This is a genomic window from Amycolatopsis sp. NPDC003731 (assembly GCF_053586895.1).
Genome location: NZ_JBSFNC010000069.1, coordinates 1 through 45,387 on the forward strand (window position 1 = coordinate 1; position 45,387 = coordinate 45,387).

At 68.7% G+C, this 45,387-nt stretch carries 40 protein-coding genes; 24 read left to right on the forward strand and 16 right to left on the reverse strand.

Annotation, left to right across the window (positions count from 1 at the left end):
• The 3 genes from ACWDN5_RS26115 to ACWDN5_RS26125 form a co-directional block, all read right to left on the reverse strand.
• A partial coding sequence (locus ACWDN5_RS26115) for a hypothetical protein (protein ID WP_449678112.1) occupies positions 1–1,162 on the reverse strand: 1,162 nt, incomplete at its 3' end.
• Positions 1,152–2,180, reverse strand: coding sequence for a HesA/MoeB/ThiF family protein (locus ACWDN5_RS26120; protein WP_449678113.1), 1,029 nt, complete (start codon positions 2,178–2,180; stop codon positions 1,152–1,154). The genes ACWDN5_RS26120 and ACWDN5_RS26115, both read right to left, overlap by 11 nt.
• 97 nt (positions 2,181–2,277) lie before the next feature.
• Positions 2,278–2,442, reverse strand: coding sequence for a hypothetical protein (locus tag ACWDN5_RS26125; protein WP_449678114.1), 165 nt, complete (start codon positions 2,440–2,442; stop codon positions 2,278–2,280).
• A 237-nt stretch (positions 2,443–2,679) separates the two neighbouring features.
• Here ACWDN5_RS26125 and ACWDN5_RS26130 point away from each other — a divergent pair, with 237 nt between their 5' ends.
• The 3 genes from ACWDN5_RS26130 (at position 2,680) to ACWDN5_RS26140 (ending at position 5,301) form a co-directional block, all read left to right on the forward strand.
• The gene (locus tag ACWDN5_RS26130; RefSeq protein WP_449678115.1) at positions 2,680–3,231 is read left to right on the forward strand and encodes an Lrp/AsnC family transcriptional regulator; all 552 of its coding nucleotides are present in this window, start codon (positions 2,680–2,682) and stop codon (positions 3,229–3,231) included.
• 102 nt (positions 3,232–3,333) lie between these two features.
• Positions 3,334–3,957: a response regulator transcription factor gene (locus tag ACWDN5_RS26135; RefSeq protein WP_310976761.1), complete on the forward strand. Its 624-nt coding sequence runs from the start codon at positions 3,334–3,336 to the stop codon at positions 3,955–3,957.
• A 36-nt stretch (positions 3,958–3,993) separates the two neighbouring features.
• Positions 3,994–5,301 carry an APC family permease gene (locus ACWDN5_RS26140; RefSeq protein WP_449678116.1) on the forward strand — a complete coding sequence of 436 codons (1,308 nt, stop codon included), beginning with the start codon at positions 3,994–3,996 and terminating at the stop codon, positions 5,299–5,301.
• An 11-nt stretch (positions 5,302–5,312) separates the two neighbouring features.
• Here ACWDN5_RS26140 and ACWDN5_RS26145 read toward each other — a convergent pair whose 3' ends face one another.
• From ACWDN5_RS26145 to ACWDN5_RS26155, 3 genes are all read right to left on the reverse strand, one after another.
• Positions 5,313–5,786 (reverse strand): YbaK/EbsC family protein, encoded by a 474-nt coding sequence (locus tag ACWDN5_RS26145; protein ID WP_310976757.1) that lies wholly within the window; start codon positions 5,784–5,786, stop codon positions 5,313–5,315.
• 138 nt (positions 5,787–5,924) lie between these two features.
• On the reverse strand, positions 5,925–7,181 hold the full coding sequence (locus ACWDN5_RS26150; protein ID WP_449678117.1) for a cation:proton antiporter: 1,257 nt from the start codon (positions 7,179–7,181) through the stop codon (positions 5,925–5,927).
• A gap of 529 nt (positions 7,182–7,710) precedes the next feature.
• Complete coding sequence (locus tag ACWDN5_RS26155; RefSeq protein ID WP_449678118.1) at positions 7,711–8,616, reverse strand: LysR family transcriptional regulator; 906 nt, start codon at positions 8,614–8,616, stop codon at positions 7,711–7,713.
• A gap of 87 nt (positions 8,617–8,703) precedes the next feature.
• On the opposite strand from ACWDN5_RS26155, the gene ACWDN5_RS26160 reads away from it, so the two are divergent.
• Genes ACWDN5_RS26160 through ACWDN5_RS26170 form a run of 3 tightly spaced genes read left to right on the forward strand, consistent with a single transcriptional unit; the run spans position 8,704 to position 13,378 of the window.
• Positions 8,704–9,792, forward strand: coding sequence for a tartrate dehydrogenase (locus tag ACWDN5_RS26160; RefSeq protein ID WP_449678119.1), 1,089 nt, complete (start codon positions 8,704–8,706; stop codon positions 9,790–9,792).
• Positions 9,789–11,351 carry a hydantoinase B/oxoprolinase family protein gene (locus ACWDN5_RS26165; RefSeq protein ID WP_449678120.1) on the forward strand — a complete coding sequence of 521 codons (1,563 nt, stop codon included), beginning with the start codon at positions 9,789–9,791 and terminating at the stop codon, positions 11,349–11,351. The genes ACWDN5_RS26160 and ACWDN5_RS26165 overlap by 4 nt, the downstream gene beginning before the upstream one ends.
• Positions 11,348–13,378, forward strand: coding sequence for a hydantoinase/oxoprolinase family protein (locus ACWDN5_RS26170; protein WP_449678121.1), 2,031 nt, complete (start codon positions 11,348–11,350; stop codon positions 13,376–13,378). Before ACWDN5_RS26165 ends, ACWDN5_RS26170 begins: the two co-directional genes overlap by 4 nt.
• Positions 13,379–13,382: 4 nt before the next feature.
• Here the strand turns inward: ACWDN5_RS26170 and ACWDN5_RS26175 are convergent, their stop codons facing one another.
• Positions 13,383–14,084, reverse strand: a complete 702-nt coding sequence (locus ACWDN5_RS26175) for a GntR family transcriptional regulator (protein WP_449678122.1) — start codon at positions 14,082–14,084, stop codon at positions 13,383–13,385.
• Positions 14,085–14,179: 95 nt separating this feature from the next.
• Between ACWDN5_RS26175 and ACWDN5_RS26180 the strand changes: the two genes are divergently transcribed.
• From ACWDN5_RS26180 to ACWDN5_RS26220, 9 genes are all read left to right on the forward strand, one after another.
• Positions 14,180–15,448, forward strand: a complete 1,269-nt coding sequence (locus ACWDN5_RS26180; protein ID WP_310976745.1) for an MFS transporter — start codon at positions 14,180–14,182, stop codon at positions 15,446–15,448.
• Positions 15,445–16,383 (forward strand): phosphoglycerate dehydrogenase, encoded by a 939-nt coding sequence (locus tag ACWDN5_RS26185; protein ID WP_449678123.1) that lies wholly within the window; start codon positions 15,445–15,447, stop codon positions 16,381–16,383. Before ACWDN5_RS26180 ends, ACWDN5_RS26185 begins: the two co-directional genes overlap by 4 nt.
• 5 nt (positions 16,384–16,388) lie before the next feature.
• Positions 16,389–17,753 (forward strand): acyclic terpene utilization AtuA family protein, encoded by a 1,365-nt coding sequence (locus ACWDN5_RS26190; RefSeq protein WP_449678124.1) that lies wholly within the window; start codon positions 16,389–16,391, stop codon positions 17,751–17,753.
• On the forward strand, positions 17,746–18,084 hold the full coding sequence (locus tag ACWDN5_RS26195; protein WP_449678125.1) for a DUF4387 domain-containing protein: 339 nt from the start codon (positions 17,746–17,748) through the stop codon (positions 18,082–18,084). Before ACWDN5_RS26190 ends, ACWDN5_RS26195 begins: the two co-directional genes overlap by 8 nt.
• Positions 18,081–18,887 carry an alpha/beta fold hydrolase gene (locus tag ACWDN5_RS26200; RefSeq protein ID WP_449678126.1) on the forward strand — a complete coding sequence of 269 codons (807 nt, stop codon included), beginning with the start codon at positions 18,081–18,083 and terminating at the stop codon, positions 18,885–18,887. The genes ACWDN5_RS26195 and ACWDN5_RS26200 overlap by 4 nt, the downstream gene beginning before the upstream one ends.
• A gap of 239 nt (positions 18,888–19,126) precedes the next feature.
• A complete protein-coding gene (locus ACWDN5_RS26205) occupies positions 19,127–19,900 on the forward strand; it encodes a DUF2637 domain-containing protein (protein WP_449678127.1) in 774 nt (257 codons plus the stop codon).
• A gap of 398 nt (positions 19,901–20,298) precedes the next feature.
• Positions 20,299–20,763 carry an AMP-binding enzyme gene (locus ACWDN5_RS26210; protein ID WP_449678128.1) on the forward strand — a complete coding sequence of 155 codons (465 nt, stop codon included), beginning with the start codon at positions 20,299–20,301 and terminating at the stop codon, positions 20,761–20,763.
• A 171-nt stretch (positions 20,764–20,934) separates the two neighbouring features.
• On the forward strand, positions 20,935–21,735 hold the full coding sequence (locus tag ACWDN5_RS26215) for a pentapeptide repeat-containing protein (protein WP_449678129.1): 801 nt from the start codon (positions 20,935–20,937) through the stop codon (positions 21,733–21,735).
• Positions 21,736–21,975: 240 nt separating this feature from the next.
• The gene (locus ACWDN5_RS26220; protein WP_449678130.1) at positions 21,976–22,314 is read left to right on the forward strand and encodes a hypothetical protein; all 339 of its coding nucleotides are present in this window, start codon (positions 21,976–21,978) and stop codon (positions 22,312–22,314) included.
• Positions 22,315–22,490: 176 nt separating this feature from the next.
• On the opposite strand, the gene ACWDN5_RS26225 is transcribed toward ACWDN5_RS26220, so the two are convergent.
• On the reverse strand, positions 22,491–22,733 hold the full coding sequence (locus ACWDN5_RS26225) for a hypothetical protein (RefSeq protein ID WP_449678131.1): 243 nt from the start codon (positions 22,731–22,733) through the stop codon (positions 22,491–22,493).
• Between ACWDN5_RS26225 and ACWDN5_RS26230 the strand changes: the two genes are divergently transcribed.
• Positions 22,717–22,908, forward strand: coding sequence for a hypothetical protein (locus ACWDN5_RS26230; RefSeq protein WP_449678132.1), 192 nt, complete (start codon positions 22,717–22,719; stop codon positions 22,906–22,908). The genes ACWDN5_RS26225 and ACWDN5_RS26230 overlap by 17 nt on opposite strands.
• Positions 22,909–23,297: 389 nt before the next feature.
• Here the strand turns inward: ACWDN5_RS26230 and ACWDN5_RS26235 are convergent, their stop codons facing one another.
• A complete protein-coding gene (locus tag ACWDN5_RS26235) occupies positions 23,298–24,569 on the reverse strand; it encodes a hypothetical protein (protein WP_449678133.1) in 1,272 nt (423 codons plus the stop codon).
• Positions 24,570–24,738: 169 nt separating this feature from the next.
• On the opposite strand from ACWDN5_RS26235, the gene ACWDN5_RS26240 reads away from it, so the two are divergent.
• On the forward strand, positions 24,739–25,812 hold the full coding sequence (locus tag ACWDN5_RS26240) for a hypothetical protein (protein WP_449678134.1): 1,074 nt from the start codon (positions 24,739–24,741) through the stop codon (positions 25,810–25,812).
• Here the strand turns inward: ACWDN5_RS26240 and ACWDN5_RS26245 are convergent.
• From ACWDN5_RS26245 to ACWDN5_RS26260, 4 genes are all read right to left on the reverse strand, one after another.
• Positions 25,780–28,125, reverse strand: a complete 2,346-nt coding sequence (locus ACWDN5_RS26245; protein WP_449678135.1) for an ATP-binding protein — start codon at positions 28,123–28,125, stop codon at positions 25,780–25,782. The genes ACWDN5_RS26240 and ACWDN5_RS26245 overlap by 33 nt on opposite strands.
• Positions 28,118–31,348, reverse strand: coding sequence for a phospholipase D-like domain-containing protein (locus tag ACWDN5_RS26250; RefSeq protein WP_449678136.1), 3,231 nt, complete (start codon positions 31,346–31,348; stop codon positions 28,118–28,120). Before ACWDN5_RS26250 ends, ACWDN5_RS26245 begins: the two co-directional genes overlap by 8 nt.
• Positions 31,345–34,902, reverse strand: a complete 3,558-nt coding sequence (locus tag ACWDN5_RS26255) for an AAA domain-containing protein (protein WP_449678137.1) — start codon at positions 34,900–34,902, stop codon at positions 31,345–31,347. Before ACWDN5_RS26255 ends, ACWDN5_RS26250 begins: the two co-directional genes overlap by 4 nt.
• A 214-nt stretch (positions 34,903–35,116) precedes the next feature.
• Positions 35,117–36,118 (reverse strand): hypothetical protein, encoded by a 1,002-nt coding sequence (locus ACWDN5_RS26260; RefSeq protein ID WP_449678138.1) that lies wholly within the window; start codon positions 36,116–36,118, stop codon positions 35,117–35,119.
• Between the two features lie 1,022 nt (positions 36,119–37,140).
• Between ACWDN5_RS26260 and ACWDN5_RS26265 the strand changes: the two genes are divergently transcribed.
• Positions 37,141–37,971: a hypothetical protein gene (locus tag ACWDN5_RS26265; protein WP_449678139.1), complete on the forward strand. Its 831-nt coding sequence runs from the start codon at positions 37,141–37,143 to the stop codon at positions 37,969–37,971.
• On the opposite strand, the gene ACWDN5_RS26270 is transcribed toward ACWDN5_RS26265, so the two are convergent.
• The 3 genes from ACWDN5_RS26270 to ACWDN5_RS26280 are packed head-to-tail and all read right to left on the reverse strand — an operon-like array spanning position 37,968 to position 40,730.
• Positions 37,968–38,921: a hypothetical protein gene (locus ACWDN5_RS26270; protein WP_449678140.1), complete on the reverse strand. Its 954-nt coding sequence runs from the start codon at positions 38,919–38,921 to the stop codon at positions 37,968–37,970. The two genes, ACWDN5_RS26265 and ACWDN5_RS26270, sit on opposite strands and share 4 nt — an antisense overlap.
• 19 nt (positions 38,922–38,940) lie before the next feature.
• The gene (locus ACWDN5_RS26275; protein ID WP_449678141.1) at positions 38,941–39,873 is read right to left on the reverse strand and encodes an NAD(P)-dependent oxidoreductase; all 933 of its coding nucleotides are present in this window, start codon (positions 39,871–39,873) and stop codon (positions 38,941–38,943) included.
• Positions 39,870–40,730 carry a GntR family transcriptional regulator gene (locus tag ACWDN5_RS26280; protein WP_449678142.1) on the reverse strand — a complete coding sequence of 287 codons (861 nt, stop codon included), beginning with the start codon at positions 40,728–40,730 and terminating at the stop codon, positions 39,870–39,872. The genes ACWDN5_RS26275 and ACWDN5_RS26280 overlap by 4 nt, the downstream gene beginning before the upstream one ends.
• Positions 40,731–40,921: 191 nt before the next feature.
• On the opposite strand from ACWDN5_RS26280, the gene ACWDN5_RS26285 reads away from it, so the two are divergent.
• The 6 genes from ACWDN5_RS26285 to ACWDN5_RS26310 all read left to right on the forward strand — a co-directional run bounded on the left by ACWDN5_RS26285 (position 40,922) and on the right by ACWDN5_RS26310 (position 45,274).
• Positions 40,922–41,215, forward strand: a complete 294-nt coding sequence (locus ACWDN5_RS26285; RefSeq protein ID WP_449678143.1) for a hypothetical protein — start codon at positions 40,922–40,924, stop codon at positions 41,213–41,215.
• A 170-nt stretch (positions 41,216–41,385) separates the two neighbouring features.
• Entirely contained in the window at positions 41,386–41,583 is a 198-nt protein-coding gene (locus ACWDN5_RS26290; protein WP_449678144.1) for a hypothetical protein, read from the forward strand.
• A 1-nt stretch (position 41,584) separates the two neighbouring features.
• Positions 41,585–41,902, forward strand: a complete 318-nt coding sequence (locus tag ACWDN5_RS26295; protein ID WP_449678145.1) for a hypothetical protein — start codon at positions 41,585–41,587, stop codon at positions 41,900–41,902.
• The gene (locus tag ACWDN5_RS26300; protein ID WP_449678146.1) at positions 41,902–42,102 is read left to right on the forward strand and encodes a hypothetical protein; all 201 of its coding nucleotides are present in this window, start codon (positions 41,902–41,904) and stop codon (positions 42,100–42,102) included. The genes ACWDN5_RS26295 and ACWDN5_RS26300 overlap by 1 nt, the downstream gene beginning before the upstream one ends.
• The gene (locus ACWDN5_RS26305) at positions 42,102–43,007 is read left to right on the forward strand and encodes a hypothetical protein (protein WP_449678147.1); all 906 of its coding nucleotides are present in this window, start codon (positions 42,102–42,104) and stop codon (positions 43,005–43,007) included. The genes ACWDN5_RS26300 and ACWDN5_RS26305 overlap by 1 nt, the downstream gene beginning before the upstream one ends.
• A 65-nt stretch (positions 43,008–43,072) precedes the next feature.
• On the forward strand, positions 43,073–45,274 hold the full coding sequence (locus ACWDN5_RS26310; RefSeq protein ID WP_449678148.1) for an FtsK/SpoIIIE domain-containing protein: 2,202 nt from the start codon (positions 43,073–43,075) through the stop codon (positions 45,272–45,274).
• Positions 45,275–45,387: the final 113 nt, after the last annotated feature.

Consider the following 45,387-nt stretch of genomic DNA (forward strand, 5'->3'; position numbering starts at 1 on the left):
GGGCCGCCGCCACGCCGGTGAGGGCCACGGCGTGCGCGGCGACGCCGGAGAGCAGCCCGGCCGCACGCCCCCGGGCGATGATGAACCCGCGCAATCCCGTCCGAAGCACCCACAACGCCGGGACCACGATCGCCAGCGGCGCCCACCGCAGGCCCAGCGCGGTCGCGTCCGGCGGGGTGCCGAGCAGGCCGCCGAGGTAGCCGCGGCCGAGCGGGCTGAGCACGACAACGGCGTACAGCGCCGCGAAACCGAGAGCCAGTCCCCAAGTCAGCCGGCGGGCGTCGCGCGGGTGCCCGCCGTGCCGGAGGTGGCCGGCCACGACCGACTCCAGGTCGCTGGTCGGCCCGGTGAACAGCGCGAGCAGGCCGTAGAGGCCCGGCCAGACGATCAAGGACGGCTCGGCCAGTGCCGAGCGCGCCACGGCCATCGTCGTGATCAGCTGCGGTGCCATGTTCAGCGCGCGCGTGCTCGTCAGGGCCGCGTGCCGACGCACCAGCGCGCCGAGGCCGGCACCCGGCGCGGTCACGGGTTGCCGCAGCCGGGCGACGGCGGCGCCGAGGATCGCCGCTTCAGTGGCGGCACCGGCGGTCAGGGCGATGCCGCCGACGGCCGCGCCGGCGTCCGGCAGCACCAGGACGAGCGCCCAGGCGGCGCAGGCGGACAACGCCAGCCGGCCCGCGGTGGCCACCGAGATGCCCGCCGTGCGCCGGGCCGCGATGAGCCGGCCGTGGAAGTACCGCCGCACGGCCACCGCGACCGACGCGGGGGCGAGCGCGAGCAGGCAGGTGCGGACCTGGGCGGCGATCCCGTCCGGCAGGTTCGTCGCCATCCGCACCAGCGTGAACAGAGCGGGAACGGTGACCAGCAACGCCAGGACCACCGCGGTGAGGACGCCGACACCGAGCGCGTAGCCGAAGGTGCGGCGGTTCGGCTGGTGGTCGGCGTCGCTCACGACCAGCGGCGTGATGGCCAGCGCGGGGGAGTTGGCCACGACCAGGACCGCCAGCGAGACGCCGAACGCGGCCAGCCCGGCCGCGCCGCCGGCCCCGCGGGCGACCGCGGCCGCGGCGACCGGGATCTCCAGGACGAGCATGGAGGACCCGAACGCCGTCGGCAGCCAGGTCCGGGCCGGCGCTCGCCAGCCGCCGTCCTCAGCGGCCATAGGTGGCGCACGCGCAACCGGGCCGGCTGGTGTAGTCGTCGAACGTGAACGTCAGCCGCCCGGTGTCGATGTAGAGGCTGCGCCCGGCCGTGGCGGCCTCCTTCGCGCCGGAGATCTCGCCGATCACCTCGTTGACCGCGATGCCCGCCAGCATGGCCACGGTCGCTCCGGTCAGGCAGGCCGTCTCTTCGGGCCGCAGGATGTCCAGCCCGTGGATGCCGACGCAGTCCCAGCACGGGGTCCGGCCCGGGATCATCGTCGGCCCCACGCGAGCTCCGCGATCGGTGGCACCGATCGAGGTCAGCGGAACACCGGTGGCCATGCTGGCGTCGCTGGACCACCGGGCGGCGTGCTCGCGCGGGCGGTCGAAGGCGTGGATGAAGAAGTCGGCTCCATCGATCAGCTCCGCGAGGTCGTCGGCCGAGGCGACCGTGCGCTGGTGCGGGGTGAACTCGAGCCGGGAGTTCTGCCGCGCGAGCCGACGCCGCAGCACCTCGACCTTGCGCACACCGACGTCCTCCTCGTCGAGCGTGGCGTGCGTCGGGAGGTTGTCCAGGGCGAAGGTGTCGAAGTCGACCGATTCGAGCCGGCCGATCCCGGCCGCGGCCAGCAGCCGCACCAGCGTCGTCCCGCCCGCTCCGGCGCCGACCACCACGACCCGGGCGTCGGCCAGCCGCTGCTGGCCGTCGAAGCCGGTCCAGTCTTCGCGGTCGAAGAGCCGCAGGTAGTTGATCTGCCTGCTCCACCGCTCGGCGAGCTCCGGGGCGAGGCCGGGGTCCGCCGCCGCGTCCTCGAGGGCACCCGCCGCCTCGAGCGCGGCCAGCCACTTGTCCGCATCGGGGTACCGGGTCGCCAGCTGCTCGCTGGTGGCACTGCCGTCGAGGCCCACCACGAATTCGACGATTTCGTCGGTGGGGTCGGTGACGCGGATCTTGCTCGGGCCGAGGCCGAGGAACAGGTGCGGTTCCCCCTCGCGGCGGTAGACCCGGAGGAAAGGTTTGACTCGGGGGTTTCGCACGCTGATTCCTTTCGAATGCCCCGTTCCCGGATGCGCTTTCCGGCCCTGCCGGACCGGTGCACGACGAGAACCGTGCACCGGTCCGGGTGTTTCCCGGTCAGATCTGGTTGGCGTGCCACTCCTTGACGAGGCCTTCTTCCTCGATGCGCTCGACGGTCATGTCGGTCCACCCCCTCTCCTGCCTGGTTTCCGTTCGATGGAACGAAATCCGCTCCGACGCGTCCTGCGCGGAGCGGCCGAGGGCAGGCCGGTACCCGGCCACGGCCTGGCGAAGATCTTTGCCCCACAGCGGTTTTCCGGGCCGACAGCGCTCCCTGATCGGCCGCGAACTATGGTTTCATGGGACAGCAGGAGAGTCCACGCACACCGCCCAACTCACGTCATTCGTTCGGCGGGGGACCCACCGGTGAGCCGATCGCGAAACATTCGGTGTGCGTGGCCTTTGGGGACAGGGCAACGGGTGGTGCCGATGCCCGAGGCTGCACAGGGGGACCGGAAGGTGTACGACCAACTGGATCTCGCGTTGCTGCGAGAGCTACAGCGCAACGCCCGGCAGACCAATCGCGAGCTGGCGAAGGCGACGCACGTGGTGCCTTCGACGTCCCTGCAACGCGTGCGCGCGCTGCTCGACCGGGGCGTGGTCACCGGCTTCCACGCGGCGGTGGACCTGCGGACCATCGGCCGCGGGGTCCAGGCGCTCGTGTTCGTCAAGATCCGCCCGCCTTCGCGCCGCGTGATCGACCAGTTCCGGGTGTGGATCATGAAACTGCCCGAGGTGCTCGGGGTGTTCGTCACCTCCGGCGACCACGACTTCGTCATCCACATCGCGGTCGGCGACACCGGCGACCTCTACGGCTTCGTGCTCGACCGCCTGACCCAGCGACCGGAGATCGCCGACGTCTACACGAGCGTCGTCTTCGAGCACGCGCGGGCCACCGTGGTCCAGCCGGCGTCCGACCGCGGCCCGGGGAACGGGAAAGCACGACCGGCCTCGCCCGCCGGGAACGGGCACGCTCGCCCGGGCGAGCCGCGCTGGAGCAGCAGGCGCTGAACGCTCACCGGGGGGAACCGCAGACCGGAAGCGCGACCGGGAGGACACGTGGGGGTTGTCATGGACCGTGGGCCGGCGCCGCCGTTGCCCGCGGGAACCAGGGTGCTCATCGTCGAAGAACAGGAGGTGCTCCGCCGCGGGCTGCTCGCCATCACCGACGCGATCCCGGGCGTCCGCGCCTCGGCCGTCACCGAGATCGGCACGGGCGACGTCGATACTGACGTCACGCTGATCTCCACCACGACCCTGATGAACGCCGAACGGGCCGGGATTTCACTGGACCGGCTGCGGCCGGTGATCGTCATCGCGGCGGCCGCACAGCCGGGCTCCCTCGACGTCGCCACCAGCAGGCGGGCCAACGGGTACCTGCTCCAGCGCGACCTCACGCCGGGGTCGCTGCGGGACGCGCTGACGCAGGTGCTGCACGGACGGCTGGTGATCCCCGAGCCGATCGCGGCGTACCTGCTCGACCGCGCGCGCAACCACAGCGTGGATCCGCCGCCGCGCCTGGAACACCTCAGTGCGCGTGAGACCGAAGTGCTCAACATGCTCGTGACGGGCGCCAGCAACAAGGAGATCGCCAACCGGCTCGGAATATCGATCCACGGCGTGAAGCGCCACGTTTCGACGCTGCTGAATCAGTTTCACTCGCCGAACCGGGTGCATCTGGTCTCGCATATCCTGCGATCCGGTGTGATATCTTCGCTTGACCCGGGGGCACGATGAGGCTGGCTTCGTGAATTGTCAAGGGGGCTGGGGGAAATGGGTTCTGCCGTCGTCGAGCGGCGCAAGATCGGCCTGCGCGAGGCCACCGCGATCGGGGTCGGGGGCGTCGTCGGCGCCGGCATCTTCGTCCTGAGCGGCACCGCGAGCGCGCTGGCCGGTCCCGCCGTGATCGTGGCTTTCCTCCTGGCCTTTCTGTCTTCACTCAGCCTCGCGATGTGCTTCGCCGAGCTCAGTTCCCTGCACGGGGACTCCGGCGGGCAGTACGCCTACGCGAAGGCGCACCTGCCGGGCTGGGTGGCGACCGTGGTCGGCTGGGCGAACGTCGGCGCCTGGGCGTCCGGTGCCGCGTTCGTCGGCCGGGGCTTCGGCGAGCACCTGCACCTGCTCGTCCCGGCGATCCCGGCGACCTCGGGCGCCGTCGTGCTGACCGCCGTGATCGTCGTGGTGAACCTGTTCGGGCTGAAGGTGTCCGGCCGCCTGCAGTTCGTGATCATGCTCGTCGAAGTGCTCTTCCTCGGCGTGTTCATCGTCATCGGCGGCACCAACGTCGACGCGCGCCACTTCACGCCCTTCGTCACGCACGGTTGGTACGGGATCGTCGCCGCGGCCGTCGTCGGGTTCATCGCCCTGCTCGGCTGGGACGCGGTGGTCGTGGCCGCCGAGGAGATCGACCGGCCGCAGCGCACGATCCCGCGGGCCATCTTCGCCAGCCTGGCCATCGTTTTCGTGTTGTACATCGGCCTGCTGGTGGTGATCAACGGCGTCCTGCCGTCCGACCGGCTTCGCGGCACCGCGACGCCGGTGGCCGACGCCGCGGCGGTGCTGCTGGGGCCCGCCGGGATCACCGGGGTCAACGTCATCATCGTCGTGGCGCTGACGGCGACGGTGAACGCGTTCGTCATCGTGATTTCCCGGGCGGCGTTCGTCCTGGCGAGGGACGACCGGATGCCCCGGGTGGTGGCGCGGCGCAACGCGCGAGGGGTGCCCTGGGTGGCGATCCTGCTCGCCGGCGGCAGCCAGATCTGCCTGACCGTGTTCTCCGACCTGGAGTTCGCGGTGGCGGCGACCGGGTTCTTGTACATGATCACTTCGGTCGGCGCGGTGGTGGCGTTGTTCGCCGCCCGCCGCCGGGGCGCCGAAGCGGCGTTCCGCACCCCGCTCTACCCGTTGACCCCGGTGGTCGCGCTGGTGTTGTGCTCGCTGTTCGTCATCGGCACCGGGCCGACCGGCATCGTCGCCGGCACCGCGTGGCTGGTGGCGGGCTTGCTGGGCACGGCCCTGCTCCGGCGCCGGTACGGCCGGGCGGGCTCGCCGGCGGTTCCCGAGGCACCGCGCCGGAACTGACCGGCCGCGGCTCACGCCCCGACGACGATCGGCGCTTCGATCCTGCTGACCTCGTTGAGGTTCACCACGACCGAACGGTCGAGGCGGCCGGCGTTGAAGAACACGCGGTCCTGCTCCAGCAACCGGGCGTCGACGCTCAGCGGCAGGTCGAAGATCGAGCCGATGGAGGGCAGCTCCCCGAAGTGGCACCCGGTCGCGGCCTCGAGCTCGGCGACGCTGGCCAGCCGGAGCCGCTTGGCCTGCAGGGGCCCGGCAAGCTCGCCGAGATCGCCCCGCGCATCACCCGGCAGCGCGTGGATGATCAGGTCCTTGCCGCCTTCGCGCTTGTACCGGCGAAGCAGGAGCGCCTTGGCCTGCTGGCTCAGTTGCGAGCCGACGACGCGGCTGTATTCCTCGGCCGAGGCGGCCGGTGGGTGCTCGATCACCTCGAACGGGATTCCGGCATCGGTCAGGTAGTCGATCACTCGCTCGTGCGGGGTGCTCATCGAAATTCCTTCGGAAACAGGGGCATCGGCCACCGGAAACCGTTCGATCAACCGACCGGAATCCTTTGAGCCGACCACTCGGAATTGACGGCAGCCACCTTATCGGCTCGCCCGCGACGGCGGGAACGACGCGCCGGATCACCCGGAACTACCGGCGAAATCGCGTTCCCGATCCCGCTCGGCGGGCGTGCTCGTGGTCCGGCGCATGGTCAACCGCAGGGTGGCCGGCGCCACCATGGACGTCACCACGGCCAGCAGGACGACGATGGTGTACGTCGCGTCGGTCAGCACGCCGAGCTGCAAACCGACGGTCGCGACCACGATCTCCACGACGCCGCGGGCGTTGAGTCCCGCTCCGATGGCCAGCGACTCGGTGCGATCGAAGCGGCACAGCCGGGCCCCCGCGTAGCCGCCGGCCAGCTTGGCGAGCGTCCCGGCCAGGATCGTCGTGACGGCGGCGATCAGCACCGGCGGGTGGCCCAGCGCCGCGAGGTCGACCCGCATCCCCGCCGTGACGAAGTACAACGGCGCGAGCACCGCGACGACGAACGGCCGCAACGAGTCCAGCACCCTGCGCGCGGCCGCCCCGGAGGAGCTGATGAGCAGTCCGCACAGGAACGCCCCGAGGATCGGCTCCATGCCCAGCGCGTGGGTGCCGGCCGCGGCCAGCGCGACCAGCACGACGATGACGGTGACGCCGATACCGCGCCGGGCCGCTTCCCCGGCCCGGGCCGCCCGCCGTCGGAGCAGGTGCATCGCCACCAGCGTCGCGGCGACGACGGCGAGCAGGACGCCGACGGACAGCGCCAGCGCCCCGGCGTCGAGGCTGCCCCGGACCACCGCCGCCGCCGACACCACCGACAGCAGGAGCCACCCGACCACGTCGCTGATCGCCGCGGCGCCGATGATCATCTGCCCGACGTCGCGGTGCAGCAAGCGCATGTCCAGCAGCGTCTTGGCGATCACCGGCAGGGCGCTGACGGCGATCGCGACCCCGACGAAGAGAGCGAACACGGGGCGTCCGACGCCCGGTGCCATCAGCGCGTCCGGCAGGAGGAAGCCCAGCGCCAGGCCGAGCGCCAGGGGCAGCGTGATGCTGCCGAGGCTCACCAGCCCGACGGCCCGGCGGCGGCGCACGATGAGGTCGAAGTCGATGTGCGCGCCCGTGATCGCGACGAGCAGCAGTACTCCTACCTGCGCGACGGCGCCGGTGAGGTGCGCCTGCCCCGGATCGGTGGGCAGCAGCCAGGCCGAGACGCCGGGCAGCACGCTGCCGAACACCGACGGCCCCAGCAAAACCCCGGCGGCGAGCTCACCGACGAGGGCCGGCAGCCCCCACCGGCCGGCGATCCGGCCGAGCAGCACCGCGCAGCCGAGCAGAACACCGATTTGCAAGAGGAAGACGAGCAATTGGTGCGCATTGATCGGAGCAGCCGCCGCTGCCGCGGCAATGGACATGCGGAAACCCCCAGTCAGCCGGTGCCATCTCGACGGCAACGCTCAATATCACGGTGGCACGACGGCTCGACGAGCGTCAATTGACCCGCGCGCACGAGTACCTGAAATTGCCCGAGGGGCCGGTTCACGGATTCATTCAGAGAGGTGCCGGATCCGCCCGTCAGCCGTCATGCCCGGAAAAAGGGACAGCCGGCGAACCTCCGTCTTCGACGCAGAAGAACGTGGCTCCCACGATCGCTTCCGCGACCACAGCGTCCCGTGGACGGCCGGCATGACGGCCCGCGACCTGGCAGCGGCCGCCACGGGATCGGCAGTCCCTCCACAGTGGACGGAATACGCGCGCTGGGCGTCACCGTGGACCAGGCCCTGTGGTCGGCAACGCGCCCGGAACGCAAGAAGCCCACCAGGCCTGGGCCGCGGTCGGCACGGTCCGGCGCGGTCTGGCCGGTCGCGGAGGGGTTGCCCCTCACGAGGCGGAAGCGATCCGCTCCGGCAACCGGGCCGCGAGGTGGGTGATCAGCTCGCTGGTCCGCCGCGGCACGTGGACGTCGTCGCCCAGGAGGGCGTAGATGTCGGCGGGCGGTGTCGGTACGCCAGGCAGCACTCGCACCAGCGCGCCGCTGTCCAGGTGCGCCCGGACCTGCCACTCGGAGCGCATCACGATCCCTCGGCCCCGCAGCGCCCAGTCGGTCACGATGTCGCCGTCGTTGCTCGACAGGCTGCCGTGCACCCGCACCTGACGCGGCTGTGCGGCCCCGCCGAACCGCCACACGGCGAAGTCGCCCTCGTTCTCCCGCAGCACGATGCAGTCGTGCCCGGCCAGGTCTTCGATCCGCTCGGGCGTCCCGCGACGGTCCAGGTAGGACGGTGCCGCGCACGGCACCCGGCGGTTGCGCGCCAGCCGGCGCATCCGCAGGGTGGAATCCGGTGGCGCGCCGACGTGCACGGCCAGGTCGAACTCGCGCCGGTGGGGCCGCAGCGGCAGCGCCGAGGTGTGCACCTGGACGCGCAACCGCGGGTGCCGCGCGGTGAACTCGCCGACCAGCGGCGCGACGTGCGCCCGGCCGAGCCCGAGCGTCGCCTGGACCACGATCGAGCCCGTCAGGTCGCCGGAGCCGTGGCTGACCAGCTCGTCGAGCTCGCGCACCTGGTCCAGGATCGCCTCGACGCGCGAGGCGTAGAGCCGGCCTTCGGACGTCAGCGTCAGCCGCCGCGCGCCGCGGTGCACCAGCCGGACGTCGAGGCGCTGTTCGAGGGCTTTCAGGCGCTTGCTGACCACCGGCAGCGAGACGTCCAGCTCGCGCGCGGCGGCCGTGAGCGTCTCGCTGACGGCGACCACGTGGAAGAAGGCGAGGTCGTCCAGTCTTTCCATGGCAGAAAGGATAGGTTGCCGCCCGCGACCTTGCCGGGGCGCCCGGCCGCCGCCCACAGTGGAGGGACCCCGACGAAGGAGCGGCTCGTGACCCACCGCATCGCGGTCATCCCCGGCGACGGCATCGGGCGCGAGGTCGTCCCGGAAGGCCTGCGCTGCCTGCGCGCCGCCGCCGAAGTCCACGGCTTCGGTCTCGAGTTCACCGAGTTCGGCTTCGCCTCCGCCGCGTACTGGCTGGAGCACGGCGAGATGCTGCCACCGGACTGGCAGGACGTCCTCGCCGGCTTCGACGCGATCTTCTTCGGCGCGGTCGGGTGGCCGGACGCCGTGCCCGACCACGTGTCGCTGTGGGGCAGCCTGCTGAAGTTCCGCCGCGGCTTCGACCAGTACGTCAACCTGCGGCCGGTCCGGCTGCTGCGCGGCGTGCGCGCCCCGCTGCGCGGCCACGGGCCCGGCGACATCGACTTCCTCGTCGTCCGGGAGAACACCGAAGGCGAGTACTCCAGCATCGGCGGCCGCATCTTCGAGGGCACCGACCGGGAGACCGTGCTGCAGGAGACGGTGATGACCCGCGTCGGCGTCGACCGCGTGCTGCGCTACGCCTTCGACCTCGCCGCCACCCGGCCGCGCCGGCACCTGACCTGGGCCACCAAGAGCAACGGCATCTCCATCTCGATGCCCTACTGGGACGAGCGCGCGGCCGCGATGGCCGCCCGCTACCCGGACGTCGCCGCGGACAAGGACCACATCGACATCCTCGCCGCCAAGTTCGTGCTCAGCCCGGAGAAGTACGACGTCGTCGTGGCCAGCAACCTCTTCGGCGACATCCTCTCCGACCTCGGGCCCGCGTGTACCGGCACGATCGGCATCGCCCCGAGCGCCAACATCAACCCCGAGCGCACCTGGCCGAGCCTGTTCGAGCCGGTCCACGGCTCGGCCCCCGACATCGCCGGGCGGGGGATCGCGAACCCCGTCGGGCAGATCTGGAGCGGCGCGATGATGCTCGACCACCTCGGCGAACCCGAAGCGGCCGCGCGGGTCGTCGCCGCGATCGAAAGCGTTCTCGACGAGCAGCCGGCCGTGCTCACCCCCGACCTCGGCGGCGCGGGGACGACCGAGGGGCTCGGCACGGCGATCGCCGAGCGGATCGCCGTCGGGGAGCGGGTGCCGGCGTGAGCGGCTTCGACCCGATCGGCCTGGAGGTCCGCTGGGACCGGCTCGCCGCCGCGACCGACGAGGCCGCGTCGGCCATGCTGCGCACCGCGTTCTCGACGATCATCCGCGAGTCCAACGACTACACGGTCGTCCTGCTGGACCGCCGCGGCCGCACGATGGCCGAGTCGCGGGCCGGCATCCCCGGCTTCGCGGCCTTGATGAGCTCCCTGACTTCCCTGGTGCTGCACCGGTTCCCGGCCGAGGAGTGGCAGGACGGCGACGCCGTCATCACCAACGACCCGTGGATCGCGACCGGCCACCTGCCCGACATCGCCATGCTCGCGCCGGTCTTCCACCGCGGCGAGCTCGTCGCCTTCACCGGCACCGCCGCGCACTCGCCCGACATCGGTGGCACGCCGTCGCTCGCCGCCACCGACCTGATGTCGGAGGGCCTGCTGATCCCGCCGCTGCGGCTGTTCCGCGCCGGGCGCGTCGAGCGGAGCGTCAAGGACCTGCTGCTGGCCAACGTCCGGCTCGCCGACGAGCTGTGGGGTGACCTCGAAGCGCAGGCCGCCGCGCACGCGGTCGGCCGCCGGCGCGCCCAGGAGTTCCTCGAGGACTTCGGCGAGGACGGCTTCGACGAGTTCGCGGACCAGGTGCACGCGATGACCGAGACCGCGATGCGCGCGGCGATCCGCGAGCTGCCCGACGGCGGCTACCGCGCCGGTGTCGACGCGGACGGCGTCGAGGGGCATCCGACGCACATCGAGTGCGCGGTCACGATCAGCGGCGACACCATCGGGATCGACTACACCGGCAGCTCCCCGCAGGTCCCGTTCCCGACGAACTCCACGCTCAACTACACCCGCGCGTATTCGGTGTACCCGCTGAAGATCCTGCTCGACCCGGCCACCCGCACCAACTGGGGCTCCTACCGGGCGATCACCGTGACCGCGCCCGAAGGCACGATCGTGAACCCGCGGTTCCCGGCGCCGGTCGTCGCGCGGCACCTCACCGGGCACCTGCTCTCCTGCGCCATCTACCGCGCGCTGGCGCCGGTGCTGCCCAACCGCGTCATCGCCGACAGCGGGGGAGCGCCCGCGTTGCGGGTCCGGTTCGCCGGGGTCGACGACGCGGGCCGTCCCTTCGCGCAGATGCTGTTCGCCAACGCCGGCATGGGCGCGTCGCGGGACCAGGACGGCCTTTCGGCGACCGCGTTCCCGACCAACTCCGGCAGCGGCAGTGTCGAAGCGATGGAGGTCGCGTCTCCGCTGCGGTTCGTCCGCAAGGAGCTGCGGGAGGGATCCGGTGGCGAGGGGCGCCGGCGCGGCGGGCTCGGCCAGGACGTCGAAGTGCACAACCCGACCAGGCGTCCGGTGCAGCTCGTGCTGCTGGGTGACCGCGAACGGCACCCGGCGCTCGGCATCGACGGCGGTGGGCCCGGCGCCACCGCCCAGGTCGTGCTGGACACCGGCGAGCGCGTCCCGCTGAAGTCGATTTCACAGCTGGCACCCGGCGCTTCGGTCGTCATCTCGTTCCCCGGTGGCGGCGGCTACGGCACACCGGAGGCGAGCCGATGAGCCGCACCGCCCGGATCGGCGTGGACGTCGGCGGCACGTTCACCGACCTGCTGCTGCACGACCCCGCCCGCGGCCTGACCTGGCCCGGCAAGCTGCCCACCACCTCGCACGCGCCGCACGACGCGATCACCGCGGGCATCACCCGGCTGCTGGCCGAGACCGGGACGGAACCGGGCGATGTCGCCGGCGTCGTCCACGGCACGACGCTGGTGACGAACACGCTGCTCGAACGCACCGGCGCGGTCGTCGGCCTGCTCACCACCGAGGGCTTCACCGACACCCTGGAGATGGCTCGCGAGATCCGGTTCGACCCGACCGACCTGCACGCCCGCCCGGCGCCCCCGCTGGTTCCGCGCCACCTGTGCCGCGGCGTGCCGGGCCGTCTCGCCGCCGACGGCACCGAGGTGGCGCCCCTCGACGAAGACGCCGTTTCGGCGCAGGTAGCGGACTTGCTGGCGCACGGCGTCGAGGCGGTGGCCGTCGCCTTGCTGCACTCGTACCGCGACGACCGCCACGAACGCCGGGTCCGCGAGCTGCTCGCGCGCGCCCACCCGGATCTGCCGGTCACGCTGTCCAGCGCCGTGACGCCGATGCTCGGGGAGTACGAGCGCGCGAGCACCGCGTGCCTCAACGCCTACGTCCAGCCGCTGGTGGCGCACTACCTCGACGCGCTGCGGGCCGACCTCACCGAGCTCGGCATCGACGCGCCGCTGCACGTCATGCTGTCCGGCGGCGGCGTCACGACCCTCGACGACGCCAAGGCGTTCCCGGTGAGGCTGCTCGAATCCGGCCCTGCGGCGGGAGCGATCGCCGCGGCCGCGGTGGCCCGCCGGGCCGGCGAGCCGGACGTCCTGTCGTTCGACATGGGTGGCACCACGGCGAAGATCGCGATCGTCAGCCGCGGCGCGCCGCGGCGCAAGCACGACTTCGAAGCCGGCCGCGTCGACAAGTTCAAGCCCGGCTCGGGCCTGCCGGTGAAGCTGACCGTCGTCGAACTGATCGAGATCGGCTCGGGCGGCGGGTCGATCGCCGCGCCGGACGCGCTGGGCCTGCTCAAGGTCGGCCCGCGCAGCGCCGGGTCCGTACCGGGGCCGGTCGCCTACGGCCGCGGCGGCGAGCAGCCGACCGTCACCGACGCCGACCTCGTGCTCGGCTACCTCGACCCGGACGCCTTCCTCGGCGGTGAGATGCGCCTGCGCACCGACGAGGTGCACAAGGCGGTGGCCCGGGACGTGGGTGACCCGCTGGGCCTGGACGAGACCGGCGCGGCCGCCGGCATCATTGAGGTCGCCACCGCGAGCATGGCCGCCGCCGCGCGGATGCACCTGGCCGAGCACGGCCGCGACCCCGCCGGGTTCGCGCTGGTGGCGTTCGGCGGCGCGGGCCCCGTCCACGCCTACGGCCTGGCGAAGCAGCTGAAGATCGCGCGGGTGATCGTCCCGATGCGGGCCGGTGTGATGTCGGCGTACGGCTTCCTCGTCGCCGCGCCGACGGTCGACCTCGCGCGCAGCCTGCCCTCGCCGTTGTCCGAAGTGGACTGGAATCGCGTCGATGTCCTGTACGCCGAAATGGCCGGGCAGGCCACGGCAGTGCTCGGCCCCGGCGCGAGCCTGCGGCGCTCAGCCGACCTGCGCTACCTGGGACAAGGTTCGGAGATCGAGGTCGAGCTGCCCGAAGGGGACGGGCTCCGGGGCGCCTTCGAAGACACGTACCGCGCGGCGTTCGGGCGGACGCTGGACGGGCCCGTGGAGGTCGTCAACTGGCGGCTCACGGCCCGGCTGCCCGGGCCCGACGTCGAGCTGGGGTGCGAACCCGTCGACGGCGACCCGCGGCGGGGCGAGCGGGACGTGTACTTCCCCGGCCACGGCCGGCTGCGCGCCGCGGTCTGGGACCGCTACCGGCTGCGGCCGGGCACCGAGCTCACCGGACCCGCCGTGTTCGAGGAACGGGAGTCGTCCTGCTCCTTCGGACCGGGCTGCCGCCTCCGCGTCGGCGACGACCTGACGCTCTTCGTGGACGTCGGATGAGGCCTCAGGAGCCCGCGAGCAGGTCGGCGAGCCCGCCGCGGGCGTCTTCGAGCACGAGCGCCTCGGCCGCCGCCGAGTCGCCGGCACGCAGGGCCCGCACGAGCCGGCGATGGGTGGCGTAGCGGTCCAGCCCGAACGTGTCGTCCGCGCTGACGCGTTCGAGCACCCGCGCGCGCCGCTCCGGGCGGGAGAACACCCGGGTCTGGTCGAGGAGGCGGACGAGCACCGGGTTGCCGGCGCACGCCTCGACGAGGGCGTTGAAGCGCTGCATGGCGTCGAAGAGCCGGCCGACGTGCTTCTCGACGTCCTGGCCGGACTCGTGGCGCTGCTTGACGAGGATGAGCAGGTCGTCGGCCTCGTCGAGGATCGCGTCGAGCCCGGCCAGCTGCTCGGGCGTCGCGTGCCGCGCGGCGAAGCGGGCCACCATGCCGCGCAGGCCGACCTCGACCTCGGCGAGGTCCTGGACGGCGACGCCGCCGAACATCGCCACCTTGACCGTCCGCGGGCCGGACCGTTCGAGGAGGCCGTCCTGTTCGAGCCGCCGGATGGCTTCGCGCACCGGCGTCGGGCTGACCGACAGCTGCTCGGCGAACCCGCGCTCGGTGACCTTCTGGCCGGGGCGTAGCTCGCCGGTGGTGATCGCGTCGCGGATCGCGCGGTACACGCGATCGGCCAGCGTGTCGGTGGTCAGTGCTTCACCCAGCATGGGTCCGAGTCTACGGCAAAACTAATTTGCAACTCTTGACCATCTTGCTATAGCAAAAGTACGGTGGCGGACATTGGTCGAGGAAGGGGCCGACGATGACGTTGACCACCCCGCGCGTCCGGACGGGACGCATCACGTTCTTCGTGGCTCTGGCGGTCTTCGCGCAGGAGTCGACGTGGAACCTCTACGACTCGCAGGTTCCGCCGCTGCTGCGCGAGCACGTCGGCAGCGCCGCGCTCATCGGCGCGCTGATGGGCATGGACAACCTGCTCGGCATCTTCATCCAGCCGTGGATGGGCAACCGCTCCGACGGGACCCGGACCGCGTGGGGCCGGCGCATCCCGTACCTGGTCGTCGGCATGCCGGTGGCGGCCGTGCTGTTCGTGGCCATCCCGCACGCCGCGGTTTCGCTGCCGCTGCTGATCCTGGTCATGTTCGGCTACGCGCTCGTCGCGAATTCGTTCAAGCCGATCGCCGAATCCCTGCTCCCGGACTACATCGGGCCCGAGCGGCGCAGCCGGGCCAACGCCGCGGTGAAGATCGCCTCCAGCATCACGGTGATCGTCGCCGCGCTGATCAGCATCTTCCTCATCGACGACTTCCCGAAGCTGTCCTTCGCGATCCCGGCCGTCCTGATGCTGGTGTCGGTGGGCGTGCTCGCCTGGCGGGTGCGCGACAGCAAGTCCCCGGCGTACCAGGCGGCACTCGAAGAGGACCGCGCCGGGCACACCGAGAACACGCCTCGTGTGCGGATGCGGGACGTCCTGCTGGACATCGTGCGCGACACCGACCGCAGCCGGCTGCTGGTCATCGCGGCGGTGCTCGCGTTCGGCAGCGCGTGGTTCGCCTCGCGCTCCCTCATCACCAACTACGGCATGGAAGCCCTGGGCATGTCCCGCGGCGACGCCGGCGGCCTCACCCTCCCCAGCGGACTCGCGTTCATCGCGGCCGCCTACCCGGTCGCCCTGTTCGCCGAACGCTTCGGCCGCCTGCGGGTGATCCTGATCGGGATGGCCGTGTTCGCGGCGGCGATGGTGCTCGGCACCCTCGTCCGGACGCCGGCCGGCACGGTCGTCGCGATGTGCGTGGCGGCCGCGGGCGCGTCGGCGTTCATGGTCAACATGGCGGTGGTCCTGTGGAACCTGGCGCCGTCGGCCCGCGTGCTCGGGACCTACACCGGGTTGTACACCGTCGGCTGGGCCGGCGGCGGGTTCCTCGGGCCGGCGCTGGTCGGCGGCATGGTCGACGTGACCGGGTGGCCGTTCCTGCTGCTGGACATCGCGGTCGTCACCGCGGTCGCGGTGCTCCTGGTGGCGCGCGTGGCCCAGCTGCAGCGCCGCCGGACCGACGGGCGGGTCCTGTGAAGCGGGTCCTGATCACCACCGACTACCTGCGCCCCGGCGACGACGTCGACGTGTACCTGCGCGAGGCCGGGCTGGACACCGTGCACCTGCCGATGACCGGCAAGCGCGATCCCGGACAGCTCGTGGCCGCGCTCGAACGGATCGACGCGGCGCTGGTGGCCAACGAGCCGCTGTCCGCCGATGTCCTGGCGCGGGCGCCGCGGCTGCGGGTCGTCGTCCGGACGGGCGTGGGGTACGACTCGATCGACGTCGAAGCCGCGGCCCGGCAGGGGATCAGTGTCAGCAACCTACCCGGCGTCAACGCCAACGCCGTCGCCGAGTACACCCTCGGATTGCTGCTCGCCGCGGCACGGCGGCTCGTGCAGTCGGCTTCCGGCGTGGCGCGGGGGGAGTGGCCGCGCGAGGACGGGCACGAGCTGCGCGGGTCGACGCTCGGGCTCATCGGGTACGGCGCCGCGGCGCGGGCGGTGGTGCCGCTGGCCCGCGCGTTCGGGATGACCGTCGTCTGCGCCACCGGGGTGCGGGACCCGGACGTCCGGGTCGTCGAGCTGGCCGAGCTGCTGTCCACTTCGGACTATGTATCGGTGCACACGGCGCTGACCGACCGGACCCGCGGACTGCTGGACGCCTTGGCGTTCAAGCGGATGAAGCCGACCGCGGTGCTGGTCAACACCGCGCGGGGAGCGATCGTCGACGAAGAGGCGCTCGTGGCGGCGGTGCGGTCCGGCGAGATCGCGGGTGCGGCGCTCGACGTCGTCGGCGAAGAGCCGTTGCCGGCGGATAGCCCGCTGCGAGGCGTGGACGGCATCGTCGTCTACTCGCACCTGGCCGGGCAGACCGCCGAAGCGCGCCGGGCCGCCGGCCTGCGCGGGGCCGAAGAGCTGGTCGCGGCCCTGGAAGGCCGGGCCCGGCACGTGGTGAACGGAGAGTTGTGAGGGACATGGAGAAAGTGCGTGTGCTGGCCCCGAGCGGCATGCTCGGGGCGGGCTGGGACCACGCGACGGTCGAGCGCGGCATCGCCCTGGGCGCCGACGTCATCAGCATCGACGGCGGGTCCACGGACTCGGGTCCGTACTACCTCGGTGCCGCGACGGCCAAGACGACCGCCAAGGCCGTGGCGCGCGACCTGCGCAGCCTGTTCACCGCCGCCGCGGGCGCCGGTATCCCGGTGATCGTCGGCTCGTGCGGGACGAGCGGGACCGACGCCGGCGTCGACTGGGTCGCCGGGATCGCCGCCGAAGTGCTCGCGGAGGAGGGCTTGGACCTCGAGGTCGCGAAGATCTACAGCGAACAGGACGCGGCCGCGCTGAAGGAACACCTCGACGCGGGTCGCGTGCACCCGTTGCCGCCCTTGGGAGAGCTCGACGCGGAAACCCTCGAAAGCTGCACGCACATCGTCGGCGCGATGGGGCACGAGCCGATCGTCGAGGCGCTGCGCGCGGGTGCCCAGGTCGTCCTCGCCGGCCGCGCGACCGACACGGCGGTCGCGGCGGCCTATCCGCTGATGATGGGCATGCCCGCCGGGCCGACGTGGCACGCGGCCAAGATCGTCGAGTGCGGCGGCCAGTGCACCGATAACCCGCGCGCGGGCGGCGTCCTGGCCACCATCGACGCGGACGGCTTCACCATCGAACCGCTCGACCCGGGCGCGGCCTGCACCCCGATCCTGGTGGCCGCGCACATGCTCTACGAGACGGCGGACCCGTTCGAGATGCGCGAACCCGACGGCACGCTCGACGTCCGCGACGCGGTGTACACGGCCGTCGACGACCGCACCGTCCGCGTCACCGGCTCCCGGTTCCACGTCGCCGACCAGTACACGATCAAGCTGGAGGGCGCCCGGATCAGCGGGTACGAGACGATGTCGTTCTCGGCGATCCGCGACCCCCTGGTCCTGGCCGGCATCGACGAGTGGGCGGCGCTGATGCGCACGCTGATCACCCAACGGGTGGCCGGGACACTGGGCCTGGCCGCCGACGAGTACGCGTTCGACCTCCGGCTGTACGGCCACAACGCGGTGCTGGGCGAGCTCGAACCCGAAACCGGGCCGCCGCGCGAGGTCGGCGTGATGCTGCTGGTCAACGCCCCCGACCAGCCGACGGCGACGGCGGTGGCCAAGATCGCCAACCCGCTGATGCTGCACCTGCCGACCCCGGCGATGGACTACCTGCCAAGTTTCGCGTTCCCGTCGTCCCCCGCCGAGGTCGAGCGCGGGGCGGCGTACGAGTTCGTGCTCAACCACGTGGTCGACTGCGCGCCGCTGGACCTGTTCCGGCTCGAGTTCGAGGAGAAAACCCGTGCCTGACACCACGTTGGCGGACCTGTCCCACGAAGTCCGGTCGAAGAACGCGGGCCCGTTCTGGGTGACGATGGAACTGTTCCTGCGCGACGCCGACGGCTACCGCGTGGCGGCGGACGAGACGTTCCTGAACGAGCGCGTGATCGCGGCGCTGTACCGGGTGGACGAGGGGTCGATCCGGATCTTCCGGATCCCGTCGCTGAACGTCGTGAAGATCTCGTTCCCGCGGCCGGTGGGCCAGGGTTCGGTGCGGGACCGCGACATGCACGCGGGCCAGCACCACGTACCCCTGGCGCGGCTGGTGGTGCCGGCCGGCCGGCGAAACCGCACGCCGTGATCCGCGTCGAAGACCTGCCGCCGGAGCACCCCGGCCGCCGGCTGCTCACCAAGCGCACCCCGTTCTTCGCCGCACCGAACGAGCCGAGGTGCAGTTACTGCGCCTACATCCCCACGAGCTGGACGCCGGAGGCGGAGCTGCCCGTCCTGGTGGCCGTGCACGGCACCGGCCGCAGCGTCGGCGAACTGCGTGAGGGGCTAATCCCCTTCGCCGAACAGCACCAGGTCATCGTCGTGACGCCGTTGTTCCCGGTCGGCATCGACGACCCCGACGACGTGCACGACTACAAGGTCGTCGACGCCCACGGAATCCGGTTCGACGTGGTGCTGCTCGACATCCTGGAGCAGGTCCGGATCCGGTGGAACGCCCGCGTCGGAAAAGTATTGCTGTGCGGACATTCCGGCGGCGGCCAGTTCGCCCACCGCTTCCTGTACCTCCACCCGGACCGAGTGATCGCCGTCGCGATCGGCGCACCGGGCGGAGTGACCCTGCTCGACGACTCACTCGCTTGGCCGGAGGGCATCGCCGACACCCGGCAGCGGTTCGGAATCACGGTGGACCCGGCCGCGATCGCCCGGATCCCGGTCCTCCTGATCATCGGAGGCGACGACGACGGCCGAGCCGACTTGGCCGCCATGGGCGACCACGGCCACAGCCGCCCGGAGCAGCTCAACCGCCTGGCCGAAACCCTGGCCCGGCACGGCACGGCGGTCCAGCAGATCGTGGTCCCGGGAGTGGGCCACAGCGCAGCGGGAACACGACCACCGATCATCGAGTTCTTCACCGGCTTGCTGCCCGGATGAGCCAGTTCACTGATGAGAAGGCTCTCGACTGGGCGGGCTGACGGCCGGACAGCCCCGGACACCGCCAGCAAACGACACCGGCCCCCGCCCAGGTTCTGCCTGGTCAGGGGCCGTTTTCTCCAGGTGATCGCCAGTGCCCCCGGCGCGGTTCCGTCAGCAACTTCACGGGGCCAAAGGGGTCGTGAGCTGCAGGTTTGCAGTTCGGTCGTGATTGAACGGCATCGTCGAGGCGGCGCTTCATGACGTCATCAAGGTCGGAGAGTAGCGACGTGTCACTGTGGGTACAGTGCGTATGCACGACGTTGGTCGCGTTGGGTGCGGCGTACGCGTCGTATCGGCATGGTCGCGAGTTCGCTTTGCGATTTGGTGCTGACAGTTCGACTGCGGCGATCTGGCCGTTGATCGTGGACGGCCTGCTGACGACGGCGACGGTGGAGCTGTGGAAGCCGACCGAAGGCCGGCGCGGTGGTGGACGATGGGCAGCGTGGACGGCGTTCGGGTTCGGCATCTCGCTGTCCTTGTGCGCGAACATCGGCTCGGCGCCGCGGCTGACGGTATTCTCGGTCGTGGTGGCGGCTTGCCCGCCGCTTGCGCTGCTCTTGGCGGTGGAACTACTGAACAGGGCGCTGAAGCGGCACAGGCGCAGCGAGCAGCAGTCAGACGCACGCCCTAGTCAAGAACGTGGCCGGAGCGACGTTGACGACGTCGAGCCGCCGCGACCGATCGTGGGGCCCGCGGACATTGAACAGGCTGTGTCGGGCGAGTCGGCTGAGGAACGGATGTGGGCGTTTTACCTGGAGGAGCAGGCGGCGGGGCGAACGCCGACCGGCGCGGAGCTGGATCGTGTCGCAGGCACGAACAACTACGGACGTCGGGTTCTCCGACGCTGGCGTACCACCGGTCGCGGGCCTGACGGATGCCCAGCATCGGCGGTGTTGGCAGCGCGCCAGCTGGCTTTGGCTGACAAAGCGACAGCAGAGGGAACGGTGAAGGTGCCGGAACCCGCTGGTTAAGATTCGTGATCTTGAGGTTTCGGATGGTGTCAAATGATGCCGGGCAAGGTCGTTTCGTCGGTCATGGGTTGGGGGCCGTGTCTGCTCGTGACGCGGTCAGTCGTCGCGTCCGTGCGCTCTCGAGCTCCGCTCGGGCTGCAAATACCGGGCCGTGTCGCCTTGTCCAGGCGATATTCGGTGACGGACACACCGAGGACGAGGAGGCCACTACGTGACGTGTGACCGTGAGGCAGCTCAGGGAGTGCTTGCTCAAGACCTTGCTCTGTCCATCCAGTGCGTGTGCAGCGGTTTGGTTGTGCTTGGCGCGGTGGATGCCTCGTACCATCACGGACGTGAGTTCGCGCTCTGTTTCGGCGCGGACGGTGTGACGGCCGGCGCCCGCCGGGGTGACCAGGATCTTGGAGGCCCGGGGACCACAGCTGTCCGTCGACGGCGGGGAGTGCACGACCGACCTGGCGAGTCTCGACGAGGACGGTTTCTCGTTCATCCACGGCCGCGCGGACGACGCCCTCAACTGGGGCAGGTTCAAGATCGTGCCGAGCGTGCTCGAGGAGGCGCTGCGGGTCCATCCCGCGGTGGGCGAAGCTTCGGTGGTGGGGATTCCCGACGAGCGGCTGGGTGAGGTCCCGGTGGCCGCGGTGACGCTGCGCGCCGAGTGGGGAGCCGCCGAGCTGCAGGATTGGCTTGCTGATCGGCTGGCGCGGTACCAGGTGCTCGCTGTCGTCAAGATCGTGAACGAACTGCCGCGCACCCCGTCGATGAAGGTCAGCAGGCCGGAAGTGCAGGCCTTGCTCGACGCAGCCGAGGACGACCAGGTTTTAGAAGCTGGCCGGTGCCGGGTTGCCGTGGTTCATGCGGCATAATCGTCGGCCATGTCCGCGACAAACAAACGACGGAACAAGAACCGTCGTCGCGCCGCGCGTAGGTCGAGCGTTCGGGGAAGAAATGGTTCTTCTGTGCCGCGGAAGCGGCACCGGACAACGAAACGCGCAGGAAGGCGGGATCGGTGGAGTCTCGTCATCAGCTTCCTGTCCGTGATCGTCGCGGCGGCCGCGGTGGCCATCAGCTGGCGCTCTGCCGAGGCGAGTGACAGGTCGGCTCAAGCCAGCCAGGAGCAGGTGGAAATCGCCCGGCGAGGGCAGCTGGACGAACGGTTCGACCGCGCTGTACAGCAACTGGGCAACCAGGGCAGCATCGACGTCAGGCAGGGTGGGATCCACGCTCTGGAAGATCTCATGCAGGCCTCGCCACCGTATCGTCCCAAGATCCTGAAGTACCTGGCATCGTTTGTTCGCGAGCACGCGCCGGTCTCCGGTTGCACCGAAGGGAAACGCGTACCCGAAGACGTTCGGGCCGCTGTGGGGGTGATTGGCCACAACAACCTCAGGCCCGACACGAGGGCTTACGAATACTCGGTAGACCTGCGTTTCACCTGCCTCTCCGGGATTGACCTCGTGGGTATGGATTTCGTACGAGCGTACTTCGCCGGCTCCGATCTGAGTGGCTCGGAACTGACCGGTGCCGATTTTACAGGCGCCTACCTCTTGAGTGCCAATCTTGGCCGCGTGAGTGCCATTCAGTCGAATTTTACTTGTGCGGTGCTCGCCAACACCGATCTCCGTGAAGCCTTCTTGACCGCAGCCCGATTCGTCGGTAGTGACCTCAAGTACGCGAACCTGGTCGGGGCGCAGCTCTCGGGTGTCGACTGGAAGGACTCGGGCATCAGCGATGCGTTGGTCGACCCGAAGCAGCTGGACAACCCGAAGATCCTGAAAATCCCACCGCAACCCTTTTGTCTGACTGAAGGACAGTACCCCGGGATCACGCGAGGCTAGCCAGCGCTCATGCTCAGCGCGGAGCCATCCGGATGCCGCCGTCCAGCCGAACAGCCTCGGTGTGGACGTCGCCGCCGACTTCGTTGTCTGGTCGGTCAGCCTTGAGGGCGCTTGAAGACCTCGGTCGGCAGTCCCAGGATTTCGACAATCCGCTCGGCGGTGGCCCCGAGCCGCGCGAAGTCGGCGCCCAAAAGGCTCCGCTGGCTCGGATCTTGTCATCCGAGCGAAGGAGCCTGCGTCATGACCAGTCGATCCACTGAGAACAGCCCGCTGACGATCCTGCAGGTCCAGTTCAAGCAGCCCCGCGTCGTGACGCGGTTCGACCAGGCTCTGCGTGCCTGGTCCGTCGAGGAGCCGGCGTTGTCGACGATCACTTCTCACCAAGGGCTGGCAGAGGTCCTGGCCACTCGGGACTACGCCCGTCACGACAAAGTGTTGCATGCCCTATTGGTACGAGCGGCGAAGTCGGACAGCGCAGGAGTGACCGCGACGGAGATGGTGGTGAACGCGATGTTGCCGGCTGTGCCTGGCATCGTCGGTCGCGTTGTCCGGGCTGCCCGTGGCCTCCCGGTGCGGTGATCCTGCGTCACCGGGTATCCCGGCGGCTTCAGCTGTCCGTCGCCAGTAGTCCCCTGCTGGCGGTGCTCGACGGATTCCTCCGCGACCTCGTGATCGCTGGTGCAGCTGCTCCCGCGGAAGTGCACCGCCCAGTACCGGTCGACGAACAGCCGCACGAACATCTCCGCGCCCTGTCGTCAACGGGGCGTGCTGGCACAGTAGGATCCGGTCGTAGCGGCAGATTTCGCCCGCAGCGACATGGACAGCTCGAAGTCCTGCGAGTTCAGGCGAGCCAGGTCGAGCAGCCGATCGTTCTGACCATGGATTAGCGTCACCAAGGTCGACAGCTTTGCGCCGGCCAGCGTTGGCGGCTGCGTCGCCGAATTGGCGATCGAGTAGCTGGGCGCGGCGAACTCGGCATCGGTGACGCAGGACGTCAAGATTGTCCCCGACCGCTATTCGAAGACCGTCGCGGTCGATGCCCTCGGACAGCTCGTCGTAAGGATCCGAGAGCTTCTGCAGTTGGATGGCCAAAGCCACGATCTCACCGAAGTCGAACAGCGTCTGCTCTGCACACAGCAGACCAACGACTTCTTTCACCTGGTCGGAGGCTGACATCACGGTGTCCAGCAGGTGATCCAAGCGCGGCCCGCGACTAGCCGACTCGCTGCCCTGGCCGCGCGATTCGCCCTACTGTGGTGAGAGCCCCGACGGTTCGGTCTTAATCATTGGGCTCCGACGAATCCGTAGCCAAGCGAACCTCGGAAACAGGCACACGGTACCTCCTCGTGATCCCTCGAAACATAGAGTCTCAGCGAGTGCTTTGTACTGACGGAATCTCCGGGCCGCCATGGCGGCCCGGAGAGCACGTCGCGCGTGCCGCGAGGCGGCGGCGCTGCCCGCTCAGACCAAGCAGGGCGGTTTTTCGTAGTCGGCGGTCCAGTACGCCGACGCCCGAGGCGGTGTTGCCCACACAACTACGTGGGCAACACCGCCGGCGGCGGTCAGGCCGCCTGGGCCGGATCCTCGGGTTCCGGCAACTCGCCGAGCAAGGTGCGGTTCCGGACCGTGTCGACCTGACGGACCTCGACGTAGATTTCCTCGCCCGTCTCGACGTGACCGTTGTTCAGGTCCGCGCGCAGGTCGGCGGTCATGTCCTTGGCGAGCAACAGGGCAGGGCGGCTGGCACCGGGGACGCGGACGAGCACGAACCCGCCGCGGCCATCGGCCTCGGGCACCGCCTTGACCACCTCACCGAAGCCGCGCCAGCCGACCTCGGCGAAGCCGGCCCCGGCGCTATGGGCCTCCTTGAGCACCCGGACCAGGCGCAGGGACACACGCCGCCGGCTCTCGTCGACCTTGACCACGGTGATCTCCAGCTCGGTGCCGGGCGACGGCACCGAGCCGCCGAACTGCTCGGCGCCGACCAGGCCGTTGATGTTGCCCTCGACCTGCACGAAGGCACCGAGCGCGGCATTGGAGTTCGCGATGCGGCCGCGGAAGGTCCGCCCGGCCGGGAACCGGCGCGCGAGCAGCGGCCACGGGTTGACCTCGCCACCCAGTAGGGTGTAGCGCATCTCGCTGCGCATCGGGTCGACGACGAACGCGCCGTCCAGGTTGGTGCCGACCGGGAACCGCTTGCGCATGTCCTTGATCAAGCGGCAGTACTCGACGTCGTTGTTGCGCATGACGCCACACCGGCCGCGCTCGTCGCGGACCACCACGTAGTCCTGGTCCGCGTGGATCACCTTGGCGGCGACCGACGTCATCGCGCCGCCCGGCATCGGCATCGGCGCCATCTCCTCCGCGGCCTCCTCCCGCATCGCCTTGAGCTGGAGGGCCAGCTCCTCCCGCATGCGACGCATATCCCGGGACTTGTCGCTGTAGGTGATGTAGCGGTACAGCCCGCGCACGTCGGAAGGAATGTCCTCCGCGTCCTGCGTGAGCAGCACGATCCGCTTCCCGAGCAACAGCGCCCAACCGAACTCGAACGCGACGTTCGCCGAGCGGCCGCTGAAGTCGACGACGACCAGGTCGGCCTGCTGCATGGCCTGCCACACCGCCTCGAGCACGCCCTGCGAACCGTAGATGCCGTCGACCCGGACCGGGGACATCGCGCAGTCCTCACGCACCACGGGAACGCACTCCTCGCGGTAGAACTCGTCGAAGTCGAACTCCTGGCCGTTGCTCAGCACCTTGACGCCGTAAGGCATCGCGAAGAAAACGTTGCCCGGCTCGGGCGCCATCGTGCGGGTCGGCTTGAAAATGCTGCTCATCGTGATCATCTCCTTGGGGGGTTGTCCTGCTGTGGGGTCCACGATCCGCAGACCCGCTGACCGGCCCAAGGGGTCAAGCTGACGCGTCGGCGACCTGTCCGCTGTGAAACAGTCAGAACCGGGTCAGCGACTCCACGAGAAAGCCGGTCGCGACGTGTCTGGAGCGCGGATGAGCAGGTTCCGGGTGGAATTGCTGAACGGCGCCGTCGTGGTGCGCACCGCAGCGGGCACGGAGACGGTCACGGGCGTGGTGACCGCACGCGTGCTCGCCACCCTTGCCATGAAGGCCGGGGAGACGGTGCCCGACTCGACGTTGAAGGAACACCTGGACGTTCGCAGTGACAAGGCACTGCAGAAGCGGATCAGCGAGCTGCGGAAACTCGATCTGAAGATCGACCGCGCCGGGTTCGGCTACCGGCTCGACCTCCCGGACCCGGAGGTCGACGCCCGGTGGTTCATCGGCTGTGCCGGTACCGGCGGAACGGATCAAACCTACGACTCGGTGTGTGCCGCCCTGGCGGTCTGGCGGTCCGGCCCGCCGGCAAGACTGCTCGACGACAAAGCGTGGCGGCCGCTCTACCGGGCCAGGGACGAGCTCGAACGGCAGCGCGTCCGCCTCACGCCACGTCGGCTGCTCATCGTCGAAGACAGGGTCGGCGAGCGACTGCGGCGGATCCTCGGCCAGTACGAGTGCACCGTGGTCCGGGATCTCGCCGAGTTCTGGCGGGTGTTCGCCCACCTCGACCGTGACTTCGACGCCGTCCTGGTGGACATGCACCTGGGCGCCGACTACCACGACAACGACGGCACCGTCGTGGTCGAGACGATCAGTCGGAGCCGCACCTCCGTTCCGATCGTCGTCATGACATTCAGCCCGCTCGGCGGCTGGGACATCACAGCGTTCCAGCAGCGGTACAACGTGGTCGCGGTCGTCACCAAAGGCGGCGACGACGATTCCGCGGACTTTTCGGCCGTCGCGGAGGCGGTCCACCAGCTCTTCGCCGAGGACATCCAGACCTACCTGGTGAACGCGCTCGAGGACCAGCTCCCGCGGATCGGGCGGTACGCGGAGAAGTGGCTGAGCCAGCAGGGCAGGGAAACGGAAACGACGAGGATGCGCGCGGAGCATGAAAAACTCTACGCCGTGGCCCGCCACAACGACCTGGCCGCACTTCGGGTGGCGGTGCACGAATTCCAGTCGAGGTACGGCTCACCCGCCGCTCTGCACGACCCTCGCCGGTAGAACGATCCGGAAATGGGCGCCGCCGAGTCGCGGGGCCGGTTCAGGCAGAAGCGTGAGCGTCCCGCCCAGCGCCTCGATCCAGTGCTTGGCCGCGGCCAGCCCGGCACCGTTGCCGCTGTGCTCCGTGGAGGGCGGCACCAAACCGTGCTCAAGGCTCGAGCGGACGGCTTCGACCACGCCGTGACCGCTGTCCAGGATGTCGATGACCGCCCGCGATCCCCCGTCCTCGGCCAACATGGTGAACTCCACCGTACCGAATCGGTCGTCGTCGGCCAGCGCCTTGGCTGCGGCCTGGATGCTGTTGTTCACCAGGTTCTCTAGGCTGAGCCGGAGCGCCAGCCGAGCTCCGGTGGCCACCAGGTTCGTGTTCCCGTTGAAGATGACGTCGACCCGCCGGTGCCGGTCTCGAGCCTTGCGCCAGACTGTGTGGCACTCGGCGTCGAGGTCGAGTGATTGGTCCGGCTCGAGCCAGTCCTGGAAGTTGCGCCGGACCTCCCGGTTGGCGGCCACATCGGCCCTCGGGTCACCCGACCGGGCCTGCTTGTCGTCCGCCCAGAGGTGGATCAGGTCGGTGAGCGCACGGCGGTGCAGCGCGTCGACCGCGACGCTCGCCACGTCGCTGCCGTGCTGGCCGAGCAGCCGCTTGAGGGTGCGCAGCGCCTCCTCGTCCGCCCGCTGCGTCCGCGCCAGGGAGCGGAGAACTCCGCACCCGCACAAGGTCAGGTCGTCGTTGTCCGGCCTCCAGCCCGGCAGGTACCCCTTCTGCCGCAACGTCTCGAGCGAAGCCTCGATGTCGACGATCGAGTCGACTGCCACCGGCGAGTCGAGCTCCTTGAGAAGGTGCACGATACCGAGGCGAAGCTCTTCCTCGCTCGTGGTGCCGAAGTACACGAGAGTCATCAGCGCCACGAAAGCCGGGTCCGGCAAATCGGCCCGAACAGCGGCGAGGACGAGGTCGTCGAACCCTTCCTCGGTCCGCAGCGCGTCGACGTCGAATTCCTGGCGCAGGTTGGCTGCCCGGATGATCGCGAGCAGTGGCCGCGCGTGGCCACCGCTGAGCTCGGTCAGCTGGTCGAGCACCACCGGGCTCGCCGGTTGGCCGACCAGGTGGAGCAGCCACCACAGCCGGCTGCGCAGCAGTTCCGGAGCCGCCACCGGCAGCGCCGCCGGATCGACGTGATCCAGCTCCAGGTTCACGCACAGGCTGCGCAAGAAGGAGATCCGGCGAGCCTCCTTGCTCCGGACCCGGCCGTCCTCGTCTTTGGCCAGCAGCGCGAGCACGGACGCGATGTCGATGCCGGGTACTCCTGAAGGCTCGCTCATCCGCAGCGCCAGCCGGAAGGCCGTGTCCGTGTTGGCGTCGCCGACCACGAACAACACCGGGTTCCGCCCCACGAAGTCCAGCTTGGGCAGTCGAGGATCGTCCGGGATGAGCAGGTGCGTCGTGCGCACTCCGTCGCTGTTGTTGATCCTGGGGGCGACGTCCACGTCGGCGATGAGGTTCTGCACGGCCGTGACGTAGGCGGTGATCGCGTTCTCGGATCGTTCTTCCAGCTGTCGCAAGGCGGCGACCAGCGCCTGCCCGCACGGGTCGTCGTCCCCGGGGACGAACAACGGCATGCCGGCGGGACGGTCGGCCGGCGTGTCGAAGTAGTGCAGGACCTGCCGGAGCGACAGCGACGGCCAGCTCCAACGCTTCTCCCTGACGTGCAGGGGGATCAGCGGCTGATCGTCGTGCGCCGTCAACGCCTGGCGGGCCAGCAGGAATTCGCCGGCGGTCATCAGCTCCGCGACGTGGTCGCTCCGGTGCGGGGCCAGCGACGAGCGGACGCTGTCGAGCTGCAAGCGCAGCTCCTCGGCGATCGTTTTCTCGATCTCCCGGATCGTGAGGTCCACGGAGTCGAGTTTCGCTCCGACCTTGCCCAGGTCGTCGGTGGCCCGCGTCGCGATGAGTAGGTCGGCGGGGATCGGAATGGCGTTCCGGTCACACCGCGCCACGAGCTTCCGGCGTCGGCACTCCACCTCCTCCTGTGCCTCGTGCTGTGCCTTGGCCAGCCGGGCGCGCAGGAGGTCCAGCCGGTCCTTGTCCATGCCCGGGTCCTCGCCGAGGGCCTCGAGCGAGGTCGCGGCGAGCGCGAACTCGGCCTGTTCGAGCAGCCGGGCAATGCCGCCTTCCGGCGTCCACGCGGCGGCGAGGTCGCGCGCCACCGCCCGCGCCACCGTCGAGGGCGGGACCGGTGACCGCAGGACGGCGAGAGCCGGGTAGCGCCAGGCATCGATTCGCTCGACGAACTGGTCGTGGTACTCAGTCATCGCGTCCACCTCGCAACAGGTCGATCAGGTTCTCCAGCACCCGCGCAGCCGGGCGGCTCTGCGGCGACGGCGACAGTTTTGCCAGGGCGTTCGTCGCCCGGTCGCGGATCTCGTCGAGGCGCTGCAGGACGCGATCCGGGACCCGCTCGCCGGCGTGGTCCGGACCGTCGGCGAGGAGAGCCCGGACCGGGTCGAAGATCGCCCGGCTCTTGATCACCATGGATCGGTGCTTGCCGTCCGGAACGAGTGTCGGGCTGCCCGACGCTCGCGTGGCCTTGTCCAGCCACTTCTGTTCGCTCGGCTCGTCGTTGCGCTCGACCCAGCGCGCCAGCCCGGAGTGGTCCCGCCGCCGTGCCGTCCGCCGCAGTGTGTCCAAGGCGCCACCGTCACCAAGGAGGTACTTCTTCGTGAGATCGCCCTGCGGGCAGTTCGGCTGGTAGCGCTCGAACTTGTCGATCGCGTCGGCCACGAGGGCCCAGTTGTCACCGGCGACCGTGCGCCGCCGGTCGGCTGCGGCCGCGGCGTGCAGGTCCTCCCGCGGCAACCGCCCGAATTCCCACCCGAAGGCCTGGGCGCCGACCACGAACTCCTGTACCGCCGCGGTAGCGGATTCACCCAGTATCGTCAGCGGTTCGCCCAAGCGGGCATCGCCGGTCTCGAGCAGCGCCGCCGCGCCGATCGCCGCGAGCACGTCGAGTTCGTCCTGCTCGAGGTCGTCGGTCAGGACCGCGTCGACCAGGAGGTCGGTCACCAGGTCGGAGCCCATTCCGGCGGCGACGGCCGTGATCGCGGTTCGAGGCCGCAGTGCGGCGTCGGGGATGCCGGCCCGGACGAGGTGCGCGGTGATCCACTCCTCACGCCGCCACAGGGCGTCCAGGAGCCGCCTGCCCCACTCGACGGCCGCTTCGCCGGGATCGGCGGCGGCGAACATCGCGGCGTGGACGCGTTCGAGATCGGCGTCCGGCACGTTGGTTTCGACCAGCGCGTCGGCGACAGTGAACTCCGAGTCACCTGAGCGGCAGTAGGCCACGAGCCGGCTCTGATCGGACAGTTCCGTGCGGTCGAGTTCGTGCAGCGCGAGTTGAGCTGCTCGGGAGACGGCGTTCACCGCCGGGGCGGCCGCCTCTTCCGCCTCGATCGGCCACGACGTGGCCGATCCCAGCACGGACTGGGCGACCGAGTCGGTGGTGGAGGGCGAGACGAGCTGGATGCTCACCTCGCTTCGCCCGCTCCGCCTGCCACGACCGTACTGGGCCTCGTAGGACAGGTAGTTGTAGCTGCCGACGACCGTCTCGTCGTCGAAGATCAGCACCTTCGCGTGGTTCGTCTCGTCTTGCTTGAGCGTCAGCGTTCCCCACGTCGCCTCGTCGGCAGCCTGCCGGGCGACCGCTCGCAGTGCGGTGACCGTCTGCTCGTCCTCGGACTCGTCGTGCAGGGTCCGGTACACCAGTGCGACGTGGACACCTCGCTGCAGGCACCGCTTGACCTCCGCCACGAACCCGCTGGTGACGACGGTCGAGGAGAACTTGTCGGACGCGATCAGGACGCGGTTCGAGGCGCCCCGCAGTGCGTCCCACATGAGCGAGCTGTGCAGGTGGTCGACAACCGGGTAGGTCACCGGCCGGAGCATCCGGGTCGCGGCGGCCAGCCGTTCGCCAAAGTCCTGCCACTCGCGGGACCAGAGCACCGCCGGGGCCGACTGGGGTTCCGCCGCGGCGATGCGGGGGGAAAACTCGGGGCACTCCGGCACGACCGATACCCGCTCGGCCGACCGCTCGCCGAAGAGGTCGCGGCTCTTGAGCAACAGACAGGCGAGGCGGTAGCTGGGCTGCGCGTTGTACGCCCAGCGCAGCAGCTCTTCGGCCAACGGACACGTCGTGTCCTGATCGGCCCGCGCGGAGAATCCCACCTCGCTGAGCAGGTTCCCGCTCATGAAGTTGAAGCTGGTCACCAGGACTCTTCTGTCGTCGACGAGGACGACCTTCGCGTGCACGTGCGACGGCTGCTCCCGGTCGAAGTGGACACCACCGCCCCGGCCGGTCGCCTGGGCGGCCCGGCTGATGTCGTCCAGCGCGTTCACGACCGGGGTCGGCAGCGAGTCGTCCCGCCGGTTGATCCCCCACAGCAGGATGATCCGCACCCCACGCCGTGCGGCCTCCGTCAGAGCCTCCAGGTAGGGCTGTACACCCCGGTAGGTGACCCACGGGGCGACGAGCACGATCTGCCGTTCGGCCGCGCCGATCAGGTCGAGGATCTCGGTCCGGTGCTCCGCAGGCGTCCGGATCACCGAGACCGACATCTCCCGTCGCGCCATGTCCTGCACGCGTGCGGCCAGCCGGCCCCCGTCGAGCGCGAGGCGATCGTGTTCTGACTGGCGACTCGCCGGAGGCACGCCTCCGAGCGCACGAACCGACTGGCGGAAGCCGGTGAGTTGCTGGTAGAGGCTCGACGGCGGATCCAGCACCTGACCCGCCTCCGCCCGGAGGGCGCCGGCGAACGGTGACTGGGGATCATTCTCGAGCAGGGCCTGCAGCCGTTGGTTGGCGATCCGCTGGGCTTCGGCAGGCAGTCGCGGGTCGTCGACCTCCAGCACAATCCGGTCGGCCTGGTCGACGGCGACCTTCACGCTCATGGCGAGGTACCGGTGCCGGCGCGCCGCCTCCGGGGCGTCCGGAGTGAGGTAGGCCTTGACCACGCGCATGCCCTCCACCTGCGGTCCTCCAGCCGACCACTCGACATCCCGGCTGATCGCCGCGGTGAGCTCGGCGGTGTCGATGTCGCCGGCCGACCGATCGTCCGGGGTCCGGGTGACCACGAGCCGCGCCTGGCGCGGGGTGTAGCGGCCGAAGCGCTCGGGAAGCACACGCCCGGTCAGGGTGTCCAGGAGGATCGTCTGGGGAACCGAGGACCGCAGAGAGCTGTTCAGCTTCTCGCCGACGCCGAGGTCATTCAGCTCCTTCCTGGCCTCCGGGCTCACCGTGATCCTTTCGGTGTGCATACCGAACTCGAAGGTGATCCGCTGGTCGCGCCACAGGTCGCCGAGCAGGTCGACCATCAGCCGCGAAGTGACCCCGAACAGCATCGCCAGTTCGTGGGCCGTGTCCACTCCGGCGAGGATCGCCTTCAGAACGAGAGTCTCCAAAGAGGACGCTGCCGAGACGGGACTCAGCTGGAGCCTTGCCTCGAGGACTTCGCACTCCACATAGACCTCGACCGTCGTCATCCGGCTCGCACCTCCTCGCTCGGCACGATCCGGCCGAGCTCCCGCACCGCGGCTGCCGCCGCACGCCATTCGGGCACCGCGCAGTTTTCGTACAGGCTCAACCGTCCGACGATGACCAGCAGGTCACGCGCCCGGCTCAGCATGACGTTCGCCCGCGCCGGATCGGCCAGGTGCCCGAGCGACGAGTACATCGTCGCGCCGTCTCCGCGGGAGTCACGGTCGCGCACCAAGGAGGCGATCACCACGTCGGCCTCCCGCCCCTGGAACGAGTCGACTGTCCAGATGTCGCTCGCGAACTCCGCCGCACCCTGCTGGATCCGCTCGACCTGCTTGCGGTACGGCGTGACCACGGCCACCCGGCTCGTCCGCGTCCGCCCCGACGGCTGCAGCGCCGGCCGGATGCCGCGGAGCAACGCGGCCACGATCTCGGCCTCGGTTTCGTTGTACCAGAACCCTTTCGCCTGCTGGGTGGTGCCGGTGTCGACCCACACCAGGGGGCGCCCGCGAAGCCAGCGCGGCTGGGTGAGACCGTGATCGCGGTCGTTCCGCCTGGTGATCAGCCCGGGACCCTCGCCGCCGGAGTAGAAGCCACGGCCGACCACCTGCGCGATGGGATCCCGCATGCGGCGCTGCTCGCTCAGCCGGAGCCGCGGCGCGTCGGGAACGTCTTCGGCGAACATCTGGCCGAACGTGCTGAACGCCGCGAGGAAGTGTTCCTTGGCCTCCCACCAGGAGGCGACCTCCGGGTTGGGATCATCGTGGCAGTCGTCGAGGAACCGCTCGACCTCCTGACGCGCGAACGCGCCGATCTGCGCCTGGTCGCCCACGAGCGTCCAACGCAGACCACGGACCAGAGGGAGGGCCAGCTCCGTCGGCCAGGCCTTCGCCGCCTCCTCCACCAACACCCAGTCGAACGGTTCGTTCGTGGCTTGCTCGACAAGCCGGCCGCGAGTGGCGGCGCCGGTCGTGGCGAACACGAGGTTGGCACCCCTGCGGATCCGCATCCGCAGTTCGAGGCCGCTCTCGGAGACAGCCGAACGCCACTCGCCGAGCAACCCGGCGATCTCCTTGCTGGTGAAACGCCGCTCCTTTAGCCGGGCGTCCACGCGTTGGATGATGTCCTTCTGCACCCGCGGAACCAGGCGGTCCTCCATGAACGGTGCGATGGACTCCGCGACGCTCTTGCTCGTGTGGTCGCTGGCCAGCCGCAGCGCCACCCAGTCGGACCTGGCCGGCTGGAGACCGGTGTCGAGGGCGTTGATCTTGCTGAGGATGCGGGCCGCGAGGTTGTCCAGGGCATCGTGGGACTGCGCCGAGACCAGGACGCGTGCCCGCGGATCCACCGCAAGGAACTCGGCGACGGCTTGGGAGGTCACCTCGGTCTTGCCGGTGCCGGGCGGCCCCTGCAGGGCGAACATCGTCTCATGTTCGAGCATCGCCCGGACGGCTTCGCGCCCCTCGCCCTCGAGTTCCCCGCCCGCCGCCGCCCAGCGTCCGGGACGCCCCTGGTTGCTTTCCGGCCGCACCAGGTTCTCCAGCAGCACGTGGTTTCCGGCCAGCTCGCTCACCGCCACGACCTGACGTTCCAAGGCCCGCCGGCTCACCTTGTCGCTCTCCAAGCGCACCCACCCCCGCTCCGGCATCCGCGGGTAATGGGCGACGTCCAGAACGATCGACTCCTGGCCCCGGGCGTCGTCCAGCCGGTAGACGCCGACGCGCTTTCCCGGACGTCCGGCGTCATCAAACCGGACCTCCACCTGGATGCCGCCCGGATCGTCGTTGGCGGCCTCGGCGAAGAAGTCGCCCAAGGCCACCCGGTAGCGTTCGCTGCTGAGCAGCTTGCCGTGCATGGCCGGCAGCAAGTGTGCCCTTCTGCGGTCGGCCTCCCGGTCCCAGCGCAACACCGCTTTCACCGCGCCGGCGGCGCTCTCCCGGACGAACGAAAACTCCCGGGTGTAGAACTTAGCCGCTTGGTATTCCAGGTACCACTCGAGCCCGTCGAGGTACCGCTGTGCCAGGCTGGTGTGGACGAGGCGCTGCGCGGTCGACTGCGTCAAACTGCCCCAGTCGGGGCGGCCCTGCCCCCGTCTTTCGAGCAGTTCGATGTCGGTGGCGAAGTCGATCGACTCGACGGCGAAGATGTTCCGCGAGAGGCTCGTCTTCCGGAGCTCGTGCAACCGCGGCGGAATCCGGTGTTTCTGCAGGACGTACTTGACGACCTGGATGTTCTTGAAGTGGACCTTACGACCGAATCCTGCGGTTCGGAACAGCGTCTCCGTGAACCACACGTAGTTCTGCCCGAACAGCACCGTTGTCGCGCGGCGACGAGACTCCTCCTGGCCCGCCTGGACGAACGGCAGTGCGCCATCCGGCGAATGACAGACGGTGGCGCCTTTCAGGTCGCTCTCGATCAGCTCCGCCAACTCCTTTTCACCGATGTCGGTGGTGCTTGGCTCGCTGATGGCCTTCCAGGGGAGGAACACGCTGTCCGGCCGGCCCCGCATGTACGCGACGAGATAGGGCTTGTCGTTATCCTGCCTGGGCCGCAGTCCTTCGAGCATACCGTGATAGTGCTCGCTCATCTTCGACATGACTTCCGCCATCTCCGGCCTTGCCCGCGGTGCGTCCTCGAGCATGCCGCGCAAGAGTTCGATCAGCGGAATCGGCAGGTCAGAGTTCCCGATCTGGCGACGCACCGCTTTTCGGAACTCGACCAGTCCGGTCGCGGTCGTCGGCGCTCCTTTGACCAGGTTCGAGCCCAGGATCCATTCAGCACCGATCATGCCGAGCGAGTAGACGTCCCCGGCGGAGCCGCCCACGTCAGCCCCGGCGCCGAGCAGGAATTCGACTCGTTCGGGCGGGGCGTACGCCAGGAACCGTTCGTGCTGACTGAGGTACAGGTTGCGTACGTTCGCAGCTCCGGCGCTGCCCAGCCGGTTGGCCCGCAGCAGGTTGGAGACCATCGTGCTCATCTCGAACCGGGCCAGCCTGATCCGGCCGCCGTGCTCTTCGCTGGTGGTCGTGTCGAACTCGAGCGTGCCCGGCCACAGGTTGCGGTGGGCGATCGACGCATCGTGGAGGATCGCCAGACCGTCCGCCAGGTACCAGAAGTGCCGCAATGCTTCTTCGGGGTGCTTGCTGAGGTAGTCGGCCATCGCCGCAGCGTCGTCAACCCGGTTCTCACCGTAGACCCACGTGCGGATGTAGCCGGCACCGCCATCGGCGGAGTCGACGCCGACCAGGTTGGCGGCCGGGATGAAGCCACCGTCCTCCAGCTTGGGAAGGCTCGAGTGTCCGAGGTGGCCGATCCGCTGGAGAACCCGGTACTCCTGTTCCCAGAGCTGGCCGCCGACGTCACCGAGACCGAGATAGACCGTCAGCGAGACACGTTGCTTGTCATTCAATATCTGCGGATATCGGTATATGGTGCCGGCGAGCACCTCGACTCCGTCAAGCGTCTCGCCGTCATCGCTGAGCGTAGTGAACCGGGCTGCGCCCCGGCTCTGCTTGGACAGAATCGCCCGGACGACCACATCAGCACGCGCGAAACTCATCGTTCCCCTAACCGAGGTCCCGATCACCCTGAGCGAGGTTCTCGTCGGCCACGCCACGCCGAAGATTCATCGACGGCGCGAAAACCCACGCCCACTCCCGACCGAAGGAACGCCCGATCGATTCCTGGCTGCACCAGGCACCCGAGCGGACCCACAGCCCTGAAGTCGCGGCCGGCGAATTTCCTGTTACTGCCTTCTTGAAAATTGGTTTGGCTTACGAATCAGGTATTGTCACCGAAGTTGGAAATATCCTCACGGTCGCGGCGTATCGCCGGAGACCACGCCAGACGCGCGACCGTGCGAAGCCGCCTCGGCCCTGGCGCGGCCGATCGACTGCCCGGCGCCAGTCTCTGGCGAGCCAGGAAATCTCGGGAAAGCAGTTCTGTGCACGCGGTGGCGCCGTGGCGACCAGCTTGACCTCCCGCACTCCTCGAAGCGGGACGTCCAGGTCGATCGACGGCCCCGCTTGCCCGAAGTCTCCGCTGCGCCAGGGAACGCCGTCCAAGGTGATCTCCCAGTGGGACTTCAGATCACAGAGTGGCCCCAAGCTGAGCGTGCTGCGGAATGTGTCATCGCCCGTCGTGGTGAAGGTGGTGCTGAAGCTTTCGGTGAACCAGTGGAAGTTGCCGTCCTCGCTGCAGCTCGCGGCCTGACACGGCCGTCGGTCGGGCTTGTCTCCGGAGGAATATTCGATCGGCAAGCTGGTGGCAGCCTGGTAGATCAGCGTCGCTGCGACGGCCACAATGACGGTGGCTGCGCCGATGATGCCGCCGTAGCGCAGCTTCTTGCGGCGGTTTTCCGCATGCGCCCGCTTGGCGCGCTTCGCCGCTTCGGCGCGCTGTTCGGACTTTTCGATCTTGGCGATGGCTTCACCGATTTGAACGGCGGTGTTCGCCGGATTGCCGAGCAAGTGCACGTGGAACAAGCCGTCGTAGATGGCCGTGAACTGCCTGCCTTCGCAGGAGAAGGTCGTCTCGATGCGTTCCTTGGTCGCCCCCGCGTTCCACATCTCGGGTGTTGCCGGACGGTGGACGGGGGTGATGTCGGTGAGGGCGACGTCCAGCTTGTCCGCCCAATCGCCGAGCAGCTCGCGGGAGCGCTCGTGCATCTCGATCACCCGGACTTCGGTGTCGTCGGACTTCTCCCGCTTGCTCCGGTCTGCCGCCGCCTTGCTGCGCTCCCAGAGGTTCCTGTCGCCGCCACCGGTCTCCGTCACGGGGACTGGGTCGCGACGTGAACGCCATTCGTTACGACGGCGACCTTGAAGACCTGAGAGCGGGTCCTCGGGGGCGGGACCGTGCGCAGTTCGCGCGCCGCCTGCCCCGCCCGAGGCGTTCCGGGACCGCGGACGTCGTCACCGCACTCGGCTCCTCAAATGGCCCCCTTCAACGATGAAGGTGGCCACCACCCGGACAGTGTCACGAAGACGTTCCTGCCGCAGCTTCGTCCAATTCCGCTTCAGGACGATCACCGAGTGCACCTATGCTGCGGCAGCGAGGTCGGCTATCTCGTCCATGCCACCGCGCAGCGACGTCGGGGCGTGGTTGACGAGAGCGGGCCGGGAACGGCGCCGACCCGAGTGCGACCAGGCCATTCACCGCCTCATCGGCGCCTTCGCCTCGCTGACCACGGACAAGATCGTCCGATGCTCCATCGCCTCACACACGAGAGCCGCACTCGCTGTCAGCGCGCCGCGTAATGCTGTCGCGCTCCGTAACTCGCCCGGTGCGCGTGCCGACGGCGTCAGAACGCTCGGCGCCAAGGTGTTGCTGGACTTCGCGGCCGAGATGAACGAGGAAGAGGCTGGGGACATCCGCTGGCGAGGTTACCTACATCGCCGCGTAGCAGCACATTCACGACGTCCGGTCGAGCCTGATCGCCGGGCCCGACGATCAGGCTGCGGTGCTCCTCGTACGCTCCTGCAGGAGTAAGTCGGAGCAGGTCGAAGGCGAGTGACCCGTCGTGCGCGTCGTCGTCGAAGGGTTTCGTTGTGACGGACTGATTCGAACTCACACGGCTTGACCTGGGCAAACATGGTCCGCTGAGTCGCTGCTTCGACTGGAAATATGACGCTGACCTGGGAAATCTCCGTGCCCCCGGTGAGATTCGAACTCACACTGGACGGGTTTTGAACGGATCACGGAAGTGACCGTTGACCAGCAACAGCTGCTGTCATCCAGGACCTACGGGGGCGTCGAGGGGGTGTAACGACTCGTCTGACTGCGTCGTCTTACCCATATGGACGATGAGGGCATCCATGACGCTGGAGAGGGCTATGCCGGTAGCCCGTTGGGTCACAGTGCCGCGCCGCCCGGCGAAGGATTCAGCTTTGCGATCGGGCAGTCTTCTGGCGTGAAATCTACCGTCCATAAGATCTTCTCTTCTAAGAGCAAGTCTGATGTCTACCTGGTCACGATCCCGACCGGTGGCGTTATGAAGGTAAGCTTCCACGAGTCGGGAGTATGTCAGCACTCGTATCTCTCCAATGTCGCCATGCAGTATTTTGAACGAAATTCTGATCGCCATGTTGATAAATGGTCCTTGTTGAAACCGTTCGCTGCTGGATGGTGTCGAGCCTACTACATAACTATTCCCCGTACCGAGTTGCGAGAATACGAACTTTCGGAGTTGGGTAGTGCGCCTGTGAGGTGGATTGAAGATCCTGGGCGCGGCTACTGGGTCAATGTACACATCATCTTTCGTGATCCAGGTTCGCAGATCTATCTTTCTGTCGACGACGCTGTACGTGTCGGCGAACTGCGACTCAATAACGGTGGCGCTGTAGCGGTATTCGCGAATCGCTTCAAGCCAACGCCTGAGCAGGCGAAAATTGTCGCCAAGTATCGGGATATGTTCCTGGCTAATGAAGAGTTGCGCTCGCAGATCGGCGAGTCGGAGAACCCTGTGGCTGGGCTTTATGGCTACGATAAGGAAGGCGTTCGAGGTGTTACCGAATTGTCCATGACGGCGCCGCCTGTTGGGTTCACGGAAATATGTACTGGTCAATATGACCCGCTCGTTGCGCCTGGCATCCGTTTCCATCGACGACGTAACAACTCGTCAGCTTAGCGGTCATGGGATAAGACATCGTCGATCGCGTTGACGTAAACCATCAAGTCGTGCAGTTGCTTGGTGTATCCAACTGCAAAGCCCGGCACGAAGCCGCTAGCTTGTATGCCCATAATACTTTGGGTTGACCAGGGTTCATGTAGAGATTTTTGGCATGAAGCCATCGTTTGAGAGACGTCCCAGACGGCATACATTCTCGACAGGTCAATGTCTGCCATCAGAGCTTCTATCTCTGTTTCAAGCTCTGCTGGGATCCAGTTAAGTCCGGCCTGTAGTGACTCGTTCCTAAGGCTGGATTCGAGGGTTTCCCACTGTGTCCTAACGCGGGTCTGCCAATTCTTTGGTTCAGGCGCTAGCACTTCCCTTGTTAGTTCTGAGGCGGCCTGGAGTTTGTCCAAATATTCACTCAGAAGAACTCGGGCTTTCTTTGCTCGGGCGTCCTCGTCGATGTGTTCGGTTGAGTAGTATTCGTGGCCAGACGATCGCGCCAGATCGTCAAGAGTTTCGACTAGTTCCTGCCAAGGTTGAGACATCTTCGTATATTCATCGTAAAGTTTTTCCAGGTCGGAAAATCTCCCACTTCTCGCGGGTGCGCAAATGGAGGTATGAAACTCTTTTGAGAGTTTGATCCTTAGTCGCATGATTGACCGTTTGCGCAGCTCTTCGCTCTGGAGACTCGTCAGCCATTGGAGGAAGACGAGAGCCAAAGGTATCCCGAAGCATGCGCTCGTAATTCCAGATAGGATATTGGTAAGGAATGGGAGTGATGAGAACCAGTCGTTCGCATCGCCGGCGATGCCGATGGCAAGTAATATTAGTCCGAAACCGGCGATTGACGAAGCGACTAAACGAAGTGGCCGGGTTGTACTGTTCCATATGTCGCCAAGTAGGGAGGTTTCACGCTGCTTTTGCCGTTTAATTCGATGCGGCGATTGCCGGTCTGGGCTCATTGCTCTGTTCGACCTCTTGTTAACTCTGTCTGGTGGCGTTGGAGGGCTTCTGTCCAGCAAGAAATGATTTGACCTGTTGTACCGAGACTGTATAGCAGAGCCTGTTAGTGTCAGGAACTGTTCGAGCAGAGTGTGGGCTGATAACCACGCCTGGGCACCGCCAAAGCGGATGGCTCTCGGGGAGGGGCTCCGGTTCTGTGACATCGAGAGCTGCGCGCAACCGCCCCGAGCTTACCTCGTTGACCAGCGCGTCAGTGTCTACAATCTTGCCGCGACCGGCGTTGATGAGTAGTGCCCCGTCGGGCATGGTCGCGAGGAACTTTGCGTCAACCAAGTTTCGAGTTTTTTCGGTTAGTGGAGCGGTGATTACTACGATGTCATGCCCGTCAATTAGATGGGGAATTTCCGAGGCTGCGTGCACTCCATCGCGGCGTGTGCTGGCGACGAGTGTGGACTCCGTGCCAAAGGCCGCAAACAGTCGCGCAACGGCCGAACCAATGCTGCCCGCTCCTACGATAAGCGCGCGCTTGCCGCGAAGTGTGTCAGCGGCGAACTTGCGGTGCGCCCATATGTGCTTGTCTTGGAAACGCACCAGCGCTGGCCATTGGCGGTATTGGGTCAGCGCGGCGGACAGCACCCATTCGGAAACCGGTCCGGCGTGTGCGCCTCTCGCGCCGGCGAGGACGACGCCGTCCGGGACCTCGTTCGCCCACTCGTCCGTGCCGGCCGCCGTCAGCTGGACCATTCGGAGGTTGGGCATCTGTGCCATCAACGGCATGGGGCGGTTGGTGCCCCGGTAGGGCGGCACGAAGATCTCGGCCTGACGCTGCCGCTCATCTAGGTTCGTGGTCGTGGGGTCGTACGGGATGACCTCAACGGCGTCGAGCTGGCCGAACAGTTCATGGGCAACCAGGTCGTCCGTCTCGTTGCTGACGAGGATGCGAGTTGTCACGGTTGTTCTGTGTCCTTGCTCAGCAGGGAGCTGACAAGGCTCCGTGCCTGATCCTGAAGGGGCTTGCTGGATGCTGAGTTGTCGATGACGACGTGGGGAGCGGGCGGCCGTAACTCGAGGTCGATACCCGAGATGTAGTCGTCCCAGTTGGCGAGCTTCTGGGCATCGCGCGCGGCGCCGCGGTGGCGGACGTACGTGTGCATCGTGTCCGCGTCGCAGTAGACCCAGGCGAACGAGACCTTGGCGCCCATCGCTGCGCAGGTCGCCTGAATTCGTTCCGCCCACGCCGGGTCGGCGAACTCCTTGACGAACGGCGCGGTCACGATCGCGCTGTTGCCGCACTGGACGTTCTCTGTCATGGCACTGATCAGTGCCTCGTACTCGCGCGGTCGGATCTTGTTGACGTACAAGTCGGACTCGCGGTCATTGGGCGAGAGCCCGAGCAGTTCCAGTGCCGCTTCGACCACAGGGCGGGTCAAGGTGTCCTTGTCGAGCATCGGCCAGCCGGTCTCGCGCGCGACGATGCGGCCCAGTTCCGTTTTGCCGCTGCCGGCGTAGCCGCCGACCACGAGGACTTGCGGTGAGCTCGGCTTTGGGTGCGCTTCTGCGGTCACGTGCGGCGCATTCACGATCCGGCCGGCGCGCGGCTTGCTGGTGATGAGCCCCTCCTTGATCAGCACGTCCATCGCTTCGTTGATTGTGAACGGGCTGACGTTCCACTCGCTAGCGAGCTCGCGAGTCGACGGCAGCGGCTGACCGTCCCGAAGGCGGCCGGCCTCGATGTCGTTCCGGATGTTGCGGGCAACTTGCTGGTGCAGCGGTTCGGACCGCCGGACTCCAGAGCGCGGCCGAGACATCAGTTAGCTCCTTCGTTCGCCATAGAGACCAACCATCTGGATGGTCAACGGGTCAGACCATACCAGATGACTGGCTGTGTTCTGGCTGCTCAGCGCGTCAACGCTACTCCATTCGAGTCAATCAATTGACTGGTAAAAAAACCAACTGTTAGGTTCATGGTGTTCCGCAACACACCCTGGAAGGGAACATCATGAAGGCCGCACACATCACCAACCGAGTCGTCCGGACCGCTGTTGACGGTGTTGGCGCCGGTCAGGGCCACTGCCCGGACGGCCTGACCGAGTCGGCGATTGACGCGCTGATCGCTGAGGTCGATCAGGAGTTGGCTGCTGCGTCGACGGTGGCGCAGACGCGTACTCGCCACACGTTCACCGATGCGCAGCACGCCCACCGGACGCGCCGGCGGACCGACCGCGCCACGTTGCGGGTGCTGCCGGTGCGCCTGGGCGCCGCTACGTCGGCACCGGAGGGCGAGGCCGCATGACCGTCCGACTCGGCTTTCCCGTCGCTCTCGCCGCATTTGACCCCGACACGGCGGCTCACTCCGCCAAGAACGCGCACGCCGCGTCGGGTCTCCCGATCAACCACCACGCAGGTAGCTACTCGGAGAGGTCTCTCATGGTAGGCACCCTCACGCCTCGCGCAATCGAGCGTTTGGCGATCCGCCGATACACCGACCAGACCGGCCAGTCGTGGGCCAAGGCCCCGGCCGCCACGCGCCGCACCTGGCTGGCGGAGACCGAGCCGGTCATCCGCGCCGAACACGGCATCGCGCTGGACGCGGTGTGGAACGGCGGGGACTGGCAGGCCCCCGGCCAGGTCGACCTCTTCGACGTTCCGGCGGTGGCCTGAGATGTCCACGCAGGTGCTGATGGTCCTCGGCGGTCTGGCGCTGGTCGGCGTGTTCGCCATGTGGCGCTCCGGCCGCAAGTCCGCGATCCGGGCCCAGAGGGGCGTTCGTGAGATCACCCGCATGACCGGCAACACGATCCGCCTGATCTTGGCCACGGCGATTATCGCGTTCGTTCAGTGGCTGGTGATCGTGAAGATTCAGAACACCACCGCCACATGGATCGCGCTGGTCGTCCCGGCGCTGCTGGCCGCCGCCACGATCGTGCGGCTGATGGCCATCACCGAAATCGTCCACACCACCCGTGGAGGTCGTCGCTGATGTTCAGCAAGAAGAACGAAGACGACGCCATCGCGGCCGCCGTAGTCCACGTGCTGCTCTCGGGCATGAAGCCCGAGCACCGGCAGGGCGTGCTGGCGCAGCTCAACGACAACGAACGCCGCCAGGTCCTCAACGCGGAACTGGAAGGCCGCGCGGACCAGTGGGAGCGCAAGCACGGCACGGAATGGGGGCAGAGCTGATGAGCACGGAAACCCTGGCTCCGCAGGACGCGAAGCACCAGCCGTTGTCCGAGGCGGACAAGCTCGCCCAGGACGCGGCCACCGCCGCGCAGGTCCGGCGGCTGGCCAACCACCCGGACGTGGTGGCGCTGCGGGTGGAGAAGGTCCGCACGCAGGTCGACGCGGTGATCTGGCTCGGGATCTTCCTCGGCCTGGCCTTCACCATGGTCAACGTCCAGTCCTTCGCCGCCGCCGGCGCCGCAACCTGGTCGCTCGGCTGGCTGGCCGGGTGGCTGCTAGACCCGATGGTCTCGCTGGTTCTCGTGGCGGTGCTGCGGGCGGAGCAGGTGACGGCCCGGTACCAGGTCGACACCGGCCGGTGGGCGCACCGGACGAAGTGGTTCGCGTTCCTGGCCACTTACGTGATGAACACCTGGAAGTCCTGGACGCACTTCGACGTGGCTGGGGTGGTGCTGCACTCGGTTCCGCCGGTGCTGGTGTTCCTCGCGGCGGAGACCGCGCCGGTGCTGCGGGACAAGCTCACCGAAGCGGTCATGGCCGCCGCGGGGACGGCGTTCACGGGAGAGCAGGCCACCGGCGCTCCGGCTGCCGTGCCCGCTGCTCCGGCGGAGGACAGCGCGGGGGAGAAGTCGGCACCGGTGGCCCGGCCGCGCCGCCGTCCGGTCCGCAAGTCAGCCGCGAAGCCGGCTCGGAAGCTGCGCGGGGACTACCTGGCCGACGCCCGCGCCGCGTGGGCCCCGGGCATCGAGATCACCCCGGCCTGGGTCCGGTCCGTGTGCCCGGAGATCTCGCGCGGCACCAGCAAGAACGTCGCTGATGACCTGATCGCCGAAACTGCCCGCCCGGCCGTTGCGCCGGTGCCGGCCGACCAGCCCGTGACCGTCGACCAGGAGGAGGCCGCCTGATGTCCACCACCGCCGACCACACGCCTGAGTCCGTGAACGGACCCGACTCCGAAGGGCCTCTTTCCGTGAACAGCACGCCCGACCCGTCCACGAACACCCCGGCCGAGACGCCCGTGAATGCCGCCGTGAACGCCGACCCGGCCGCTACCGACACCGCTAAGACGCGGGCCGGGAACGTCGTCCCGATCCGCCCGGACACCGCCCGCACGCCGGAGGAGATCCCGGAGCAGGACCGGCCCGCCGCCGACGACACCGAGTCCGGCACGGTCGTCCGGCTGGTCGACCCGCCGGCAACGAAGGTGACGTGGTGGGAGTCCGCCGGCCACGCCACCGCACGGCCGCTGGTCGCGCGCTGGCTGACCTCGGCAGAGGAGTTCAAGTCGCGGGCCCGGTTCCTGGTCCGCTACGCCGCCCACACCACGGCGTTCCACGCGCTGCGGGTGCCGGTGTACGTGCCGACGGCGTTCCTGCGCTCGTTCGGCGCGACCGGCCGTCTGGTCGCCCGGCTGCGCGCGTGGGTGTACGACGCGGAGTCCCACCCGGTGCGGATGAACGCCCGCGACCGCGCCGACGCGGAGCTGTACATGAAGCTGCGCGAGATCCGCAACGAAACGGTGCGCCGCCGCACGGGAACCGTGGTGCTCGCAGTGTCCGTGCTGCTGGCCATCGTCTACCTCTGCACCGTGCTGCTGGAGCCATTCTGGAACTGGACCGGCCTGGTGGTCGCGATGACGCTCGTGGGCTGGTGGGGCGCACCGGCGGACAAGCCGGTCGCCGGTCGCGCCGTGGACTCGGTCAAGGCATCCAAGCTGACGTCGTCGATGATCGAGGACGCGCTCTGCTCTCTCGGGATCGGTGGGCTGAACCAGGCCTACGCCAAGGGCAAGCGCATCGAGTTCCCGAACCCGATCGCCCGCGACGGCGACGGCTGGCGCGCCGACGTCGACCTGCCCTTGGGTGTCACGGCCGGCGACATCATCGCCAAGCGCGACGAGCTGTCCTCCGCCCTGCGCCGGCAGATCGGGTGCGTGTGGCCGGAAGGAGATGCGAAGGTCCACGAAGGACGGTTGGTGCTGTGGGTCGGGGACATCGACATGTCCAAGGCCAAGCAGAAGCCGTGGCCGCTGGCCAAGCCGGGCGCGACGGTCGACCTGTTCACCGCGCAGCCGTTCGGCACCGACCAGCGCGGCCGCTGGGTGCCCATCACGCTGATGTTCGCCTCGATGGTGATCGGCGCGGTCCCGCGCATGGGCAAGACGGTCACGCTGCGGGAACTGCTGCTGATCGCCGCCCTGGACCCGCGCGCGGTGCTCTACGCCTACGACCTCAAAGGCACCGGTGACTTGTCCCCGCTGGGGCAGTGCGCGCACGGCTACGGCGTCGGCGATGACCCCGAGGACATCGAACGCATGGTGGTGGAGATGCGGGAACTTCGGAACGAGATGCGCCGCCGCACCAAGGTGATCCGCAACCTGCCGGAATCGGTCTGCCCGGACAACAAAGTCACCCCGGAGCTGGCCGCGCGTAAGGACTTGCGGCTCGCGCCGATCGTGGTCGGGGTGGATGAGTGTCAGGTGTGGTTCGAGCACCCCGAGCACGGCGAGGAGCTGGAGGAGATCTGCACCGACCTGGTCAAGCGCGGCCCCGCGCTGGGGATCACGTTGATCCTGGCCACGCAGCGCCCGGACGCGAAGTCGCTGCCCACGGGCATCTCCGCCAACGCCATCCTGCGGTTCTGCCTCAAGGTGATGGGGCAGCAGGCCAACGACATGGTTCTCGGCACCAGCCAGTACAAGTCCGGGGTGCGGGCCACGATGTTCGCCCGCTCGGACCGGGGCATCGGCTACCTCGCCGGCGAGGGCGACGACGCGCAGATCGTGCGCAGCGTCTACAAGGACGCCACCGACGCCAAGAAGATCGCCGCCGGTGCCCGGGCGCGGCGGGAAGCGCTGGGCAACATCACCGGCTACGCCGCCGGTGAGGCCGTGGACGTGGAGGCCGCGCGGCTGGACCCGCTGGCCGACACCATCGCGGTGTTCCAGCGTGGGGAGGACAAGCTCTGGTCCGACGCCATCGTGACCCGGCTCGCCGAGCTGCGGCCCGGCCAGTACCGGGGCTGGACCGCGCAGAACCTCGCCACCGCGCTCAAGCCGTATGGCGTCAAGCCCAAGCAGGTGTGGAGCACTGACCCTGACACGGGCAAGGGAGCCAACCGCAACGGCTACACCCGCGACGCCCTCACCACCGCCAAGAACAACCGAGCGTAACCGGGTTCGGAGGCTAGGGGCGGTTCGCGTCCTAGACCGGACCGCCCCTAGACCTAGACCCCTCCTCTAGGCACCCGCAGCAGTCGTGACCAGCGCACTAGCGCCCTAGACCC

Excerpts from the sequence above, each read along its gene's own strand:
- ACWDN5_RS26140 (WP_449678116.1), top strand. The coding sequence starts at position 3,994 with ATGGGTTCTGCCGTCGTCGAGCGGCGCAAGATCGGCCTGCGCGAGGCC.
- ACWDN5_RS26145 (WP_310976757.1), bottom strand. The coding sequence starts at position 5,786 with ATGAGCACCCCGCACGAGCGAGTGATCGACTACCTGACCGATGCCGGA.
- ACWDN5_RS26155 (WP_449678118.1), bottom strand. The coding sequence starts at position 8,616 with ATGGAAAGACTGGACGACCTCGCCTTCTTCCACGTGGTCGCCGTCAGC.
- ACWDN5_RS26170 (WP_449678121.1), top strand. The coding sequence starts at position 11,348 with ATGAGCCGCACCGCCCGGATCGGCGTGGACGTCGGCGGCACGTTCACC.
- ACWDN5_RS26175 (WP_449678122.1), bottom strand. The coding sequence starts at position 14,084 with ATGCTGGGTGAAGCACTGACCACCGACACGCTGGCCGATCGCGTGTAC.
- ACWDN5_RS26180 (WP_310976745.1), top strand. The coding sequence starts at position 14,180 with ATGACGTTGACCACCCCGCGCGTCCGGACGGGACGCATCACGTTCTTC.
- ACWDN5_RS26190 (WP_449678124.1), top strand. The coding sequence starts at position 16,389 with ATGGAGAAAGTGCGTGTGCTGGCCCCGAGCGGCATGCTCGGGGCGGGC.
- ACWDN5_RS26205 (WP_449678127.1), top strand. The coding sequence starts at position 19,127 with ATGACGTCATCAAGGTCGGAGAGTAGCGACGTGTCACTGTGGGTACAG.
- ACWDN5_RS26220 (WP_449678130.1), top strand. The coding sequence starts at position 21,976 with ATGACCAGTCGATCCACTGAGAACAGCCCGCTGACGATCCTGCAGGTC.
- ACWDN5_RS26235 (WP_449678133.1), bottom strand. The coding sequence starts at position 24,569 with ATGAGCAGCATTTTCAAGCCGACCCGCACGATGGCGCCCGAGCCGGGC.
- ACWDN5_RS26240 (WP_449678134.1), top strand. The coding sequence starts at position 24,739 with ATGAGCAGGTTCCGGGTGGAATTGCTGAACGGCGCCGTCGTGGTGCGC.
- ACWDN5_RS26245 (WP_449678135.1), bottom strand. The coding sequence starts at position 28,125 with ATGACTGAGTACCACGACCAGTTCGTCGAGCGAATCGATGCCTGGCGC.
- ACWDN5_RS26250 (WP_449678136.1), bottom strand. The coding sequence starts at position 31,348 with ATGACGACGGTCGAGGTCTATGTGGAGTGCGAAGTCCTCGAGGCAAGG.
- ACWDN5_RS26255 (WP_449678137.1), bottom strand. The coding sequence starts at position 34,902 with ATGAGTTTCGCGCGTGCTGATGTGGTCGTCCGGGCGATTCTGTCCAAG.
- ACWDN5_RS26265 (WP_449678139.1), top strand. The coding sequence starts at position 37,141 with ATGGACGATGAGGGCATCCATGACGCTGGAGAGGGCTATGCCGGTAGC.
- ACWDN5_RS26270 (WP_449678140.1), bottom strand. The coding sequence starts at position 38,921 with ATGAGCCCAGACCGGCAATCGCCGCATCGAATTAAACGGCAAAAGCAG.
- ACWDN5_RS26280 (WP_449678142.1), bottom strand. The coding sequence starts at position 40,730 with ATGTCTCGGCCGCGCTCTGGAGTCCGGCGGTCCGAACCGCTGCACCAG.
- ACWDN5_RS26285 (WP_449678143.1), top strand. The coding sequence starts at position 40,922 with ATGAAGGCCGCACACATCACCAACCGAGTCGTCCGGACCGCTGTTGAC.
- ACWDN5_RS26295 (WP_449678145.1), top strand. The coding sequence starts at position 41,585 with ATGTCCACGCAGGTGCTGATGGTCCTCGGCGGTCTGGCGCTGGTCGGC.
- ACWDN5_RS26300 (WP_449678146.1), top strand. The coding sequence starts at position 41,902 with ATGTTCAGCAAGAAGAACGAAGACGACGCCATCGCGGCCGCCGTAGTC.
- ACWDN5_RS26305 (WP_449678147.1), top strand. The coding sequence starts at position 42,102 with ATGAGCACGGAAACCCTGGCTCCGCAGGACGCGAAGCACCAGCCGTTG.